This is a genomic window from Streptomyces sp. NPDC004610 (assembly GCF_040609715.1).
GTDB lineage: Bacteria > Actinomycetota > Actinomycetes > Streptomycetales > Streptomycetaceae > Streptomyces.
This window is the reverse complement of sequence record NZ_JBEXLA010000005.1, coordinates 56,924-114,594: the sequence shown is the minus strand read 5'-3', so window position 1 is coordinate 114,594 and position 57,671 is coordinate 56,924. Positions and strand designations below refer to the sequence as shown.

Sequence of the window (57,671 nt, the reverse complement as noted above, 5' to 3'; positions counted from 1 at the left end):
GCCGGCTGTAGAAGCCGCGGCGGGGCGTGCCGGTACGGATGGTGTCCTCGACGTCGGCCCAGTGGTCGAACAGGACCTCGTGCCAGAACAGTTCGACGTCCGCCGGGCCGGGCGGCGCGGCGGTGGTGACCGTGGCCTCGTCCTCGTCCTCGTCGTGCCGCAGATAGCCGAAGGTCACCAGGACGTTCACCAGGCTGCGCACCCCGGTCCGGTCACCGCCGATCGTGGTGGCCAGCTCCTCGACGGACAGCGGTCCGGCTTCCAGTGCGGTGAACACCCCGAGCCGGAGACCGGCGATCATGGCCCGGTACCCGGCCGCGCCGAGCCGGTCCAGTACCGGAGCCGGAGCCGGGGCATGGGGGGATTCTTCGGGCAAGGGCATGATCATCCATTTCCGGAAAGCGCGCCGACGCTGGTGAGGAAGTCCAGGTGCCTGCGCAGCATTCGCTCGTCGGCCGGGGGGAACCCCACCCCCGCGCCGGCCGCGGCGGCCCAGGTGCGGGAGCAGTCGAACCGCGGGTGCGGGCGGGGGCGTTCGGGCAGGGAGAAGGCGAGCGGGGCGAACGGCCCGGCCGGATCGGCGAGCATCAGCTCCCGCCATCGGTGGTACGGCACCACCTCGGTCGGGTGACCGGCCGCGGTGAGGGCGGTGGCGAGGGCGGTACGGGTGAGGCCGCCGTCGCCGTGGTAGTGGTGGTCCCGGCGGAGGTGGTCCGGGGTCCGGGAGAGCGCGACGATCGCGGCGGCCACCATGTCCACGGGCACCATGTCCAGCACCTCGGCGGTGTCCGGGACGGCGCCCGCGGCGAGACATCCGGTGAGCCAGCGGCTGAACGCGGAGCGCGGATCGGCGGCGCCGGTGGCGGTGTCGCCGACGATGGCCGCGATGCGGTGGATCGAGACGGGCAGGCCGCGTTCGCGGGCGGCGGCGGCCATGGCGTCGGCCACCCATCTACTGAGGTCGTAGCCGCTGGTGAGGCCGCTCGGGTCGGTGGGAGCGTCGGCCTCGGTGATGACGCGGCCGTCGTGGGCGTCACCGAGGAAGACACCGAGGGTGGAGATCAGGTGCAGCGGAGCCCCGCTGGCGGCGGCCAGGCGCAGGATCGCGGCGGTGGCGTCGACGTGGGCGGGTTTGAGGGCATGGTAGGGCGCGGCGAAGTGGGGCACGGCGGCGTTGTGGTAGATCGCGTCCAGGGTGGTGAGGGTGCTGTGATGCTCCGCGGACAGACCGAGGCCGGGGGCGGACAGGTCGCCGGGGACCGGGATCACGCGATCGGTGACCGGCAGCCGATCGATGGAGCGGTGGCGGACGAGGCAGTGGATCCGGGCGTCGGTCCGGGCCAGAAGCTGATCGAGGAGGTGGCGGCCGAGGAAGCCGGTGGCACCGGTGAGCAGGATCCGGCGCGGGAGGTCGGATGGGGGGAGGGTGGGTGGGGGGAGGGTGCGGGGGTGGGCGTCGGGTGGGGGGAGGGTGCGGGGGTGGGCATCGGATGAGGGGAGGGTGCGGGGATGGTCTTCGGGTGGGGGGACGGTGCGGAGACGGACTTCGGGGGGCGGGACCGTGCGCGGATGGACGTCCGGTGGCGGGACGGCGTCCGCGCGCAATCGGTCGGCTGTGGGCAGGTCCGCCGGGGCACCGGCATCGATGGCTGCCGCGAACGCCGCCACGGTGGGGGCGGTGAACAGGGTGCGCATCGGCACCGTGACGCCGAGGCGGTCGCGGACGGCGGCGAGGACATGGGCGGCGATGAGCGAGTGCCCGCCGATGGCGAAGAAATCCGCGGTGCGGTCCACGTCGGACCGGTCGAGAACGGTGGCCCAGATGGCGGCGACGGCCCGCTCGGTGGCGGTCCGGGGCGGGTCCGCCGGGGCGGAGGGGTGGGTGATGTCGGTGGGGTTGATGGGGGTGGTGGGCGGCTCGGGGAGAGCGGAGTTGTCGGCCTTACCGGTGCTGGTGGTGGGGAGGGCGTCGAGGACGACCACGGTGTCCGGCACGAGATGCGCGGGCAGGCGGTCGGCGCAGAAGGCGCGCAGGGCGGGAGCGTCCGGGACGGCGACCCGTGAGTCGGGTGCGTTGCGGGTGGGTGGGCTCGGGGTCGGGACGCCGACGTAGCCGATGAGGCGGTCGCCCCTGGCCACCACCACCGCCTCCGCGACGGCCGGGTGCGCGGCGAGCACGGCCGCCACCTCCCCCGGCTCCACCCGGTTGCCGCGGATCTTGACCTGGTCGTCGGCCCGGCCGACGAAGTCGAGCGTGCCCTGCGGGTTCAGCCTCGCGAGGTCGCCGGTCCGGTACATGCGGGCGCCGGGGTGGGCGCCGTACGGGTCGGCGACGAACGCGGCGGCGGTCGCGGCCGGGTGGGCCCGGTACCCCCGGGCGGGTGCCGTCCCGCCGATGTAGACCTCACCGGTCACGCCGACGGGCACCCGGCGCAGGGCTCGGTCGAGGAGGTGGACGCGGACGTTCGGCAGCGGGCGGCCGATCGGCAGCCGGATGGGGTGCTCGCGGCCGTCGACGGTGCGATGGCTGGTCGCGCAGACGGTGGCTTCCGTCGGGCCGTAGTGGTTGTGGAGGGGGATGCCGTGCCTCGCCCATGCGCGGGCGGTGGCGGCCGGGACGATGTCGCCGCCGACCATCATCATCTCCAACGGGAGGCGTTCCCCGGCGAGTTCGGCCACCCAGCGCTGCCAGAGGGGGGCGGCCGTGTCCACGGCGGACAGTCGGTGCTCGACGCAGAGGTTGAGGAGGTCCGGTCCGGTGAGGGCGCCCGGGTCGGGGTGGATGACCAGGGTGGCCCCGGCCGCGAGCACCGGGAAGATGTCGCCGAACGCGGCGTCGAAGTGCGGGGGCGGGACCATGAGCAGGCGGTGCGCGGCGGTGAGGGCGTGTTCGGCGATGAACGCGGTGGTGAGGTTGAGGAGGGTGTCGTGCTGCACTTCGACGCCCTTGGGTTCGCCGGTGGAGCCGGAGGTGTGGACGATGTAGGCGAGCTGGGACGGGTGGAGGGGGGTGGGTTCGTGGTGGCCGGTGGCGGGGAGGGCGTCGCGGGTCAGGACGGTCCGCGCACCGCTGGCGGTGATCAGGGCGTGTCGGCGGGCGGGTGGCTGGGCGGGGTCGATGGGGACGAAGCATCCGCCCGCCCTGAGCACACCGAGGATCGCGATGATCGCGTCCGCGCCGGACGGGATGGTGATCGCCACCGGGTCCTCGCTCCGGACGCCGGTCTCGTACAGGTGGCGTGCGACGGCTGAGGATCTGCGGTCCAGGTCGCGGTAGGTGAGGGGTGTGGTGGCGAGGTCGAGGTCGAGGACGGCGATGGCGTCAGGGGTCCGGGCGGTGCGGGCCGCGATCAGGTCCACCACGGTTGTGGCGGCGACCGGCCGGGTGGGGGCGGCCGGGCCGGCGGACGGTGTGTTCGGTCCGGCGGGGGAGGGTGGATTGGGCTGGGTGGCGGGGGCGGCCGGATCGGACCGGACGCCGGGGGAGGCTGGATCGGGCCGGGGGGCGGGGGCGGGCGGATCGGGCCGGGTGCCGAGGGAGGCTGGATCGGGCCGGGTGCCGAGGGCGGTGTGGACGGCGTTGTCCGCCGGGGACAGCAGGTCCAGGTGAGCCAGTGGAAGACCGGGGTGGCGGGCCACGGCCGCCATGACCGCCAGCACCTGGTGGGCGATCCTGGTGATCGTGTCGGCCTCGTAGCGGTCGGTGCGGTAGTCGATGAGGGCGGGCCAGTCGCCCTCGCGTTCCCTGAGGTGGAGGGTGAGGTCGAAACGGCTGGTGGCGCGGTCGATCGGCAGCGGGGTGGCGGTCAGGCCGGTGAAGGTGACGGGGGCCGTCTCGCGGTTGAGGACCAACATCGTCCGGAACAGGGGGTGGTGCTCCCGTGGGGCGGGGACCGTGGTGAGGATGTCCGTCAGGGAGACGTCGGCGTGGTCCATCGCGTCGGCCACCAACCGGGTGGCGTCGGCGAGCAGGTCGCGGGAGGTGGCTCGACGGTTGGTGCGCAGCCGGAGCGGGAGGGTCGTGACGAACATGCCGATCACGTCGTCCCATCCGGCCGGGCGGGTGCTGACCGGGGCGCCGACGACGAGGTCGTCACCACCGTCCCGGGTGGAGGAGACGAGGGCGAGGACGGTGAGGAGACCGGCGAAGGTGGTGGCCCGCTCGTCCCGGCACCAGGTGGCGAAGCGGCGGGCGAGGTCGGCCGGGACCGTGAATCGGTGGGTGGCACCGGGGGCAGCGCCCGGGGGGTGGGGGTGAGCCGGGTCCGGGGCGGATTCCGCGTGCGGCAGTCCGTCCGGCGTGAGGGTGAAGGCAGTGCCGTACGGGTGGTCCGGCGCAGGGCCGGAGGCGGGCGGGGTGTCGCGGAGTGTCCCGGCCCAGAATTCGGTGGTTCGCCGCCGTGGACCCTCGGCCGTCGGCGCGGGGACCGGCAGTCCCGGTGCGCCGGTCCTCGTGCTGAGCACAGCCCCTGGCCCCCGGACATCCGTGGCACCGGACAGCGTCGTCAGCAGGACCGACATCGATATGTCGTCGCAGATGATGTGGTGAGCGGTGATCATCAGGAGATGGGTCGTGGGGGCGGCTTTGATCAGATGGGCCCGCACCAGCGGGCGCCGGGTCAGGTCGAAGGGGTGGTCGGCGTCCCGGGCGGCGAGGCGTTCGGCCTCCGGCCACGGGTCCGTGTGAGCGCTCAGGTCGGTGGTGCGCCAGGCCCTTGCCGACAGCTCGTCCGAGTAGGGCGCCGCGCTCAGCCACGGGGTGTCGTCGTCATGGACGACGATCGCCGATCGCAGGACGGGATGGGTGGCCAGGGTGTGGGCGAACCTGGCGCGCAGCTCCGCCTCGTCGAGCGCGCCCTCCAGCCGGAACGCGGCGTGCACGACGTAGGCGCCCTCGTCCTGGCCGGTCTGGTGGATGATCCACAGTCCGTGCTGCGGGGCGGACAGCCGTCCGGGTGGGGCGGGCACCGACCCCGGGATGTCCGAGCTGTCCGGGGCCTCCGGAGTATCGGGATTAGCCTGGCCCGCGTCGATCGCGGCGGCCAGGGCGGCGACGGTGGGGTGGGCGAACAGGGTTCTGATCGTCACCTCCGCGCCGACCGACGCCCGGATCTCGGCGACGGCCTTCACCGCCGCCAGGGAATGGCCGCCGGACAGGAAGAAATCGTCGTCGCGGTGCACCGGGCGGGCCAGCAGGCGGGCGAAGATCTCCGCGATCGTGGTCTCCGGACCCGGGTGGGGATCAGCGACGGCGGCGCCATCCTCCGCCGGTGGGGGCAGAGCGCGTACGTTCAGTTTTCCTGAGCTGGTCAGGGGGAACGCGGCCACGGACACCATCGCCGACGGCACCAGATAGGCGGGAAGGACACGGCTCAGCCGTTCCCGCACCTCCGGCCAGCGGGGCTCCCGCACCCCCTGCCGGCGGGGCCGACCGGCAGCCGGGATCACATAGGCCACCAGGCGGTCACCGTCACCGGCCACGCGGGCGTCGGCGACCGCCGGGACCGCCCGCAGCGCCGCCTCCACCTCGGCCGGTTCCACTCGGTGACCACGCACCTTGAGCTGCGCGTCCACCCGCCCGACGAACTCCACGACACCGTCCAACCGACGCCGCGCCAGGTCGCCCGTCGCGTACATGCGCGCGCCGGGGACCGGCGAGAACGGGTCGGCGACGAACCTCGTCGCGGTCCGGCCGGGCGCCCCGAGGTAGCCGCGCGCCAGCGGGAATCCGGCCAGGTACACCTCGCCGACCACATCGTCGTCGACCGGTCGCAGGCCCGTGTTCAGCAGGTACACGGCCACGCCGTCGAGCGGGCCGCCGATGCCGAACCGGCGGCCCTGGCGCACCCGTTCGGCGGTCGACCAGATCGTCGTCTCGGTCGGGCCGTACGCGTTCCACAGCTCGGCGTTGGCGGGAGGCCCGCCCAGAGACCCGCCCGGCGCGTTGCCCGGCGCCTTGCCCAGCGCGCCGCCCAGAGACCCGCCCCGCGCCTTGCCCAGCGCCCCACCCCGCGCCCCACCCCGCGCCCCGCCCAGCGCCCCGCCCAGCGCCCCGGCCAGCGCCCCGGCCAGCTCCGGCGTCAGCGTCTCCCCGATCGACACCCGGACCCGCACGCACTCCGGCACGCCCCCGGCCGCCACCAGCACCGCCCACACCGACGGGGTGACCTGGACGACCGTGACCGCCTCGGCGATGAGACGCCGCGCCAGCGCGGGACCGTCCACCACGATCTCCGGCGGTACCGGCACCACCCGGGCGCCCACCGTCAGCGGCCCCACCAGTTCCCACACCGAGATGTCGAACGCCGGGGAGATCAGGGCCGCCACCACGTCCCCGGCGCCCAGCCCCACCAGCGCCGTCGACCGGGCCAGCATCCCGGCCACCGCGCGGTGCGGCACACCCACCGCCTTCGGGCGGCCGGTCGACCCCGAGGTGTGGAACACATACGCCAGTGACTCGGGTGCGATCCCGGGATCGACGCGCTCGAACTCCTCCGGCAGATCCGGGATCTCGGTCAGCACCGCACGGGCGGCCCCGGTGACGGCCCGGCGCCGCGGCTCGGGCCACGACGGTTCCACCGGCACGTACACCGCGCCCGCCCGCCAGATCCCGAGGATGGCCACCACCAGGTCGGGGCCGCGCGGCAGGTCCACCGCGACCCACGCCTCCGGCCCGGCGCCCTTCGCCCGCAGCACCGAGGCCAGCGCCGCCGAACGGCGCTCCAGCTCGGCGTAGGACAACTCGCCCACCGCGAGGCCCTCCGCGTCGAACCGGATCAGCTCCAGCACGGTCGACGGCGCCGGAGCACCGGCCGACGACGCGGTCGGCGCCGACGACCGCGCCGTCAACGCCGACAACCGGCGATCGGGGTCGGCGCAGGCGCGGTCCAGCAGGGCCAGCAGCCGCCCGGCGACACCGTCGACGGTCGTACCGTCGAACAGGGCCGTGTCGTGCTCGGTGACCAACGCCAGCTCCGTACCGCCGGACTCCACCATCACGGTGAGATCGACATCGGCCGTGCCGGTGTCCGGCGGCATCCGGTCGGCCCGCACGCGGGGGAACTCCACTTCGGGCGGGTCCTGCATCACGAGGTGCGCCTGGCACAGCGGCGCGTGGCTCGGGTCGCGGGAGGCGCCGACCGCCTCGACGATCCGGTCGAACGGGACCGCCGCGCCGCCCAGGCCCTCCGTGACCGCGCGGCGGGCCCTGGCCACCAGTTCGCGGAACGTCGGATCGCCGCCGATCCCCACCCGCAACGGCACCGGGTTCACGAACATGCCGACGGCATCGGCGGACTCCGGCCCCGGCCGCCCGGACACCAAGGTGGCGACCACCACGTCGTCCTGACCCGCCGTCGTCCCCAGCGTGGCGGCGTACGCGGCGTGCAGCACGACGAACCGGGTGGCGCGCGTGGCACGGGCCAGCGCGTCGATCCGTGCGGTGAGTCCCTCGGGGACGGCGTGGCGGCGCAGCTCTCCCCGGAAGGCGCGCAGCCTCGGGCGGGGCCGGTCGGTGGGCAGGGTGAGCAGGTCCGGCACACCGTCCAGATCGGACGCGCGGCGGGACGGGTCGTGGTCGAGGAGGTCCGGCGACGCTCCGGGGTCCGGCAGCGGCGCGGCCGGGTCGGCGTACAGGGCGCTGATCTCCCGGCAGAGCACCGACAGTGACGTGCCGTCGACGACCGCGTGATGCGTGTTGATCACCAGGATGTGGTCGGTCGGGGTGATCCGGCCCAGACGGATCCGGAACAGCGGCCCGGTGCGCAGGTCGAACGGCTCCCGGGCGGCCTGCGCCGCGAACGCCTCCGCCGCTGCGTCTGCCTGCGCCTGGGCCTCCGCGTCTCCCTCTCCGGCTGCGGCTGCGGCTGCGTAGGGCACCGTCCGCGTCACGACATCCGCGGTGCCCGCCGGACCCACCCGGCCGACCGGCTCGCCGTCGATCTCCTCGAAGGTGGTGCGCAGCGCCGGGTGCCGGGCCAGTACCCGGTCCGCCGCGCGCTGGAGCGCGTCCACCGACACGGGGCCGGTCAGCCGGAACACCGCCGGGTTGTTGTGCAGGGGTGCCCCATCGGCGAACGCCTCGAGGAACCAGAGGCGTCGGGCCCCGGGCGGGAGCGGAACCGTCATCGGTACGCTCCCCGGTCTCCGAACCGGCGCCGGTACGCCGCCAGCTGCTCCGGGTCCGTCCGCAGGAACGGCGCGTCGGCGGCCACCATGTGCCGCACCGCCAGCAGTGGCAGCGGGCTGCGAAGCGGCCGGAAGTCCGCGTTCCACAGTCCGGGCGCGGACGGCGGTCCCGGGTGGAACTCACCGATCATCAGGCCGCGTTCCACGAAGGCGGGCTTCAGCTCCCGCTGCGTGCGGTCGATCTCCGCGGGCGTCACGTCCGGCAGCACCACCAGGACCGTCCGGTATCGGGCCTGCGGCCCCTCACGCGGCGGCAGGTCGGGGAACCAGTCGCGGTAGGCGGTCATCACCGCCCGCAGGTCCGGCCGTCCGGGGTGTACGGCGAGGAAGAGCCCGCCCCGTTCCAGCGCGACGGCCGTGTACGGGCAGACATCGCCGCCCCGCCCCAGATCGGGGTGCGGCCGGCACAGGTAGGACCGCGCCCACGCCAGCACCACCTGGGCGGCGGCGGGCAGATCGGGGTGGTCCGGCTCGAACAGCGTGACGTCGCCCGCCGGGTGGCTCAGCATCTCCCGCCCCGCTTCCGCCGTACCGCGGCGAGCAGCAGCGTGACCGCGCCGAGCCCGGCGAGTCCGCCCAGGGCGCGGTCCTGGCGGCGGGCCCTGGCGAGCGCGTCGCCGTACGGGAGGCCGCTGTGGCTGATCATCGCGTACAGCGTCCGCCACCCCGGTACCAGGCGGCCGAGCGCGAAGTCGATCCGCTTGCGGGCCAGGAACACCGGGGAGCGCACCCGGTCGCGCAGTTCCACGAAGTTGCGCGCGGACAGTTCGGCGAGCACATCGGTGTGCGGGCGGCGGCGGGCCTCGAACGCGGCGAGCGCGTCGCCCGGGGCGTGCGCGTGCTCGGCGAGACACGCGTCGAGCACCGCGCAGTCCTCGAACGCGGCGTTCATCCCCTGGCCGTAGAACGGGTACACGGCGTGCGCGGCGTCGCCGACGAGAACGATCCGGTCGTGCTGCCAGGGCGCGGTGCGCACCGACACCAGGCTGCCCGGCTCGTGCGCGAGGAACTGGGTGACCAGGTCCGGCACCCGATCGCTCAGGTCGCCGAACTCCTCGGCCAGGAACGCCCCGGCCCGCGCCGGGTCCCGCAGCGCCGAGAAGCCGGTGTCGCCGTCGAACGGCAGGAACACGGTGCCGGTCAGCGTGCCGTCCGGGTTGGGGTGGGCCACCACCAGTCCCCGCCTGCCCGGCCATACGTGCAGCGCCTGCGGCCGGTCGAGGGCCGGGATGGTGAACTCCCGGTAGCCCCAGTCCAGGTGGGTCTGGTGGAACTCGGCACGCACCCGGCGGTGCAGGTGCGCGCGCACGGTCGAGTAGGCGCCGTCCGCGCCCACGACGAGATCCGCCGGGAACGTCCGGGCCGGGGTCCGCACCTCGGTACCGGTCAGGCCGACGACGCGGTGCCCGAACCACAGCCGCACCAGGGGGACCGACGCGGCGGCGTCGAGCAGGGTGAGGTTGAGGTCGTGGCGACGGACCGAGTGCAGCACCTCGGTGTCGTCCGCGCCATAGGGCTGGTACGTGACCCGGCCGCCGTGGTGGACGATCCGCCCGCGCATGGGAACCGCCTTGGCGAGGGCCTCCTCAAGGAGGCCGATGTCGCGCAACGCCGCCCGCCCGCGTTCGGACAGCCCGACGCTGATCGACGCGGCGTCAGGGCCGTTCGTACCGCGCGGGTCGCCGCGCCGCTCCACCACGTCCACCCGGTGGCCACGGCGGGCCAGCCGGATCGCCAGCATGGTTCCGGCCATACCGGCCCCGACGATTACGACGTTCATGGCTGGGCCTTGATTGGGGGTGACGGGGGTGACGGGGGTGCTGAGGGCGCTGAGGGGGCTGAGGGCGCCGGGGACGCCGAGGGCGCTGAGGGCGCTGAGGGCGCTGAGGCAACCGAGCCCGCTGAGGACGCTGAGGCAACCGAGCCCGCCGAGGCCACCTGACCCACCTGACCCACCTGGCCCACATGGCCCACCTGACCCACATCGGCCACCGAAGCCCCCGCCCCCGCCCCCACCACTTCCCTCGTGGACAGGGCCTTGGCGAGACCGGCGGGTGTGGAGGCGTCGAACACGGTGATCACGGACGCGTCCATGGCCAGCTCGACCCGGATCCGGCTGACCAGCGCGGTGGCCATGAGCGACGTGCCACCGAGGGCGAAGAAGTCGTCGTCCGGCGCGACCGGATCCACCGACAGGACCTCGGCGAACAACCGGGCAAGGTCGTCGGCGAGCGATCCCGGCGCCCGGGGCGGCGGCTCGGCGAACGCGGCCCGGTCGAGTTTTCCGTTAGGGGTCAGCGGGAAGTCCCCGACCACCTCGACCGTGTCCGGGACGAGATGGGCCGGCAGCAGTTCGGCGAGGTGCGCGCGCAGGTCCGGCACGCGCGCCCCGCGCGGCACCACATAGCCGACCAGATAGGCGCCGAGCGGCCCGGCGCGGGCGACGACCGCCGCCCGCGCCACCGCCGGGTGCGCGCCGAGCACGGCCTCCACCTCGGCCGGTTCGACCCGGTGGCCTCGGATCTTCACCTGGTCGTCGGCCCGGCCGAGGAAGAGCAGGTCACCGTTCGGCTCCATGCGGACCAGGTCGCCGGTGCGGAACATGCGCGACCCGGGCGGGCCCCACGGGTCGGCGACGAACCGCTGCGCGGTCGGCCCGGGGCAGCCCAGATAGCCGCGCGCGACCCCGGCGCCGCCGATGTACAACTCGCCCTCGGCGACCGGGGCACACTTCTCGTCCAGCACCCGTAGTTCGGTGCCGGGGATCGCCGCTCCGATCGGCACCACGGGGCCGACGGTGAGCGGCGCGCTCATGGTGGCGCACGCGGTCGTCTCGGTCGGGCCGTAGGCGTTGATCATCCGGCGGCCGGGGGACCATCGGGCGACGAGGTCCGGGCCCAGCGCCTCCCCCGCGACGATCAGGCAGGTGACCGAGGGCAGCGCCAGCTCCGGCTGGGCGGCGAGCGCGCTCGGCGGCATGCACACATGGGTGACCCCGTGCTCGGCGATGAACCGGGCGAACGGTTCGCCGGGCGGAAGGCCCCCGGGCGGCGCGAGAACGAGTGTGGCCCCGGTGAGCAGTGCCATGCACAGGTCGGCGACGGCCACGTCGAAGCCGACCGACGCGTACTGGAGCACCCGGGCACCCGGCCGGGCACCGAAGCGTTGGCGTTGCGCGGCGACGAGATGAGCGATCCCGGCATGGGGAACAACCACGCCCTTGGGCCTTCCGGTCGAGCCGGAGGTGTAGATGACGTAGGCGGCGCACGCCGGATCGGGTTCCGCCACCGGGGCGGCGGACATCCCGGCGGACACGCAGGCGGACACCCCGGCGGCCTCCAGCGCCCGCAGCTCCCCCGGCGTCAGCACCAGTGCGGGACGGGCGTCGGCGAGCACGGCGGCCACCCGGTCCGGCGGCTGGGCGGTGTCGACCGGCAGGTACGCGGCTCCCGCGGCGAGCACAGCGACGACGGCCACCACCATGTCCGCGCCGCGTGGGATCGCGACGGCGACGATGTCGTCCGGCCCGACCCCGCGGTCGCGCAGCCCGACCGCCACCGCGGCGGCGCGGGCGTCGAGCGCACCGTAGGAGAGCGTGCCGTCGGCGGCGACCACCGCGATCGACTCGGGGGCCCGGACGACCTGGCGCCGGAACATGCCGACCATCGTCTCGGCCGGCAGGGTGATCACCGTATCCAATTGCGTGTCGAATTGCGCGTCCAATTGCGTGTCCACTTCGGATTCACACTCCGGGGCCCACGGAAATCTATGAGGGGAAACAAGAGGAAACGAGGGGAACTCTGTCCCATGACGCGGATCGGTGTCAACACGGTCCAGGAATTGCTTACTTCGACGCTCACCCGATGCGCCGACCGTGAATGACAATGATGAGAACCTGTTGCTGGAAATGAGAACTTACTCATGGAAATTCTTTCCCGCCGGTCTGTTCGGCGCCGCAACCTGGCCAGTACCTTGTAGCCGCTTCCCGAGACCTGATCTGTTACACGCTGGGAGTTCGGATGAGCGGGACATCGCCGGGTACGCGGTTCGGGACATCGCCGGGTGCGGAACCAAGGGACGCGCCGCCGACGTCCGTGCCGGTCGACCTGGTGGCCGAGACGCGGCTCGTGCGGGTCGCCGGCTCCCGTCCCGACCATGTCAGCGCGCTCGCGCAGTGCCTGGACGACCTCCCGCCGATCCTCGTGCACCGGCCGACGATGCAGGTCATCGACGGCGTGCACCGTCTGCGCGCGGCCAAGTTGCGCGGTGACGCGACCATCGGGGTGCGGTTCGTCGACGGCACCGAGGAGGACGCGTTCCTGCTGGCCGTGCGCGCCAATGTGACCCAGGGGCTGCCGCTGACGCTGGCCGACCGCACCGCCGCCGCCTCCCGGATCCTCGCGTCGCATCCGCATGTGTCGGACCGTCTGATCGCGTCGACAGCCGGGTTGTCGACCAAGACGGTGGCCGCGATCCGGCAGAGTGCAACCGGGGAAATGACCCGGTTGAACACCCGCCTCGGCCGCGACGGGAAAGTGCGGCCACTCGACGCCTCCGAGGGGCGCCTGATGGCGAGCCGGGCGATCTCGAAGGATCCGGAACTTTCACTGCGGGCGATCGCCCGAATCGCCGGAATATCGGTCGGCACCGCCCGGGATGTCCGGGAAAGAATGCGCCGCGGCGAGGATCCCGTTCCGCGGCGGCACCGTCTTTCTGCCGGAAGCCGCGCGGACAACGACACGGGAACCGCGGAAGGCCGCGACGCAGCGGAGAACGACGTGCCGGGCAACAACTGCGGCGGCGACAACTACGGAGGCAACATCAGCGGCGGCGGTAACAAAACCGGCGGTGGCTACGGCAGCTCCAACGGCAGCATCAATAGCAGGAGGACCCATGGCAGCACCCATGGCACGCCCGGTGCCGAACGAGGCCGGTTCCTGCTCTCCCTGCGCACCGATCCGTCGCTGCGGTTCTCCGAGATCGGCCGTGCGCTGCTGCGGCTGCTCGACGCCAACACCCTGGACGCCGCGCAGTGGGAGCGCCTCGCCGCCGCCGTCCCCCAGCGCTGGTCACCGGTCGTCGCCGACCTCGCCATGGGCTACGCGGCCGACTGGTCGGCGCTCGCGGACCGGATCCGTGGCGAGGTTCGCGTCAGCGCGTGAGTCGGGCACCGGCCGGGACCGCGTCAGCGCGTGAGTCCGGCCCCAGCCAGGTCCGCGCCAGCGCGTGAGGCCCGCGACAGCCAGTGAATCCCGCCCCAGCCAGGACCGCCCCAGCGCGTGAGCCCCGCCCCAGCCAGGTCCACGCCAGCCCGCGAGCCCCGCCCCAGCCCAGGCCTCGTCAGCCCCTGATCCCCACCCACCCCAGCCAGGCCCGCGTCAGCCCCTGACCCCCACCCCAGCCGCGTCCTCGTCACCCAGTGAGCCCGGCGCGCACGCCACGGCGATCGCTGCCGCAGCCTCGACCAGCGCGAACAGCGCGACCACCGGAAGCAGCGCCGACGAGTCGCCGGTGACCGCGACCGCGACCAGTGGCCAGAAGCTGGAGATCATGACGCCCACCTGGTAGGTCACGGCGATCGCGGAGAACCGCACCATGGTCGGGAACAGGTCCACCAGGAACGCTGCCAGGCCACCGTAGATCGCGCCGTGCGCGAGGGTCAGCGCGGGGATGAACACGAGGGCGACCAGCGTCGGATCACCCGAGGACAGCCAGGCGCCCGCCGGGACCATCGCCAGCACCGCGACCGCGTAGCCGAAGATCATGACCCGTCGGCGGCCGATCCGGTCGGAGAGCGCGCCGAACAACGGCAGGGTCACGCACTCCCCCAGGGCCGCGATCATCAGCCCGGTCAGCACGGTCGACCGCACGTCCGGCCCGGCCTTCGCCGCGTGCGCCACCAGGAACACGGTGAACATCGCGATCACCGACCCGGTGCCGAGCGAGGCGAGAACGCCGACCACCACGCGGCGCGGCCATCGCCGCAGCACCATGAGCACCGGCACCCGGGCGGCGCGCTGTTCCGCCCGGCCACGCAGGAACTCCGGTGTCTCCTCGACCCCCAGCCGGACCCAGATCCCGAGGCCGACCAGGACGCTCGACGCCAGGAAGGGCAGCCGCCACCCCCAGGTCAGGAAGTCCTCCTCGGGCAGCCGGGAGATCAGCACGAAGGTCAGGTTGCTGCCGAACAACGCCGCCGCGAAGCCCATCGCGGGCCAGCTGCTGAGAAAGCCCCGGCGGCCGGGCGGGCCGTGTTCGGTGCTGAGCAGCACCGCGCTTCCCCATTCGCCGCCGATGCCGATGCCCTGGGCGACGCGCAACGTCACCAGCAGGACCGGCGCGAGGACACCGGCCTGGTCGTAGGTGGGCAGCAGGCCGACGCCGAACGTGGCCACGCCCATGACGAGCAGCGTCCACACCATCATCGACTTGCGGCCCACCCGGTCGCCGAAGTGGCCGAACAGCAGGCCGCCGAGCGGGCGCGCGACGAACCCGGCCGCGTAGGTGGCGAACGACGCGAGCACCCCGCCTGCGGCCGACGATCCCGGGAAGAACAGCGGGCCGAACACCAGCGCGGACGCCGTCGCGTACAGATAGAAGTCGTACCACTCGATGGCGGTGCCGATCGTGCTGGCGATCAGTACCCGGCGGACCGGACGCGCCGCCGGGGCCACCTCTGCCGAAGTCACGCGTCCTCATCGGAGACGAGGACCCGCCCGCCGAGTTCGTGGGGGTCGGCGGTGAGGTCGTAGGCCCACACCTGACGCCCGTCCGCCTCCCAGATCACCTTGCGGCCGTCCGCCCGTACCGCGTGCAGCGCCTTCAGGTCCGGGTAGTCTTCCGAGGCGGCGGCCCGCTCCTGCGGGAAGTAGGTCTCCGAGTACGCCTCGCGGGACGCCCCGGTGCCGCTCGCGAAGAACTCGGTCAATGGGGCGCCGTCCGACGGTCGCGGGTCCAGCCCGAGATGGTCGAGCACCGTCGGCATGATGTCGACCAGCCGCACCTGGCTGTCCACGCTCATCCCCACCGGCATCCCGGGCCCGCTGATGACCAGCGGCACATGCTGGGTCGCGTCGAAGAGCAGACAGCCATGACCCTCCTCGTACGGGTGGCCGAGGTCACCGGCGTGGTCGTTGGGGTACCACCCGGCGAGGTCCTCGCCATGGTCGGAGAAGCACACCACCAGCATCGATTCGAGGTCGTGGCCCATCTCGGCGAGGCGGCGCAGCAGGAGCTGGACGTGGTGGTCGGTGTAGGCGATCTCGCCCTCGTACGGGTTCGCCACCTCGACGCCGACATCCTCCGGCGGCTCGTACGGCCAGTGCGCGTCGAAGAAGTGCGCGAAGAGGAAGAACGGGCCGGTGCCGGCCAGCGACCGAAGCCAGTCGGTGGCGCGGTCGACCACCAGCGGCGCGCGCTTGAGCGCCAGCCCGCGCAGCTTCACATCGCCGACCGACAGCGGGTCCCGGCCGTCCGGCAGCAGGGGGATCTCGTCATCGTAGAAGTCGAAGCCGCGGTCGATGCCGTACCACCGGTTGAGGCCGGGGCAGGACACCACCGCGCCGGTCGTGTACCCGGCCGCCGACAGGCATTCCGCGAGCGTCGGCACCCGCTTGTCCAGCGCTTCGCGGAACAGGTGCCTGACTCCGTGGCGGGGTGGCTGGAGCCCGGTGAACACCGTGGCGTGGCTGACCGGTGTCAGGGGGCACGACGAGATCGCCTGGGTGAAGGTGACCCCGCCGGCGCGCAGCCGCTCCACGCCGGGGTACTTCCCGGAGTAGGCCACGTCGGCGCGCACGGTGTCCAGGGAGATGAACAGGATGTTCGGCTGTGTGGTCACCGGATTCCTCTGCATTCCTCGGTGATGCTCGGTGTTCCTCGGTACCGCCCGGTGTTCCTCGGTACTGCTGGGTGTTCCTCGGTGTCGCTCTGGCGAGCGAGCGGGCGGGCGGGCGGGCCGGACGCCTGCGGCACCGCACGCTAGCAACGGGCCCCGGGCGTATGACATCGACGCGGGGCACGGTATGAACACCCGTGCTGAACAGCACAACCCGCCACTACAGTCACCTGCCGGAGCGTCAACGACCGTGACGCAAGGGAGAGTTGACATGGCGCGCAAGTTGTCCCTGGCTCTTGAGTTGTATGCCGACGCGAACGGCACCGTCGACCGGCGCTACATCGAGCAGATGCGCGACCAGGACGCCGAACCGGTGCCGACCGATCCCGCGCTGCCGAGGTTCACCCTCGTCGTCGGGCCCTCGCCGTTCACCATGCCGCGCGGGTGGGAGTTCTTCCTCACCTCTCCCTACGAGGGGGCGACGTACATCTCGACCGTGCTGCACAACGCCGGGTACCCGGTGCGCATCGTCGACGTCCGCTACACCCCGAACCCGCTGCGGGCGGCGTACGAGCAGATCATCGAGGGCACCGATGTGCTCGGTGTGTGCACGTTCGAGGACAACTTCCCGTTCTGCCGGGCGCTGATGGCGATGGTCCGTGAGTCGCACCCGGACATACCCATCATCTGCGGCGGCTCGCTGGTCACCTCCGTGCCGTCGGTGTTCATGTCGGACACCGACTGCGACATCGCGGTGATCAGCGAGGGCGAGATCACCATCCTGGAGCTGATGGAGAGTTACTCCCGCGGGTCATGGCAGCGGGATCTCCCGAACGTCAGGGGCATCTGCTACCGGGACGAGAAGGGCAGGGCCCGTCGCACACCGCCGCGCGGCCAGATGATGGATCTCGACGCGCTGCCCCGGATGCGGCTCGACCTGTGGCCCCAGTCGCGGTCACCGCTCGGTATGCAGCCGCAGGTGATCTCGTCGTACAGCCGCGGCTGCAAGATGGACTGCTCGTTCTGCTACCGCACCACCCCGCAGGTGCGGGCGAAGTCGCCGGAGAAGATGGACCGCGACCTCGACTGGCTCAAGAGTCAGTACGGCGTGAAGTTCTGCTTCTTCGTCGACCTGACATTCAGCTCGCACCGCGGCCAGACCATCGAGATGTGCGAGGTGATCTCCCAGCACGATCTGCGGTGGACCTGTCTGACCCGGTGCGCCGACATGGACGTACCGCGCATCGACGCGATGCGGGACGCGGGCGCGGACATCATCCTGTACGGCGTCGAGTCACTGGGCCCCGAGGTGCTGCGCGAGGCCCGCAAGGGCAGCAGCGAGAACCTGACCGTGCGCGCGATGCGCACCACGTTCGACGGCGGCGTGCGGTTCGGCTCGCTGCTCATCGTCGGACTGCCGAACGAGACCGAGGAGTCCCTGTCGCACATGGTGCGCTTCGCCGAGCAGTACAACCATGTGACCCGGGTGAAGTATCTGTCGGCCATGCCCGGTACGACGGTGTACCAGGACGCGGTGCGGAACAAGGTGATCCGCACCGAGGTCGACCATCTGAACTGGCTGTCCATCGAACAGGCCCTGCACGAGGACGAGTTCCTGAATGTGAGCGGGCTGCCCGAGCGGGTCTGCCGGGACGCGTACCAGCGGGTGTACGACGCCTATCAGCCCGGCCCGGTGATGGACTTCCGGCACTGGCCCGAACACTTCCAGTACTTCCATCCGCAGCCGGCCGACGGCACCGAGCGCTCGACGTCGTACGCCGGGACCGGCTGGCGCGCGCAGTGGAGTTCCGCCGCCGCGCCCCTGGTTCCCGGTTCCGAGCGGTACACCTTGGCGCGGGTGGCCGACCCGGAGGTGGCCGCGGTCGGGAGCACGCTGATGGACTGCGGCGCGAAGAAGCTCTCGGTCGGGGTCTGACCGGTGTCCCCCCAGAACGGCCCGATCCTGATCATCGGGACCGAGCGCTCCGGGTCGAATCTGCTGCGGCTGGTGCTCGACGCGCACTCGCGGATCGCGGTCCCGCACCCGCCGCACTTCATGCGGTACCTGTCCGGAATCCCGTACCACGGTGATGTCGACGCGATGGTGGACGACGCGCTGCGGCTGCTGCGCCACCACATCCACCCGTGGCCGCACCGGATCGACCGGGCCGCGGTGACCGAGGCGGCCGGCCCGACGCTGTTCGGGGTGGTGGCGGCGATCTACGACCAGTACCGCCTCGCGGAGGGCGTGGCCCGGTGGGGGTGCAAGAGCACGTTCATGGTCGAGCATGTCGACGAGGTGCTCGCCGAACTCCCCGACGCGCGGTTCCTGTGGCTGGTGCGGGATCCCCGCGATGTGGCCGCGTCGGCGAAGCGGGCCGTGTTCGGCTACTGCCACCCCTACCGCATGGCGCTGCGGTGGAGCGCCGAACAGGAGCTGGCCCGCGCGGCGCTGGAGCGGTGGGGGCCGGGCGTGGTGCATCTGGTGCGCTACGAGGACCTGGTGTCCACGCCCGAACGGGAGATCCGGGCGATCTGCGGCTTCCTCGGCGAGACGGTCGAGCCCGCGATGCTGGCACACCACCGCAGGGGCAACGCCCGGGTCACGGCGTCGCTGTCGGCGTCCTGGCGCACGGCGGGCGGTCCGATCACCACGGCCCGGATCGGCGCTCATCTGCGGGGGCTGTCCGACCGGGAGCGGCGGCAGGTGGAGAGCGTGGCCGCGCCGGGGATGGAGACGCTTCGCTACCCGTTCGACAGGGCCTCGCTGGACGAACCGGCTCCCGGTCCGCTCGGTGTCGCGCTGCGCGGGTTCGCGGTGCGGCTGGCGGTGGAGGCGCGGTCGCTGCGCACCGACCGCAACCACTTCCGGCGCTGGCGGCGCGACGCCACCGTCCGCCGCCTGCGCCGCCGACCGCGCCGCCGCGCGACGCCGGGCCGCGCCCGGGTTCCGGCAGGAGAGAGCAGATGAACGAGACGAACGAGATGAACACGAAGAACGAGCAGAACGAGCAGAACGAGCAGGACAATCAGAACGAGAAAGACGAAACGGGAAGCGTCCGCACTCACTTCGCCGACCGCGCGAGCACCTACGACCGGTCCAGTGCCTGGTGCACCGATGACGCGCTCGGCGAGCTGATGCGGTCCACGGCCGCGCCCCGGCCGGGCGACGCGGTCCTGGACGTGGCGTGCGGCACCGGACTGGTGTCGAGGCTGTTCGCCGGGCGGGTGAGGCGGCTGGTCGGCGTGGACATCACACCGGAGATGGCCGAGCAGGCGCGCGACACGCTGGACGAGCTGGTGATCGCCCCGGCGGAGGAGCTGCCGTTCGATGACGGCACCTTCGACATCGTGGTGTGCCGTCAGGGCATCCAGTTCATGACACTGCCGGACGCGGTACGGGAGATGGTGCGGGTGACCCGGCCGGGTGGGCGCATCGTGCTGACCCATCTGTGCGCCTACGGGGACGACGACCGCGACGAGTACGTCGAGATCCTGCGGCTGCGCAATCCGGCGCGGCGGCACTTCTTCCGGCCCGGCGATGTCGAGGCCCTGCTCGCCGACGCGGGATGCGACCCGGTGCGGTCGCAGCGGTATGTGTCGGTGGAGGACGTGGATGTGTGGTCGGACAACGGCGCGATCGGCGACGACGCGCGCAAGGCCATCCGGGACCGCTACGAGAGGGCGTCACCCGCGTTCCGCGCACGGCACTCGGTGACCGAGGCGGACGGGCGGATCACCGACCACATGCTGTTCGTCGTCGCCTCCGGAACGAGGGTCTGACATGGAAAACATGGACGACGTGGACGACGTGGACGAGATGGAAAACACGGAAGGCACGGAAGACGCGCAAGGCACGGAACGGGGACGAGGGTCTGACACAGCACCGGACCGGTCCCTCGCCGACGGCGTCCGGGCCGCGTTCCTCGCCGAGGCGGCCACCGCCGCGCGGTACACCTACTGCGCGCAGGTCGCCGGGATCGAGGGTCACCCCGAGGCGGCCCGGGTCTTCGGCGAACTGGCCGAGAGCGTGGCCTGCGCCGCCCACGGGCACCTGGATGTGCTGCGCGACCTGCTGGGCGGCGACGATCCGGAGACCGGCCGCGTACTCGGCGACCCAGCCCGCGCGCTCGAAGACACCGGCCGCGCACTCGGCGACACCCGCCGCAACCTCGCCGCGGCGATCGGCGGCGACCTCGGGGAGGCCACCGAGCTCTACCCCGGCCTGGCGGCGCGGGCGCACCGGGACGGCGCGGCCGATCTGGCGAGCTGGCTGGAGACGCTGTGCGCGTTGAAGAAGACGCACGTGGACCGGCTGGAGCAGGCCCTCACCGGGCTGACCGAGCCGACCGGGCCGCGGTTCGCGGGGAACGGAGCGCCATGACCACCGACTACACCGCCGAGGCGATCACCCTCCACTCCGGGCTGGAGGCGGTGCGCCGCAACCCGTCGATGTATGTCGGGTCGACCGGCTCGGACGGCGCCCACCACCTGGTGCTCGAACTGATCGACAACGCCGTGGACGAGGCCGCCGCCGGGCACTGCGGCACGATCTCGGTCGAGCTGCACGACGACGGCTCCTGCTCGGTCACCGACGACGGCCGGGGCATCCCCACCGACCTCCACCCGGAGGCCGGGATCCCGGCGTGCGAGCTGGTGCTCACCACGTTGCACTCGGGCGGCAAGTTCGACCGCTCCTCGTACGCGACCTCGGCCGGGCTGCACGGCGTCGGACTGGCCTGCGTGAACGCGTTGTCGCGGTGGCTGCGGCTGGATGTGTGGCGCGACGGCGCGCACCACAGCGAGTCGTTCGCCCGGGGCACGGTCGAGACCCCGCTCAAGCGGGTCGGGGACAGCGGACGCCGCGGCACCCGGGTGTGGTTCCGCCCGGACCCGGAGATCTTCTCCTCCTGCGTGCTCGACGCGGACGTACTACGCGCCCGGCTGCTGGACATCGCGTATCTGCACCCGGGCCTGCGGGTCGATCTCACCGACCACCGCACCGGGCGCCACGAGTCGCTGTGCGAGACGACCGGGGTGCGGGGCCTGCTCGCCCACCGCGCCCGCGACGCCGAGAAGGTGCACGCCGAGCCGATCACCCTCACCTGGGCCGGGGACGGGGATGGAGCCGGGGCCGGGAACGGGACCGGGACCGGGTGCGTGATCGACGCCGCCGTCCAGTGGACCGAGGGGTACGCGGAGCAGATCTTCAGCTACGTCAACACCATCCGCACCGACCTGGGCGGGTCGCATGTGGACGCCCTGCGCGGCGCGCTGGCCGGGGTGGTGGCCGGGATGGTGGCCGACCACCTCGGCCCGTCCGCGCACAGGATGACCGTGGTCGACATCCTGGAAGGGCTGACCGCGGTGATCGCGATCCGGATCCCGGACGCGCGCTTCGACGGCCAGACCAAACGCACCCTGCGCAACGACGAGGCGGGCGCCCGCGTGTTCGAGGTCGTCACCGAGCAGGCGCGGCGGGCGCTGGCGGCCGACCCGGAGCTGGCCCGCCGTATCGCCGAACGGGCCGTGGACGCGAGCCGGGCGCGGCTCGCCGCGCGGCTGGCGGGGCGGACGGCCCGCTCCCGGACCCGGGCCGTCGAGGTCGACTACGGGCTCTACCAGCGGCAGTTCGGGATCCGCTCGAAGGACTGGCACGACTCGTGCGCCTGGCTCACCGACGAGGACCTGCTCGGCAGGCACGCGGAACTGTGCGCGGTGGAGCCGGACGCGCGGATGCTGGACGTGTGCTGCGGCAGCGGGGTCGTCGGCGGCGCGTTCCGCGGCCGGGTCGGTGAGATGGTCGGCCTGGACCTCACCCCGGAGATGGCCGCGCTCGCCGCCACCCGGCTGGACGTCGTACACCAGGGCACGGTCTACGACCTGCCGTTCGCCGACGCCAGTTTCGACCTGGTGGTCACCCGGGAGGTGCTGCATCTGCTGCCCCGGCCGGAGCGGCCGGTGTCGGAGATCTTCCGTGTGCTGCGGCCGGGCGGGCAGTTCATCGTCGGGCAGATCGTGCCGTACGCGGACGTGGACGCGTTCTGGATGTTCCGCGTGTTCAAGAAGAAGCAGCCACTGCTGCACCAGATGTTCCGCGAGGAGGACTTCCGGGCGCTGCTCACCGGTGGCGGGTTCACCGACGTACGGATGGAGGAGTACTTCCTGTGGGAGTCCATCGACCGCTGGATCGACACCCATGAGACGACACCGGCGAACCGGCAGGAGATCCGCCGCCTCTACTACGACGCGCCGCGCGAGGTGCGTGCCGTGCACCCGTTCGAGGTGGGGCCGGACGGCTCGGTGCGCGACCGGTGGCGGTGGTGCGTGTACTCGGTACGGAAACCCGGCCATGCCTAGCCGCACCGTGGAGCGCCCGGTCGCCGGGGTCGTGCGCGGGCTGGAGCTGCTACGGCCGCTGCGGGGCACGCCGGTGCCGCACTTCCGCGCGAAGGTGCGCGATCTCGTCGTCGTCGCGTCGAGTTCGCGGGGCGGGTCGAGCATGCTCGCCGAGTTGCTGCGGTCCTCACCGCAGCTGCTGCACCTGCGCGCCGAGCTGAATCCGCTGCTGCGGCTGGTCGGCCTCGACCACCCGCACAGCGGCACCGGATCCGACGCGCTGGAGGCAGCGCACTGGCATGGGCTTCCGCCACGTTCCCGGGCACTGTTCGAGGCGGAACTGGCCCTGGACGCGGGCTCCCCCGGCACCGGCGTGGAGAACCTGGCGGTGGACGCGGCATGGCGGCTGGTCGTGCAGTGGCCGGGGCGGGACCTCGACCCCCTCGACCTGGTACGCACCGCCGAGGCGGTACTGGACCGTGCGGGGGCAATGGACCGTGAGCCGGGGCTGGACGGTGATCTCCCCCGGTTCGCGCGGGCGCTGATCGGGATGGCCGGCGTCAACCCGTGGTACTACGACCTCCCCGGGCGGCCATCGGGATCACGGCCGCCGACCGGGCCGCCCGGCGACGTACTGCTCGAAGAGCCGCCCTTCGTCCTCCCCCGCCCCTGGCGGCCCGCGAACGACCACGATCTCGCCACGAAACCACTGGTGATCAAGACACCGGGCAATGTCCACCGGCTCGGCTTCCTGCGGGCGGTGTTCCCCAACGCCCGCCTGCGGGTGCTGCATCTGACCAGGAACCCGGCCGCGTCGATCAACGGCCTGGTGGACGGATGGCTGCACCACGGATTCCACGCGTACCGGTTGGACGAACCGCTGCGCATCGCCGGGTACGCCGACGCGCGCCCGGCCGACCGGCACTGGTGGAAGTTCGACCTGCCACCCCGCTGGCCCGCGTACACCGCTGCCGCCCTGCCCCGGGTCTGCGCCCACCAGTGGGTGTCGAGCCACCGTGCGGTGCTCGCGCACGGGGCGGATCACACGGTGCGGTTCGAGGACCTGATCAGCGGTCCGGCCGCCCGCGCGGACGCCGTCGAGCGGATCGCGGACTGGCTGGGGATCCCGTTCGACGTGCCGCTGAGGCGGGCCGCGACCGACGGCATCGCCGCCACGGTGGCCACCGCCGCACCACGCCCCGGCCGGTGGCGGGCGCGGGAGGACGAGATCCGGTCCGTGCTGAGCGCCGACGTGCTCGCGATGGCGGAGAGGCTCGGCTATGCCCGTGGCGACCACTGGATCTGATGAATCCCAGCCGAGCACCCACGGCGGCCCGGGGTGGGTCCCCCGGGTGGCGTCGCATATGGACGAGGTCGCGGCCGGGGAGGTGTGGACACCGTGCGGGTACCGGTCGGAGACGGCCGCGCTGCGGTCGGTGCTGCTGGTCCGCCCGCCGGACAGCATCGCCGCGCTACGACGGCCGGGCGCCTCGCTGATGCTGGGGCCGGTGGACCTCCCGGCGATGCGGGCGCAGTACGACGCGCTGGCGGACCGCCTGCGGGGCCACGGCGTCGACGTACACCTGACGTCCCCCGCGACGACGCCCAACGTGGTGTTCGCGCGCGACCTGTTCTGGATGACCCCGGCCGGGGCGGTGCTGGCGCGGATGGCGTCGGCGCAGCGGGCCGGCGAGGAACGGCATGCCGCGCTCGCGCTGGCCGACGCCGGGTTCCCGATCCTGCGCACGGTGTCCGGCACCGCCGTGTTCGAGGGAGCCGACGCGCTGTGGATCGACCCGTCGACGGTGCTCGTCGGCACCGGGTTCCGCACGAACGCGGCGGGCGCGGCCGAGGTCGCCTCGGCGGTCGCGGGACTGGGTGCGCGGGTGGTGACGGTGCCGCTGGCACCGGGCGTTCAGCATCTGCTGGGGACGGTGGTCTTCCTCGACCCGTCCACCGCCGTCATCCACCGGGCGGCGAGCCCTCCGCGACTGACGGCGCTGCTCGCCGAGTACGGCTACCGGGTGATCGCCCTGCCACCGGACGAGGAACTGCTGGTGCAGCGCGGAATGAACCTGCTGGTGCTCGCGCCGGGGCGGGTACTGATGCCCGCGGGCTGCCCGGGAATCCGGCGGACGCTGGAGCGGGCGGGGATGGCCGTGGACGAGATCGACATCGGCGAGTACCTGCGGGCGGCCGGGGGGATCGGCTGTGTGACCGGGGTGGTGCGGCGTGAGCACTGAGCCGGTCACTGAACCGATCATTGGACCGATCCCTGAGCCGATCCCTGGCGAGATCCCTGGCCCGACCACTACCGGGCCGATGACTGAGCCGGGTACACCGTGGGGTCGTCCAGCGGCACCTTCAGCCAGGAGATCATCTGCCGGAGCTGGTGATACGCCGCGAGCCGCTGCTCATCGGAGTCGGCCTCCTCCGCGGCGGCGATCGGCTCCCACAGGCGCGGCACCATCACCGGCCCGAGTTCGAGCAGGCCGCCGCTGCCGCCGGTGGCCCACTTCGCCAGCACATACCGGACGATCGCGCCGACCGGGATGTCCAGATTCCGGGACATGCCGCGCACGGTCACCAGCGGGTCGAGGAGCCCGTACTCGACGACCTCGGCCTTGAAGTTGGCATGCGGGTCGTCCGGTGGCCAGCACCGTTCCCACTGTCGCAGCCGAACCTCCGGCGTACCGGTCGCGTCGTAGGTCAGGTCATCCATGTCGCCGTCCATATCGCCACTCTAGGGCGGCACCGAGCTTGTCCGACCGGGCAAGGATGAACACCGAAGTCAGGAGAGGAGAACCAGTGAACGAGAACCTTCGTGAGGAGCAAGTCGCACTCGTTCCGACCGACTCGGGCGCCGCGACCAGCGGCACCGCCACGGCCGACGACGCGGCGATCCGTCAGCAGCTGCGCAGCCTCGGCTACCGCATCTGACCGAACCGCCCCGGCCCTCCGCTACGGCGGGCCGGGGCGTCCCCACGGCGCCCGGGAGGCGACATGGCCGAGACGACCAACCCGTTCGACGACGAGAACGGAGTGTTCCGGGTGCTGCGCAACGACGAGGACCAGCACTCACTGTGGCCGGAGTTCGCTCCGGTACCCGCCGGTTGGCAGGTGGTGCACGGCCCGGACGGCCGGGCGGCGTGCCTGACCTACGTCGAGAAGAACTGGACCGACCTGCGTCCGGCCTCCCTGCGCCGCGCGATGGAGGACTCGGCCGGGTGAGCTACCGGAGAGGCATCCGGTCACCATCACCGTGACGGCGGGCCCTGGCCCTGGCCCTGGCCCTGGCATACGGCTCTCTCAGGTCGGGGCGTTCAGGCGACCGCGCCTCACACCTCGTCGTGGCTCTTCTCCCCTCCCGGTCCGTGCGGGTGCCACATCGCGCCGCCGGAGACCGTGACGGTGACCGCCTCGCCCGGTGCCGCCGTCGTGGGGCCGAGGACGCGTGCCGTCACCGCGCCGTCGATGCCCGGCACCGAGACGCCCACCATGCTGTGGTGGCCGTGGAAGGCGATGGAGCGGACGGTCGCGGTGATGCCGCCGCGGTCGTCGGTGACGGGTGCCAGGGTGAGCTGCTCGGGCCGGAGGACGGCGACGCCCGCTCCGTCCGTGACCGGTGTGTGGAGCGGTAGGTCGCCCAGCGCCGTGGCCGCCGTCGTTCCCCGTGCCCTGCCGGGTATCTGGACGGCGTCACCGACGAAGGAGGCCGTCCACAGGTCGGCGGGCCTGCGGTAGACCTCTTGAGGTGTTCCGCACTGCACGACCCGGCCGTCACGCATCACCGCGACCAGGTCCGCGCTGGAGAGAGCCTCCTCCTGGTCGTGGGTGACGAGTACACCCGTGGCACCGGCGGCGGCCAGCGCGGCGCGTACGTCGTCACGGATACCGGCCCGCAGGGAACTGTCCAGGGCGTTGAACGGTTCGTCGAGGAGCACGATCGCCGGGCTCGGTGCCAGGGCCCGCGCCAGGGCGACGCGCTGCTGCTGGCCGCCGGAGAGTTCGTGCGGCATCCGGTCGCCGTAGCCGCTCAGGCCGACCAGTTCCAGCAGTTCGCCGACCCGGCCGCGGCGGGCCGCCGACGCGCCGCGCGGCAGGCCGAAGGCGATGTTGCGGGCGACGCTGAGATGCGGGAAGAGCGCGCCCTCCTGGGGGACGATGCCGACGCGCCGCTTCTCGGGCGGCACATGGTGGCCCGGCCCGGTCATGGTCCGGGAGCGGATGTCCACGGTGCCGGAGTCGGGGCGCAGAAACCCGGCCACCACCCGCAGCATGGTGGTCTTCCCGCAGCCGGACGGCCCCAGCACGGCGGCCAGACAGCCACCCGGCACGGTCAGGTCGAGCCCGTCGATGACCGGTCGCTCCGGGTCGTAGGAGACGGTCAGCCCGGCAATGCGCAGGTCGGTCATGGGCGGTGCCTTCCGAGCAGATAGGAGGGGACGGCGGCGACCGCGATCAGCACCGCCGCGTAGGGAGCCGCGGCGGCGTAGGAGGCGGTCGCGGTCTCGGTCCACAGCCGGGTGGCGAGGGTGTCCATGCCGGTGGGGCGGAGCAGCAGCGTCGCGGGCAGTTCCTTCATGCCGACGACGAACGTGAGCGCCGCGCCCGCGGCGATGCCCGGGGTGGCCAGTGGCACCGTGACCCGGCGCAGCGCGGCGAACGGGCCCGAGCCCAGCGAGCGGGCCACGTCCTCCAGGACGGGCGGTGCCTGGAGCACGGCCGCGCGGGTGCTCGCGACCGCGACGGGCAGGAAGAGCACGGTGTAGGCGGCGACCAGCAGCGGCAGTTCCTGGTAGAGGGGGTAGGCGTAGCGGACGGCGAGGAAGACCATGGCGAGGGCGACCGTGATGCCGGGGATGGCGTGGCCCGCGTAGGCGGCCTGTTCGAGCAGCCGGGCGCCTCGGGTCCGGTACCGGGCGGCGAGGACGCCGACCGGCAGGGCGAGGACGACGGTCGCGGCGGCGCCCAGGGAGGCGACGAGGATGGTGCTGCCGGTCGTCTCCAGGAGGAGAGCGGGCTCCCAGGTCCGCGAGTTGCCCACCGTCAGCCAGTATCCGAGGGTGCCGACGGGGAAGGCGACACCGGCGGCGGCGACCGCCGCGGACCAGGCCAGCGCGGGCAGGCGCCAGGCGCCGAGGGGGACACGCCGCGCGGTACGGGCCGCGCCGCCGCCGGTACGGAAGTGCACCCCCCGGCCGCGGGTCCGGGACTCGCCCGCCACCAGAGCGACCGTGAGGAGTACGAGCACCACGCTGAGCGCGGCGGCCGGTGTCCGATCGAAACTCGCCTTGTACGAGGTGTGGATGGCACGGGTGAAGGTCTCGTAGCGCATGATCGAGACCGCGCCGAAGTCGGAGAGCACGTACAGCGCGACGAGCAGGCCGCCGCCCGCCGCCGCGGGGCGCAGCTGCGGCAGGACCACCCGGCGGAACACGGCGACGGGGCCGTGGCCGAGGGAGCGGGCGGCCTCCTCCTGCGCGGGGTCCATGCGCCGCAGCACCGCGGTGACCGGCAGGTACACATAGGGGTAGCTCACGAGGGTGAGGACGAGCGCCGCACCCGTGAACCCGGCCAGTTCGTCGCTGGCCGAGATCCAGGTGAACCCGGCCACGTAGCTCGGCACCGCCAGGGGCAGCGTCGCCAGCACGGCCCACAGCCGGGCCCCTGGCAGGGCGGTGCGGGTGGTCAGCCAGGCCAGTGAGATGCCGATGACCAGGCTCGCCGTGACGACCACCGCCGCCAGGCCGAGGCTGCGCAGCAGCAGTGCGGCGACGCGTTCCCCGGTGACGATGTCCCAGGCGAAGGCGGGGCCGCGTTCAAGGGCGCGCACGCCGAGGTAGAGCAGCGGCAGGAGCGCGACGACGGCGGCGAGGGAGGCGGCGACGAGCAGGGGCAGGGGAGCGCGGTGCCGTCGCAGGCCGCGCCGTCGGCTCGGTCGGCTCAGCCGACCCGGTCGGTTCTGCCTGCTCCGCTGGTTCTGCTCCCGCTGCTGGCCCTGCTCGCTCTGCCGGTCCGGCCGGGCCCCGTTGTCCCGGGGGGACATACGGAAGGCCCGGCCGTCGCGCGCCCGGGAACCGGGTGCTTTCACGTCGGTCAGACCATCCCGGCTTCCTGGAGCATCTCCAGGGTCACGTCGAGGGATTCGAGCTTGCTGAGGTCGATCTCCGGGGTGCCGATCGAGTCGAGCGCGGGCAGCTCGCTGTTGCCGGCGACGCCCGCGGCGAGCGGGTACTCGTGCGTCTCGTCGGCGAAGTAGGTCTGCGCCTGCTTCGACAGCAGGAAGTCCACGGCCTTCTGGGCGGTGGCAGCGGCGTCCGTGCCCTTGAGGACACCGACTCCGGCGACGTTCACGAGCGCGCCCGGGTCACCCTTCGTGGGGAAGCTGAGCTTGGCCTTCAGCTTGTCCTCACCGACCTCGGCGGCCTTCTCGTACCAGTAGTAGTGGTTGATGAGGCCGAGTTCCGCGTCACCCGCGTCGACGGCGTCGAGGACCGCGCCGTTCTTCTCGAACACCTGCGGATCGTTGGCCTTGAAGTCCTTGAGCCAGGTGCGGGTGGCGTCGTCGCCCTTCATGACCCGCATCCCGGTGACGAACGCCTGGAACGAGGCGTTCGTCGGGGCGTAGGCCACCTTGCCCTTCCACTCGGGCGCCGTCAGGTCGTCCACGGAGACGGGCGCGTCCTTGACCTTGTCGCCGTTGTACGCGATCACGCGGGCGCGGCCCGAGACACCGACCCAGGTGCCGTCCTCGGCCCGGAACACCTCGTCCACCTCGTCCAGGGACCCCTGCGGCAGCTCCGCGAGGCGCCCGTTCGCGCCGAGTGCGCCCAGGGCACCGGCGTCCTGCGAGAAGAACAGATCGGCCTTCGTCCGGTCCCCCTCCTCCAGGAGCTGGGCGGCGAGTTCGGCACTGTCGCCGTACCGCACCTCCACCTCGGCCCCGGTGGCCTTCTCCAGATCTTTGAGCAAGGGGGCTATCAGCTCTTCGCTGCGCCCCGAGTAGACGACGAGGCTGGAACTCTCCGCCGCGGACTTCTCGGCGCCGGAGGCCGTGTCGGCCCCTTCACTGTCCGACTCCCCGCCGCAGGCGGCGAGGAAGGGGAGCGAGAGAACGGTGACGGCAAGCACGCGGGCACGACCGGGTCTGGACCATGACATGGCAAAGCCTTTCTCATCAAGAAGTAAGATAACTGAGGTTAACCTAACTTTTAAGCCCGCTGACCTGCCGCTTCGCGGAGATATGTAACGAATGTGCATCCGCGCGGACAGTTAGCGCACAGGTAGAGGTGAGGGGTGAGGGGAGGGCGGTGGCACGGTGAGCGCCGACAGCGGCGTCCGGCCCCGCCGGGACACAGGTCTACGAGAAGAACGCCGCCGGAAGCGACGCCTGCCACCGCTCCGACGTGGCGGAGATCAAGGGTGCGGCCATCGGCGACGTACCGAAGGAGCGGCGGCTCAACATCGCCTGTTCCGGGGCCGACAAGGGCGATGAGCCGGGTGTCGCCCCCAACGAACCCGGGTGAGGTGGTTCAGGACCCGTCCAGCAGCCCGGCGTCATGTGCCAGTACCGCCGCCTGGACGCGGTTGGCGCAGCCGGTGCGGGTGAGGATGCGGCTGATGTGCGCCTTGACCGTACCGGCGCTCAGATACAGCTGCCCGGCGATCTCCGCGTTCGACAGGCCCGTGCCGAGCAGCCGCAGCACCTCCCGTTCGGCCGGGGTGAGGTCCGCGATCCGGGTGAGGGCGGTGCCGGTGTCGCGGCCCGAGCGTAGGTGGCGGTCCAGGAGTTGGCGGGTGACCCTCGGGGCGAGCACGGGTTCGCCGCGGGCCGCGCGCCGCACGGCGTCGATCAGGTCGGTGGGGCCGGTGTCCTTGAGGAGATAGCCGCTCGCCCCGGCACGCAGGGCGCGGGTGACGCTCGCCTCCTCGCCGAACGCGGTCAGCATCACCACGGCCGTACGGGGCGACAGCCGGGTGATGTCCTCGGCCGCCGCGATGCCGTCGCGGCCCGGCATCTGGAGGTCCAGCAGGGCCACATCGATGCCGCCCGCCCGGCACGCGGCGGCGGCCTCCGCGCCGTCGGCCGCCTCCGCGGTGACCTCGATGTCGTCGGCGTTCTCCAGGATGAGCCGGATACCGGCGCGCATCAGCGCCTCGTCGTCGGCGACCAGCACCCGGATTCTGGACTCGTTCATCGGATCATCGTAGGACGCACGGTGATGGGGTCCCGCTACGGCTCACGGTCCCGCTCTCACCGCAGCACGGCCAGGACCAGCAGCAGGACGACGAAGCCTGCCGTCGGCAGCACCACCAGCAGGGCGGCGCAGCCGGCGCCCAGGACGCGCGGCCAGGTGAGGATCTCACCGGAGAGCGGGGCGCGGGCACCCGTACCGGCGGAGGGCGCCGCGGGCCGCGCGGGGGCGGGTCGGGCGCCCGGGGGCTCCGGGACCCGTCCGTCGGTGGCCGGGAGGCGGGCCGCCATCCGGAACCCGCCGTCGGCGGTCCTGCCCGCCTCGAACGTGCCGCCGAGCAGGGCCACCCGCTCCTGGCAGCCCACCAGGCCGCTGCTGCTGCCCCCGTGGGAGAGGACGGGAGCGCGCGGTGCCTCGTTCGCGACCCACAGCTCGATCACCCGGCCCCGCTCCCCGGTGCGCCCGTCGCCGTCGTGTTCCGTCTCCCGTACGACCACCGTCGTGGCCGCCTTTCCGGCGTGTTTGAGGACATTGGTCAGCCCTTCGCGGACCACCCGGTGCACGGCCTGCCGGATCGGCGGCGGGAGTTCGGCCGCGGCGGGCAGGGACCAGTGCAGGGCGACGGGGCTGCCCGCGTCGCGCGACTCCGCCACCAGGGCCGTGATGTCCTCCAGGGTTCCGGTCTCCGCGCCGGTGGACACGGCCCGGTCGGTGAGGTCGCCGTGCCGGAGGACACCGAGGATTCCGCGCAGTTCCTCCATCGCCGAACCGGCGGTGGTGCGCAGGAGTTCGGCCTGTCCGGCGAGGGCGGGTGCGCGGCGCTCGGCGGCGAGTTCGAGGGCCCCGGCGTGCACCGAGATCAGGCTCAGCCGGTGGCCCAGCAGATCGTGCATCTCACCGGCGATCCGGTTGCGCTCCTCCAGCCGGGCCGTCGCGTCGGTCAGGGCACGGGCCTGTTCCAGATAGGCGTTGCGCTCCCGCAGCAGACTGACCAGGGGCCGCCGCCGCCCGACCAGGGTCCCGGCGACGGCCGGAAGCACGATGAGCAGCACGACGGAGACACCGTTCCCGGCCAGATTCAGCGGCAGGTCGCCGGGGTTCCCCAGGGACAGCGCCACCGTCAGTACGGTGACGATCGCCGAGGCCGCCACGACCACCCGCCAGGCCCGCCGGGCCGGTGCGATACGGCGGGTGGACGAGAGCACGATCAGCGGCGCCACCGCCAGCGTCCACACATTGGCACCGACCAGCAGCACCGAGACACCCAGGACCGCGGCGACCGGCCGCCCGCGCCGGGCGGGCAGGAGCAGCGCCACCCACAGCGCCTCCAGGACCGCCTGCACCGGCCGGTCCGGGGTGAGCAGCAGCAGCGGGGCGAGACAGAAGACGGCGGCCAGAGCAGCGGCCCACGCCTCGGTGACGACCGTACGGCGAGGCACGGCCCGCGCGTCGACGACCGCCCGGCGCACCCACCGTGTCACCCGGGCCACGGGACGGCGGGACCACGGGGGCGGTTCGGGCAGGCGGACACCGTCGGACGGCCCGGTCGTCGTCACCTCTTCATCTCCTTCGGGGTGTCCCTCATCCGTCGCGGCTGAGTGCTGCTGTGGCTGAGCGCTGGTGCGGCTGAGTACTGCTGTGGCCGAGCGCGGTTGCGGCTGAATGCTGTCGCGGCTGCATGCTGTCGCGGCTGAGCGCTGTCGACCGTGTTCACCGCGGAGAACGGTAGTCAGGCGGGCGGCGTCCCCGACCGGCGGGTCCCGTGGTCAGGCACCCTGTCGACGGCCCAGGTCGGCGCGGAGCGCGGCGAGGTCGGCGCCGATGGACGAGAGCAGCGCCGCGATTCCCTCGGACGAGGGCAGCGTGCCGATCCCCTCGGACGAAGGCAGCGTCGCGATCCCCTCGCGGGAACCGGCGCTCTCCCCCTCTCCCCCGCCTTCAGTACCTCCCGCCGACCGATCGTCGAGGAGCGCGGCCAGCAGATGGACCGTGCCGACGGTGGGTGAACCGCTCTCGGCGGCGATCAGCCGGGCCACCGCCACGACCCGGTCGGCGGGTCGGGACAGCGCCCCCGGCTCACCGCCGACGGGTGGCCCGGACGGCTTCCCCGGCTCACCGTCGGCGACCGCCCCGGACGGCACCGGCCGCACCACCTGGGCCAGGGACGCCTGATGCACCCCGTGCCCGCGCAGCAGCCCGGCGGCGGAGTTGACCTCGGCGAGCGGCGCCGGGAACTCGTACCCGGCCACATGCATGGCCCGGTCCAGAGCGAGGATGCCCAGCAGCAGGTCCACCGGTCCGGCGGCGGCGTGCCCGGACCGGATCGCCTGCCGGACGGCCTCCGTGGTGACAGCGGCGACCACCGGGGAACCATTGATCATGGAACCGGCGGTCCAGGACATGAACGCGCGGGTCAGCCGGTTCCCACTGCGGCCGAACACCCCCGCCCGGCGCAACAGGGTGACCCCCTGCGACTCGGGACGTTCGGCATCGGCGGCGCGGGCGTCCAGCGCGTCGAGGGCGGTCGCGGCGACGGCCGGGTCGAGCCGTTCCAATGTCATGGCCTCATGGGCCCGGGTGCCCGGAGCCAGCAGGGCGCGCGCCACATGCCGGGGGCGTACGGAGAGGCTGCCCTCGGCACGGGCGGCGCCCAGCGCGGTCAGCAGGCAGTCGCGCAGCGCGCCGCTCATGCGCGGCAGTTCACGGCCGGGCTCCGGATCCGTGCCGCGCGCGGCGAGGGTGTGACGCCAACGGGCCTCACGCCAGGCGGCGTCGGTCTCCCACTCGTCCTCGGAGCGGCGCACAACTGTGTCACTCCCGCTCCCGCTGTCGCTGTCGCTGTCGTCGGCGGAGACCCACCCCCGCCCGGCCTGGGCCCGGATCCGGCCACCGAGCGCACCCGACTCCCGGATGCCAGGGACGACGGCGTCACTGACATCGGTGCCCCCCAGGGCCACCTGCTCCAGCAGGGTGTCGGTACCCACAACGTCCGACTCACCCCGGACAGCCCGGCGCAGCGCCGCCACCAGCAATGTCATGACATCCGGCGCCAACTCCGTCGCCGCCCCGGACACGGGCGTGGAACGGTCGGTGGTGTTCCTCATGTGCTTGTCCCCCTCGGTCGCCATGCGTCTGTCCCCCTCGATCGCCTGCTCAGGTCGCCGCCCCCATCACGGCGGTGTTCGTACGCCGCGGCGCGGTAGGGCGGTGTGCGGACCGCGCGGCGGTGGGTGGCGCGTTCCGTGGGCACCACGCTAGGGACAGCCCGGAGACGGAGGCGTCTGCCGACCGTCCGAGCCCGCGGTCCGATCGGCCATCCCGCTGAGCCGATCGGACCGGACCCCGACCATCCCCGGGCGGGGGCGTCATCGCGGCTGATGGCAGGCCGAGCCCGCTACCTGCTCCGTGGACGACAGGGTGCGGACGGCGCAACTGGCGCGATCAAGCCACGTGGTGGCGGGGGCGTGGGTGGTGGGCTTCCTCTTCGTGCGGGGTTGTGTGTTCGTTCGTATCGTGCTGCACGGCCGGGATGACCTTGGTGCCGGGCTGGAACTAGCTTGGGGTCATGGACTCGGATGCGCTGAACGGTCTGTTCCTGGTGCTGACGGGTTCGCAGATGCCGGATGCCGATCCGGCGTTGATGCGTGCCCTTCTGTCGGCTCCGCACCGGGAGCTGGAGAAGCAGCTCGGTGAGGTGCAGGCGCTGGTGGTGGAGGTGGCCCGGTCGGTGTCGGGCACCTCGAACGGGGAGTTCTCGGACGCGTACTACGAGGCGATGCTGACGCTGGCGTCGCCGGAGGGCCTGTCGCTGCTGGAAGGGCTGCGGGAGGCGGCGCGGGAGCTGGCGGACTATGTGGACGAGGCCGCGTACCAGGTCGAGTACACGAACTTGATGATCCTGCTTCAGCTGGGGATGTTCGCGGTGGAGTTCGCGTTCACGTTCGTGATGGCGATCTTCAATCCGCTGGCCGCGCTGCAACGGCAGGCGTTTCTGCGGGCGTTCTACGGGATGGTGCTGAAGAGTCTGCTGGCGCGGGTGCTGGCGGCGGTCGGGATGCAGCAGGTGATCCAGATCGGGCTCGCGGTGGCGATGGACCGCCTCGCGCAGTGGATGCTGGCGCGGGAGGGGAAGGTGTCGGCGAACGGGAGGACGTATCTGACGCAGGCGGTCGGGTTCGGGGCGGTGGCCGGATTCGTGTCGGTGCCGGTGCAGTTCGCCGCGTCATGGCTGGCGCAGAGTCTGACGAAGGCGATGGAGAGGGGTGCGCGGGACCGGCTGTTCGGGAGCCTCAGGAACGCGCTGGAGGGCCGTCCGGGTCCGGGTGCGGTGAAGGATGCCGCGGAGGACGCGGGCGAGGAGATCGGGGGCGCAGGCGGGGCGGTGGTGCGGCCGGTGGCCGGGCCCCGGCCGGGGGACGGTGTGGACGGGTTCGTGGGGGGCGGTCTGCCCGCTGGGGGAGGTGCGGGTCCGGATCTGGTGTTCGCGGGGCTCTTCGCGGACCGGGTGTCGGAGACGGCGAACCGGCTGGCCCGCGGTGCGGACCCGGCGGACCTGGGGTCGTCGTTCACGGCGGACATGGGTGAGCTGTTCGCACGCGGCTTCGGGGACGGGATGGGCGGCGACGCGCCGGCGCGTGCGCTGGGCCGGGAGTGGGCGGGCGCGTTCCTGGCGCATGCGGCCCGCCCGGATCTGGGCGGGGCGCTGCGGGGGGTGCTGGAGCGGGGGCTGCCCGCTTCGTTCGGGGACGGTGTGGTGCGGTCCATGTCCGACACGGTGGGGCAGCTCTTCGGCCCCCGCGGCTTCGGCGGGAAGTTCCTGGACTTCGTGGCGCACGGGATCGGCGACGGTGTCATCGGTACGGTCTCGGAGCTGATCTACAACGGGATCGCGTTCAAGCAGCTCAGCGTCAGCGGGGGCGGCTTCCTGACCTCGATGACCAGTGAACGCGCCGTGGAACTGTCCAACGGGATCGCGAGCTGGGTGGCCGCCAAGTTCCGGCCACTGCCGATTCCGGACCTGGGCCTGGGCATGGGCCTGGGCCTGGAGCGGGTGGGTCTGCTCTCGGCGGTGAGCACCGACGACGGCACCGTGCCCGCGCCGGGCCGCACCACCACGGGGAGCGATACGGGTCCGGGGAGCCACGCCCGTCCGGGTGGCTATGCGGGTTCGGGGGGCTATGTGAACTCGGGGAGCGGGAACGTCGGCGCCATCGACATCAGCACCCTCACCACGGGCGTCGTCCATGGCAGCACGCACCTCAGCACCGAGCCGCTCGGCGGTACGGGTCCCGGACCCGGCCCCGGTCCCGGTATGCCGGTCATGAGCCCCATGCCGGGCGGTGCCCCGCTGACCGGCATCACGATGCCGGAACCGGTCCCGGCACACGGCAGCAGCGGGACCGACGACGACCCGGCCCGTGCTGCCGACGACGTGCTGGACGAGTGGCTGAGCGACGGAGATCAGGTCAGCACACCCGTCCTGACTCCCAACGGACCGCTGATCGATATTCCCTCACCGTCCACCGCGCCCCGGATCGACGGCGCAAGCGGTGGCGCCACGGTGGAGGAACTGCTCACCGGCGGTCCGCCACTGGACACCGGCGCCCCCGTCCTCACCCCCGACCAACGCGGTGTGCCGGTCACACCGCCCCCGCCGGTGGTGCTCGTGCCTCCTGCGGGGGGCGGCGATGCCGTGGCCCCGCCGCGCCCCGGTGCGGATGCGTCCAGGGCTGGTGCGGATACGCCGAGGGCCGACGCCATGAGGCCGTCCGAGCCGAAGCCGTCGGAGCCCAAGCCGTCCGAACCCAGGCCGTCCGAGCCGAGGCCCGGCGAGACCCGCTCCCCGGCCGACCGGCCACGCCGCGAAGAGGACCCCGCCCGCATCGACGACGATCGGTCGCCCGGAGGGACCCTCGGGCCGGTGAGCGACCCGGAGCGCCCCCGGACCGGCACCCTCTCCCTCAGCCCTCTCTCCGATGTGCTGTCACCTCCCACCCGCCTGGATTCGGAGTCGACTTCGGACTCGGCGTCAGACTCGGCCTCGATTCCGACGAACTCGGCGTCAGACTCAGACTCCGCTTCGGACTCCGACTCCGCTTCGGACTCAGACTCGGACATCGACAGCATCTTCTCCCGGGAGTCCGACTCCTCCTCCTCAGACACCAGCATCAGCACCGACCCGACCGATGTCACCCCCGGCTCCATTCCCGGCGGCGGCCCCGTCCGCGACGAGAACCGTCTGCGGATCGCGGTCGAGAACGCCTCCGAGTCCGCCCGGCGGGAACACAGCACCGCACCGGCCGCCCCGCCACGCGCCGTCGATCCCGTTACCCTGCTGGACCAGCTCATCCGGCACCTGCACCCCGCGACGAACCCCGGAGTTCTCCAGCCCAGCGGTCGCACCGAAGAGGGCACCGACCCGGGCACCGGTGAGACCGGACGGCCCCTCGTCCCCGGACCCGCCTGGTCCACCGTCCGCTCGCTGGACACCGTGGAGACCGCGCTCGGGCCCGCCGAACCCGGCACCACCGCCCTGATCCTCACCCGCGGTGCCGACGGCACCGACCGGTCCCTCGCCGCGCACCGGACCCTCACCGGTGTCCGCTGGGTCGAGATGCGGGCGGACGGCGGACCGGACATCACCACGCGGCGCCCCGATGGCCTGTTCGGGGATACGCGGGCCGTCCTCGTCGGTCCCGATGGCACCGCCAGGCCCGACGCCCTCTCGACCACGACGCCAAAGCGGTCCACGGAGTCCACGGAATCCACAGCACCCCCATCACCCCCAGCACCCACGACACCCACCACACCCAAGGGAAACCTGCCCGTCGTGGACACCGACAGGTTCGCCGCCTGGCACGGCGAGTTCGACCGGGCGTGGGAGGCGCTGGCGGCGGTCGAAACCGTGGTACCCGGTGTCCGCGCCGCGCTGCTGACACGGGCGCAGGACGTGATGGCGAGGGACCATGTGCTGCCCACCACGGGACGGGAGTCCGGCCGACCTGGCCAGTACCGGCGGCTGTTCGAGAACGTCAGGGCCATGGTCGCGCACGCCCTGCTCCGGGGCAGCGACCTCCGCCACTCCGCTGACGAGCCGAGCCGCCGGGCGCTGGCGGACGCCGCACGGGTGTCCCGGGAGCTGCGCGATGTCTTCGGTACGGCCGGTCCGGGCGACCGGCTCCCGGCCGGGGCCAAGAAGCGGAAGAAGAAGCCGGAGCCCGCCCCGGAGCCGAGCACGCAGCCGAGCAACACACAGCAGGGCACAACGTCGGCCACACAGCCGGGCACGCAGTCGACAGGCCAGTCGACAGCCCAGCAGACAGTACAGTCGGCGGCCCAGCCGACCACGCGGTCGACCACACAGTCCGGTTCCTCGGCCGCCGCCGTACCGCCCCCGCCCGGCGGGTCCACGCGGACCGCCGCTCCGTCCGACGCCGTACCGGACCCACGGGCGGGGACGGAGAGCCGCTTCGAGCGGCTGCCGATCCCCGCCCGGGTCACGGCGGCGCTGAGGGACGCGCTGAAGGGGCTGCCGGAGCGTGAGCGCCAGACGGTCCAGCGGACCGTGACCGGCCTCCTCCAGCGCCAGTCCTTCCCCCGCGATCTGGCCATGACCCAACTGGTGGCGACCGTGCGCGGGTTCCCTCGGGAGGGGGAGAACAGCGGGCTGCGGGAGATGCTGAAGCGGACCCCGGACGTGGTGTACGCCATGGCCCGGCCGGGCAGCGGGCTCGCCACGACCCTCAGGGCCGTACCGGCTCTCGTACCCGTCCTGTCCGAGTCGCCGGACCTGCTGGACGCGCTGGCGGCCCAGCAGGAGCCGTGGCACAGCGCGTTCGGGCCGGTGCTGGCGCCGCTCCTCGTCCGGGAGGGGACGGCCGCCGCGCTGGAGGCCGTACCCGAGTGGCTGCGGCAGGTGGTCGACTTTCCCGACGTGTTCGTGAACCTCGACGGCGACATACGGCTGCTGGAGCACGCCGTGGACATCGGTAACGCCGTCTTCGACCTGCTCGACAGCAGGCCCGTGTTCGGGGCGGCGCTGCGGATGCTGGACGATCCCGTGGAGACGCTGTGGCTGCTCAACGCGGACGCCGGGCTGTTCTCGGCCCTGAGCACCACCATCCAGTGGCGGGAGTCCGGGAAGGACACCGCCTTCATCGCCCAGGTGCTGGGCGACCATGACCTCCAGAACCGGCTCCGCCCCTTGCCCGAACTCCTGAACCTGGCGTTCTCCTCACCGCGCGCGCTGGCGGCCGTCAAGGCCGATCCCGGTGTGCTGGACACCCTCCGGGACTCCTCCGCGCTGGCGGACGTGCTGGAGGACCTCCCCGCCCTGGCCGCCCGTCTGCTGGAGGACCCGACGCTGCTCCGGGCCGCCGTGGCCAACCCCCACGTCGCCGTCGCGCTGTCGCACCACCCGGAGCGCTACGACGCGATCCGGGGCGCCGGGAAGCTGGCCGAGGCGCTGCGCGGCACCACGGAGCCGTCGCGGACCCGGACCGGCGGGCGGCCCGTGCCCCCGCCCACCGCGGCCGACATCGAGGGGGCCGCGCGGAGCCCGCAGGCCCGGGGGCGGCTGCTGGAGCATCTCAAGTCCTCGCATCCGGCGGTGTGGCCGCTGTTCGACCGGGCGAACGCGAGTGCCGCCAACCGGGCCGCCGGGAAGGCGCTGGCCGAGAACGCCATGGTGCTGACCGCCCTGGTACGGGACCCGGACGGGATACGGCTGCCGCACCAGCTCCGCCGGGTCGTCGAGCGGGCCGAGAGCGACCCGGCCGGGGCGGTCCCGGGCGCCGTCCCGCCGTCGAGCGCGCTGCTCGCCGCTGTCAGCCGCCATCAGGAACTCCGCCATCTGCTGCTCAATCCGGCGTCGCGTGAGGCGCGCGGCGCGCTGACCGCCAAGCTGGCCGGGTCCCCGCAGTGGGCGGACGCCCTCTACCGTTCGCCGGGCGTCGCCATGCTGGCCTACCGCCATACCCATGCCCTGGACGATTGGTCGCCCGAGCGGCTGCTGGCGGACCCCTGGGTGTCCGGCCTCCAGATGCGGACCTCGTACTTCCCCGACCTGATGAACCATGTGCCGGTGATCAGCGCTGCGGCGGGCCGCTCGGACAGTGCCCTGGTACGGCTGGTGGGCCGTCACTCGGTGCTCCAGGTGCACGTGGGCGATGGTGAAGGATGGGAGACGGTGGCCCGGCGGGTCGAGGCGGCTCCGGATGTGCTCGGCGATCTCTCCGCGCACTTCGGCCGGCTGTCCGCGGCGCACTGGCAGCGGCTGCTGACCGACGAACGACTGCTGCCGGTGCTCCAGGAGCGGCGGGAGAGTGCCTTCGTCCGGGCCCTGGCCGCCGACGCCGGACTGCTGAGGGAGGTCGTGGCCCGTCCCGGGTTCCTGGACGTGTGGGACGCGCGGCGCGCGGCGCTGGACGAGCTGGCCGCCCCGGTCGTGGCGGCGCTCGCCTCCCCGGCTCCGCATGGCAAGGACCCCGAGTCGAGGACCGCGATGGCGCTGTCGGGCCTGCGGGACATCATCGTCGAGGCCGGTGAGGAGACCCTGACGCCGGAGGGCTTCCCTCTGGACGCCTCCCGGCTGCCGCTGCTGCAACGGCTGGTCGACGGGCTGGAGCAGGGCCACGGCAGTGACGTGGTCCGCACCGCGGCGAACCCCGGTACGGCGAACTCCGGCCCGGCGGTCCTGGACGCGGCGGTCCTGGACGCGTACGCCGCCGTCCTCGGCGACCCGGACCTGCGGGCGGCGGCGATCGGCAACCGCTATCTCGCCGATGGACTGTTCTTCGACGCGGCCTTCCGGGAACTCGTGCAGACCCGGACCTCACTGCCGCCCCTGCTGCGCCGGCCGGACATCCTGACGCAGATCCGCCGGTCACCCGAGCTGATCCGGACACTCACCTTCCTGGACCCGGTGTTCCACGCGTTCGTCCGCAACACGATCTTCCGCATCCATGTGCAGCAGGCCCACGTGCTCGAAGCGGTGAACAGCAATCCGCAGTACGCCGAGGTCCAGCACCGCCATGGAAAGGTCCACAGGCTGTACGCACCGTCCAACAGCGAGCTCCAGGTCTTCCTTGAGACCAGCCCCGCCGCCGCGGAGGCGGTGGGCGGCGACCGGATTCCCTTCGATCTGCTCGCCGGCGCTCCCGGACTGGTCTCGGCGCTGGTCTGGCAGGACAACGAGGCAGTGACCAAGGTCGTGCTGGCCTCGCCGGAGCGGGCCAAGGCCGCGGCGGCCACCCCCCGGCTGGTGACCGTGCTCGGCGGCATACCCGGGCTCGCCGCACTGCTGGCGCAGCGCCCCGGCCTCGTCCCCTCCGTCGCGTCCTGGAACGGGCTCCTGGACAATCCCCCGCTGGTGAAGGCGCTCACGGTGGCCGAGCCCGCGCTGGTCGAGCGGGTCGTCCAGCCGGATGTGCTGCCCGTGGCCACCGCTGTGCCCGCGCTGGTGAAGGCCATGCACCAGATGAAGGACGGAGCGTGGGCCGGGCTGGCCAGGCGCTCCGTGCTCGATCTGGTCACCGCCGACCCGTCCCTGGGCGATCTCCTGGTGCGCTCGGAGGATGTGCGGGCCCTGTTCGCCGGTCACCGCGCTCTGCCCGGCCTGTTGAAGGAGTCGCCCCGCCTGCTGCGTGAGCTGAAGGCCGAGCCCGAACTGGCCGCGGTGCTCCGGGCCACCCCGCGCCTCGCGGACGACGCCCTGAAGCCCACGCCCGTCTGGCTCCTGATCAGGAGGCATCCCGCCTTCAGGGAGGGAGTGACCTCCAGGATTCGCGGCGCCCTGAGCAACCACGCCCTGGCCACGACGCTCTTCCGCCTCGACCAGGGGCAGGTCACCGCCGACCTGGTACGACAGCTCTACGACGGCCTGCACAGCAACCGCGGGCTGGCCCCGCTGCTGACCGCCCAGCCGGACTTCGCCGCGGCGTTCCTGACCCGGGCGGCGGACTGGCGGGAGCGCGCCGGGCAGGACCCCCGCTTCGCCGAGCAGGTCGGCGACCTCGCGAAGGCCGACCGGACCCGCTTCATGGAACTCGTCCGGGACGATGATTCCCGGCGTCTGCTGACGGCGCTGGACGAGCGGGCCCGGCCCACGGACGAGAGCCGCGTCGTCCTCGCTCCCGGCCCGGCCCCCTCGGCGACGGGCCCGCACAGCGCGACCAAGGGCCCGCACACCGCGGCCCGGACGCTCCAGCACCCGGGCGGCAGCCCTCGTCCCCTGATGCCGGGGCGGGCCGAGACGCCGGAGTCGGTGCTGGACGAGCTGCGGCCCGAGGTCGCCGACCTGCTCAAGGGCGACCAGGGGCCCGCCGTGGCGAAGGCGCTGGAGGCGCATCCCGAACTGCTGCCCCTGTTCACCGCCGCCCCGGCCCGCGCCGACGAGATCGACTCCCACCCCGACCGCCTGACCGACCTCACCTTCCGCGCCTTCCTGACCGGGACCCTGCCCAAGCCCCGCCTCGACGCCCCCGGCCCGGACCCGGCCCACCCCGTCGGCGGCGAACGGCACTTCGCCGCCTATCTGGCCTCCCTGGACATCGCCCCCACCGACGAGCAGCGCGGGCTGCTCCGGGACGCGGTCCGGCCGACCTGGCGGGCGGTCCTGGCAGAACGGCAGGCCACGCTGGCCGGACTCTGGCAGCAGCGGATGGACCGCTTCACCGCCTTCCGGCCACACAAGTCCGGCACCTGGGAACACAGCGGCACGGCGTACTACGGGGGTGGGATGACGGAGGACAGCTTCCGCTCCCCCGACGACCGGAACGTCATCAAAGGCATCGCGGCGGAGGCCCGGGGCGTGCGCGAGCTGCCCGGCGAGCGGATCATCCACCGCAGGCTCCACGCCCATCTCCACGGCGGGGACGGCGGCGTGGCCCTCCTCTTCGCCCTGAACGACGACGGCAGGGTCGACACCCTCGTGTACGCGCGCAGCGACGACCGCAACGACGACAACCGCTACCGGTGGAACACCGGACGGCATTTCGTCCCCGGGCCGCCGTCCGCCGACCTCGTCGCCAACCATCCGGTCATGGCCCGCTCCAAGGAGTTGGTCGCCCTCGCCCGCACGGCCCCGATGAGCTTCCGGCGACCCGCCTCCCTGACCACCGCCCCGCCCCCGGAAACGCCCGCCGAACGGTCCGCACGCGACGCCGCCCGCCGCGTCGCCGACGCCACCAGGCGATGGAACACCGTGGTCCGCACACCGGTGGCCCTCGGCACCGCCGTGGACCGGGCCGTGGACCAGGCCGATGGACGGCTGCCCGGCGGTGACCCGTTCTCCTGGGAGGCGTGTGTGATCCTGCTGGAGTCCCTGACGGCGGTCCTGCATCCGCCGAGGCCGGTCGGCGGACGCACGACAGAGTCCGCGTCCAGCGGCCTGCACGCGCAGGCCACAGTGGACGACACCGCCCTCGGCACGTCCTTCGGCACCGCACGCGGCACGACCCTCGACACCGCACGCGGCACCCGTGCGGACACCGGCTTCCCCCAGCCGGTCCACGGCTCCGGCCGGGCGACCGAGCAGCGACTCGCCCGGGGGCCGGGCTGGGCGACGGTGCGGTCGTGGACGGCACTGGAGAAGGCCCTCGACCTGGCCGGCCCGGGAGCCACCGCGCTGATCCTTGTCCGCCGCTCCCAGGGCGACGGCCACGCCTACGCCGCTCACCGGACGGACGACGGAATCCGCTGGATCGAGATGCAGCAGGCGAAGGGCGCGCGCATCACGGACGCCCGCCCGGTCACCTCCCCGCACACCGTCGGCCCCAGGATCGACGCCGCCGACCGCATGGACACCCCGGCCCTGCACACCCGCGCCGTCGTCATCGCCCCCTACGGCACGGTCACCGACCCCGCCCGCCCGCTCCTCGTCGACGGCACCGAGACCGCCCACCCCCTCGCCCCCGCCACCGACCACACGGTCTCGGCGACCGACGCCCTGACCGACGCGCCCACCTCGGCCGTCTTCCACCGGATCGGCTACGAGGCCGAGTTGCTCTTCCCGATGCTGGGGACCCCGGGGCAGCTCCGGCCCGGGAGGGTGCTGGCCCGGCAGCGGGATCCGGCCACCGGCGCGCTGACCGGGGCCCAACTCGTCGTGGACTCCCATACGTTCTTCCAGGCCGCGAACGGGAACTGGCACGCGTGGGTGACCGAGGCGGGACCCGGGGCGCAGCCGAGAGGGGCGCTCATCCCGGAACTGGTGGGACCGCCGCTCCAGGCCCTGCGCGGGGAACGGGGGCCGGCGCGGGATGTGGGGTTCGCCCTGCACAGAAACGTCCGGGCGTTGCTGGAGCGGACCGCCGACCCCCACCAGCACGACAAGACGCTCGGAGCCCTGCTGGGACGGGACCCCTCCTGGGAAGTGGTGCCCGAAGTGGCGTCCGTGCAGGTCCTTCCCTCCGCCGCGGGCCCTGGCCACGCCGCCTACACCCAGTTCACCGTCGGCGTGCCCGTCGCCGGGCTGACCCCGCTGCTCGAACTGGCGCGCGGACGTGTGCTCATCCCGCCCCTGCTCCCGCTGTTCGACGCCGGACGCCGCTTCGCCGACCTGGTGGTGGAGCACTACGCCGACTCGCTCCTCGGACGGCGGCGGCCGTCCCAGTGGACCCGGGAGGCACGGCACCGCCCCTTCCTCGCCTACCTCCCCGGCCTCGCCGAACTGCACGGCTACACCTGGACCGGATTCCACCACGCGGCGGCGGCCCCGTATCTGGTCATGGTCTCGCCGAACGTGATCATGAAGAACATGTTGCCCGTCGCGTCCCGGGTGGCCTTCGCCGATCTGCACAAGGCACTGAGCCGACCGGCCAGGGACTTTCTGCGGAAGAACAAGGACACCCTCACGGCCCTCTTCCGCGACACCCTGACCGACGTTCTGCGCAGGACCGTTCCGAACGTACCGGCCCCGTATCTGGCCGAGATCATGGAGGCGCGGTACGGCCCCGAGGACGGGAGCGCCAGTACTCAGCAGCGCCTGGACACCGTGATCCTGGGCGCCAAGGCGCCCGGCGGCCCGGTCGGTACGTGGGCCATGGCGTCGATGGCCGAGCTGGGCATGGACACCCAGAGCCTGGGTTCCCGCCAGCCCCTGGCGCTGTTCGAGCTACGGCACTTCACCGCCCGCCCCCAGCTGCGCGGCCCCGGCGACCAGGGCAGGTCCATGACGCCCGCCGCGCTGGAGGCGTCCTTCGACGAGATCGCCGGCATCGCCCAGCACGCCTACGACCAGACCGCGCGCTTCGCCAGTCTCAGCGGCGACTCCGCGCTCCCCGTGCTGTGGGAGCAGTACCTCCACCAGTCCCTGGTGGAGCGGATGGCCGCCGTCCTGACCTCCACCGACGGCCTGACGCAGGCGGGGCCCGGTGGCCGGCCGCAACCGATCCTGCCGGTCGAGGTCGGCACCGCGCTCGCCGCCGCGACCGTGCTGCACACCTCGGGTCTCCACCTTCCCTCGTACGCCGCCCGGCAGCTCGCCGCGCTCCAGCAGAATCTGGAGCACATGTACGCCCAGATGGGGCCCGGCTCCGGTGTCACCGCGGAGTTCCGCAACCGCTACCAGGGCGCCATCGCCGCCGCGCGAAGCGCCAAGGAGTCGGTGGAGGCCGTGGAGGCCGCCGAGCGCGAGCAGCAGAACGCCGATGCGGGGCCGTCCCGTGAGACCCGCAGCAGACGGGCACGGTACAGCCCCTACTCCAGCCGGACCACCACCCGCATGGTGAACACCGACAACGCCATGGACATCGGCCTGCGGGCCATCTTCGGACACGACAAGGGGGGCGGGTCCACCCTCCCGGACCCCTCACCACCGCTCCCCCTTCCCGCGCAACTCGGCCGTCTGCACGGCCGGTTGAGCCACTACGAGTACACCGCGATCACCGGCACCGGCATCGACCTGACCGCACCGGCCCACTGGGCGGGCGAACCGCAAGCGGAGCCTTGGGCCGGGTTCACCGACTACACCTCCGTACTGGCCCTGCTCACCCGGCCCGACGACCTCGCCGCCGACACCACCCTGGCCACCTGGTACCGGCAGATGACCGCGCTCCCCGAGGTACGTGCCGCGATGCACCGCCACCACGGGGCGGTCCTCGCCACCACCGCGCTCGTGACCTCGCCGGCCATGCGCACCTTCCTGCACGGCTTCACCCGCAACCTCCTCGCCCTCGCCCTGCTCCTCGGCACCCCGCCCAAACCGCAGGGCACCTGGAGGGAGCCGGCCGGTCTCGGACGCGAGCGCCCGGATCTCAACCCCACGACCCTGCCGGCCCTTCTCACCCAGCCGCCGGTCACGCTCCGGGAGGCCGTACGGGACACGCCCGCCCACGACCGGTGGACGCCGTCACCGATGGCGGGGACGCAGAGCGGTCCGGACCGCACCACGGCCGGTCCGGACCACCGGCCGGACGTGACCAGCGCCGCCGACCGTCTCTTCGCCGTGCTCGTGCCCGCCCCCGCCAGGGTCCCGGGCGACACGGACGACACCGGCTCCGATCGGCACACCCCGACCACGCTCCAGAACCTCACGGTGTCCGCCGGTCACGAGAACAGGGCCGGTACCACGCACGCCCCCGATGCGACCGGCAGCCCTTCCCCGACCTCCGAGGGCTCGTCGTCCGAGGACTCGTCCGCCACCCGGAGCAGCGCCCCGCCGGACGAGGTCCGGCTGCGCCAGGCCGTGACCGCCGCCGCCGACACCGCCCGCGGCGAGCACGACAGCGACAGCACCCGCAGCGCGGCCGGACCCCGCACGCCGCTCAGTGCCATCAACTGCGTCATCCTGGTCGGGCACCTGATCCCGCACCTCTACCCCCGCCGCAGCCTCACCCCGTCCGGGGACCCCGGCCGCACGCCGGGCGACACCAGGGCACCTGTCACCCGCCCCGCACGCGCGCTGGACGACCTCTACAGCAACCGGGACACCACGAGCCGTTCGGAGGGCCCGGACCAAGCCGGCCGCACCCGCGCCGAACAACGCCTGGCACCCGGTCCGGGCTGGACGACCGTCACCTCACCCGACATCGTCCACCACGCCCTGAACGCGGCGGAACCCGGCTCCACCGCCCTGATCCTCGCCCAGCGCGACACCAGGACCGGCCACGCCTTCGCCGCCCACCGCACAGCGGACGGCGTGCTCTGGGTGGAGATGCAGCAGGAGACCGCCGACGGCGCCCCCCGGATCAGCGGCCACCAGCCCGCGATGTGGCCCGGCCGGACCCGCGCCGTCATCCTCGGCCCCGACGGAAGAAACGTCCCCGACGCCTTCCTCCCCCACAGCCGCCTCACCGACCACGGACCCCGCGACCTCGAAGCCGTCCTCGACCCACCCCGCGACACCACCTACGGAGCCGTCGGCGACACCGGCCGGGACGACTCCGCCGACCCGGACGCCCTCCCCGAGGGGACGACCCCGCCGACCGGCTCCGACCAGCCGTCCGACCGGCCCGCCTCACCCCTGAACCACCGCCGGCGCCCGCAGTCACCCCTCACCCACCCGCCCGGCGTCCGTCACCACCCCTACCTCCCGCCCGGCGAGCGCCCCTCCGCGCTCGCGCGCCGACCCGCCACCCCCGCCGCGGACACCCCCGCGGAACAACCCACCACATCCGCGGCCCCCCTGCCCCTGCCCCTGCCCCCGTTCACGCGGCGCGCCCGGCTGCGCGACCCCCTCAGCAGGCAGGCCCTCGCCCGCATCCTCAACGTCGACCGGGGCACCGTCTCCAACTGGGAGAAGGGTTCCACCCCGAACGAGGCCGTCCAGGACAAGTACAAGGCGGTGCTCGCCCTGGCCACCCGGCACCGCCTGAACGCCACTCCCCGCCCCACCCCCGGCACCCAGGCGGACACCGACGGCTCCCAGGACACCGCGTTCCTGCACGCCGCACTCGCCGACTCCACGGTGAGCGCGAAGATGCGCGAACTCGAAGGAAAGGTCACCGGCGGACTGAAGGCGCCGAAGTCCGCCGACAAACGGCAGGAGCACCCACCCACCCTCATCGCCCTGCGCACACGCAATGCCGAACTCCACACCGAGCTGTCCCAGCGAGCCGTCGACCCGCCGCCGGTGCCCGACAGCGCCCAGCAGCGCGTCCGGCTGCGCCTCCCCCACTCCCAGCAGGACCTCGTCTTCATCCTCGGTGTCACCCAGGCCAGCGTCTCCAATTGGGAGAGAAAGGTACGCACCCCCACCGGCGCCTATCGGGTGGAGTATCTGGCGGTACTCGCCCTGACCACCGAACACCGACTGGGCACCACCGCCCGCCCGCGCCCCGGCACCGAGGCGGCGACCGCGTACGACGAGGATGCCGCGTTCGTGCGTGCGGCGCTCGCCAACGCCGATGTCAGGGCGCACATGGACGAACTCCGCCCCCTGATGGCCCAGCACCTGGCCACCCCGAACGCCGGAACCCGAGGCGGCCAGGACCCCGGCCACGCCGCCGTACGCCCCTACCTGGACGCACTCCGCGGCCGGGACATCGCGGCGCTGTCCACCCCGCTGCCCTTGCCCCCCACCCCGGAGCAACGTACCCGGCTGCGCCACCCCCTCGCCCAGCACACCATCGGGGAGCTCCTCGGCTTCGGCCAGGCCACCGTCTCCCACTGGGAGGGTCTCGCGAACTTCAATGACGCGGCTGCCGCGGTGGGGTATCTGGCGCTGCTGGCCCTGGCCACCGAACACCGCTTGTACATCCCCGCCCACACCGACCGCGACGCCGATGAACAGCGCAGGGACGCGGAGGACGCCGCGTTCCTGCGCGAGGCGAGCGACCACCCCGACATAGGCCCGGTCATGGACGCGTTCCGGCCGGTGGTCGAGCCTCACCTGCCCAGACGGCTCACCATCCCCTCGCCCGCGGAACGCGCCCGCCTGCGTCACCCCTTCACCCAGGAGGCCCTCGCCACCATCATCGGCGTCAGTTCGTACACCGTCTCCGACTGGGAGACCCGCACGTACCGTCCGGTCTGGGCGAATGCGGTGAGGTATCTGGCGGGGCTGGCCCTGGCCACCCGGCACCGTTCGAACACCCTTCCCGACCCCGACCCCGGCACGGACGCGGCGGACAGGGCGGCGCGGGACTCCGTGTTCCTGCGCGAGGTGCTCAACAACCCCGACATCAGCGGGGCCATGGACACCTTCGCCGAACGGTTCTTCGCACAGCTGGACCTCCTCGCGCAGCGGAACCGGGGTACCGCCAAGGCTCGACGACCCGACGACGCGCGGGCGCGGGGCCAGAGCAAGAGGCAGTACAACCCCTACGCCAGGCCCGCCGCCACGACCGGCGATCCCGCCGGAACCCCGGGCGGCGCGGTGAACCGGTCGCTCTCACCGGAGCGGAGCGCGATGACGGGAGCGGATGAGGATCTGCGGGAGGTGGCCGACCCGATGGACCTGGACACCGACGAGCCGAGGACCACACCCGATCACCAGACCCGCCTGGAGACCGCGGCCGGGCAGTTGGGTCTGGCGGTACAGGACGTCGCACGGGACGGGAACTGCTTCATGCACGCACTGGTGCTGGCCGGCGACCTGCGGGACGACAGGGGCACCATGCTGACGGCGAACCAGGTCAGGCGCATCGTGGCCGACGCGCTCTTCGACGACCTCGAATCGGGGGAGCCACCACGCCTGTGGAACGGACGCCTGGACGAGGCCGCGTGGACGATGTGGGCGGAAGATCAGGTACTGCGGACGGGACTCACCGCCGCCGACCCGGAGTTGTTCGACGACGCGGTCAACACCGCCCGGCAGGGCTACGACATCCATCGGCGGTGGGACATCGCCGTGACCATCGCGCAATCGGGGCAGTACAACAACGTGAGCGGGGATGTCACCCCGCACGCGGCGGCGAGGGTCTTCCGCCGGAACTTGCGCGTGTGGTCCTGGGACGGCCGGAGCCTCAGCCTCTACGCCCTCCTCGGCGCGGGCGCCGACGACGCGCGCCCGGACGAGCACCCGGCCGAGCACCCGGCCCCCGAGGTCCACCTGATCCGTGACCTCACCCGGCGCGACGGCGGTGAGCACTGGCAGGCCGCCTTCCTCACCGGGCAGCCACCGGCACACCCCTCGGCCCTCCCGGAGCACCCCGCGCAGTCACCCCCGCAGCAACAACCCCGCCCGGACCCGGCGACCCAGCCCGTGTACGCCGAACCGGTACGCCTCGACCAGAGCCGCACGATGCACTACCGCACGGATGTGGACCGGGACGCGCCCCTCGCCGATGACTCCGTCCTGGAGTTCGGCGTGCTCCGGCACAAGATGACCCGCGACCCCGCCATGGACCATGTCTTCCCCTGGCGTGACCCCAGGGACCCCTGGCGCAGGGTGCACCCCCGCTACGCCACCGCCGACGGCCGGGTCCACCCGTCCGTGAGCGCGAGCTCCGCCACGTTCGCCGCGGGCGCCCTGGAACATCTGCGCGCGATGAACCTCAGCGCCACGGACCCCCGCCTGAGCCTTTCGCGCAACAGGCTGGAAACGGTCGCCAGACAACTACGGCAGGACGTCCTGGGCGAGGTCCAGCGCCTCATCCGGGAGGACGAGAGCCCCGCCCGGGTGACGCCCCACCGACTGTCCGCCGACCATCTCAGGCCCCACGAGATGATGCTGACCGGACAGTACGGCCTCTTCCTCGCCGACCCCCGCGACCCGTCCCGCACCGCCGACCAGTCGGCCGACCTCACCTCCGTACCCACACAGGAACTGCCCCTGCTCTCCAACGGAAGGATCCTCGGCCTCTACCTGGGCGCGCTGCTGGAGAGCGACGAGGAGGCCGAGGCGTGGGCGACGACCTACTACAGCGACTACCCCTACTACACCATGGTGTTCAGGGACCCTCAGGACCCGGAGAAGATCATCGCCTGGATGGGAGCCGAGGGCGCCGCCAACGCGGTGGGTTTCGCCAACACCGCCATCAAGCCCCCGCCGCCAGCCCCCCACGGCACCTCCGCCCCCGCGACCCCGGCCGCACCACCCGAGATCGACGAATCCGCCATCAACGCGCAGTTCATCGAGTTCGAGATCGAGATGACCGACAACACCGGCGAGACCGTACGGCAGCCCATCATGGCCGCCGTCGCACTCGACAACGCCCGGCCCAACCCCCGCAACCCGCACGGCATGATCGTGATCGACTACGCCGAGAACTACCCCCTGGAACACCTCCGGCCGAACGCGGACCCCACCAAGACCGAACCCGAGGACGAGCCCATGATCCCGCCCTCACCCACCTCACCATGACAAGCACGTCGACATGGCATCGCCGACACCGACACAAGCCCGCATCAGCCACTACAACCAACGCTGACCAGTCCCGGGAACCGCCCAACCCCCAGAACGGCACCGTGGCAGCATCAACCCCCAATCTCAAAACAGAAACGGCGGCGGCCCCTGCTCAGCCCCCCGGCAGCAGATCCTTGCTCTCCTGGATCACCCTCTCGTACGTGCGCTCGTGCTCCCCGCCCCCGAGAGCGAACCGCAGAAGCGAGCCGGACCAGTCGTCGAAGAGCGAGAACGTGCGGTCCACCATCCGCTTCGCCTCCTCGCGCTGTGCGCCATCGAGGGACGGCAGGCTCTTCTCCTCCACCTCGGGCGACTTGATGCTGTGCGACGCTTCCGCCGTGTAGTGCTTCGTACCGAAGAACTCACATTCGCGACCGTCCCGCAGGGTGATCCCCCGGCAGTGGCTGAAGATCGTGATGGACACGGCCTCGATGGACTCGACCATCGCGAAAACGGCGTACGTGGGGGCGCCTGCGGCGAGCGCGGTCAGTTCCAGGCAGAGACGCCGGGAATGGCTGAAGTCCTCGCTCCACAGAACCCGCGTGGCGTCCGACAGCGGCATGGCACTGTCGGCCCCCAGCTTCTCCAGGTCGGTCAGCATCCACTGCCAGTGGAAGTCCTCTTCGTAGGTGTGCGCGTTCAGCAGGGCCTGCAACTGACCGGGCCGGGCCTTGTCCTCGTCTTTGCGGAAGACGTACTTGTTGAGATCGGAGTAGCCCATGATGAAAGGAACCACACTGGGCCCCCACGCCAGACGCCGCTCCCCGGAGAGCGACTCGTCGGCGAGCAGGCGAGTGAAGAACGCGTGGTTCTCGTACGACTTCCGATGTTCTTCGATGTAGTCGATGACCTTCTGCATGAAAACTCCCGTTCACGGCCTGCCGACATCTCCGCAGCGACGGCAGAGGGGTAGGCAGCATCACACAGGCGTCCGCAACACGGGCCGGTTCAGGGAGCGTTGACGCGAAGTCTGCGCCACAACGTGCGGACCCGGCACCGAGGACGACGCGCAGCTCGCCCTCAACCATGCCGAAGAACTCCAGTCCGTCCGTACGCAACGATGACTACATGCCGGACCCCAAAGGCACCAGCACGCGGCTTTCGGAGCGCCCGGCCTCACACAACTTCTGCCGCGAAACCTGCCTGCCGCTGCTCGACCAACGCGGTCTCATCATCGGGGGCGAAGGCATCCGCGGCCACGCTTCGCAGAATTCGCCGTACATGTTGTTCTGGGCAGAGAGGGAGTAGCGGAAGAGCATGGCAGGAAACCGACGGCTTCCGGAACAGCTCGACGGGCTGCCGCCCGCGTACCTGGGGCTGTTCTGCCTCACCTGCGCCGAACGGGCACAGGCCCTCTACGATCGCGGGGCCGCCCGGGACCGCCCGGCTGTCCGGCCGTCCGGCCGTGAAGCGAATGCCGAACCCGGCGGTCCCCGGTAGGTCCCGGCCGGATCCGTGTCGGCCCAACACGGCGGGCCATCACCCGGTCCTGAGGCCGTCGAGGTCATCGAGGCCGTCGAAGTCACCGAAGTCACCGAAGTCACCGAGGCAACGATCCCGACCCCGCCGCACCCGTACCCCCGGTGTACGCCCGATACCCTTTCCGGATGACGGAGCAAGCCGAGCAGACCGAGCAGGCCGAGGGCAGGCCGCGGAACCCAGGGCGCAAGGCCGCCGCCCGCAACCGGGCCGCCCTGGTCGCCGCCGCTCGGGAGATCTTCACGGAGCACGGGCTGGACGCCCCGCTGTCCGTGATCGCCCGCCGCGCCGGGGTCGGCCAGGGGGTGCTGTACCGGCATTTCCCCGACCGGGAGTCCCTGGCCATCGCGGTGCTGGAGGAGAACGTACGCCATATCGAGGTCGCCGCCGACGCGAAGGGGGCGACGCTGGCGGGCGTGCTGGGCGTGCTGACCTGGCATCTGACCGAGTCGGCCGGCTTTCTCACCCTGTTGCACTCCAAGGAGACCGGTACCCGCTCCGGCGTCCTCGCCTATGCCCATGCGGTGCAGGACCGGGTCAGGCACGCGCTGGGGAGGCATCTGACGGGCGGCGACGGTGGCCGGCTCGGCACGCTGGACGATGTGATGCTCGCGGTCATCATGGTCGCCGGCGCTGTGCGCAGTTCCACCCGCGAGGAGCGCGAGGAGCGGGCGCTGGCGGCCTGGCGGCTGCTCGGCGTCACGGTGGGACCGCCCCCCGTGCCCCCGTGCTGCTGAGCGCGGACCCCGTGCCGCTGAGCGCGGTCAGCCGCCGTTGGACTGCCGGGTGCCTTCCGCCAGGGCGTCGAAGCGGTAGAGGTAGCCTCCGGCGGAACCGCTGACGGTCATGTAGGCCGTGGTCGTCCCCGGTCGGATCGCCACGTTCGTCGCCGAGGTCAGTCCCTCGGTGTCGGCCGGGATCTCCACGGTGGCCAGCAGCTCACCGTAGCGGTCGTACACGACCATGGCGGGACGGCCGTGCAGCCCCTGGTAGAGGTTGCCGTCCGCGTCCACAGCGATCGAATCGGTCTGGGCGATGCCGTTGTCCACCTGCATGGCGGTGTGCCGGGACAGCACCGAGCCCGCGTCGTCGAGCAGCAGATAGGAGATGCGGTTCTCGGTGAGTTCGCTGATCCACAGGCCGCGATGGTCGGCGTCGAAGGAGATGCCGTTCGTCGCCGCGAGCCCGTCGGCCAGCACGGTTGCGTTCTCCCCGGACCGGTCGAGCCGCACCACGCGCCCCCGGTCCTCCCCCTCCGTCATGCCGAGCAGGTCACTGATGTACAGGTTGCCGTCGCGGTCGAAGGCGATGTCGTCCGGCACCATCCGGACGCCGTCGACCTCGCCGTCGAAGAAGGTCCGCGGGTCGCTTCCGTCGGGCTCCAGACTGATGACGATGCCCTGGGCGATGTCGGTCAGGTAGAGGCGCCCGTCGAACGGGCTGAACTGGGCTGAGGAGTAGTGCCCCTGACCGTCGGTGAAGATTCCCCGCGCGGTCTTCCGCCGAACGTCGACGCTCAGGAGTTTCGGCGCACCGGCGGGCGCGGTGACATCGACGACGAGCAGCCTTCCCGCCGGGTCGAAGACGGGGCCCTCCAGCAGGGTCATGCCGCTCTCCTCGTGCACCGACGTCAACCGCATCACCTCGTGGGCGCGGACGATCCGACCGGCACCGTCGGCATCGGCCGCGCCGCTCGACACCGCTGCGCCGGTGCCGGTGCCGGTTCCGGTGCCCGAGAGAGCCATGGTGCCGAACGCGACGAGCAGGGCTAAGGACCGCAACCGCATAGGAAGTCGCATGGGGGTGGCCTTTCTGTCCACTGGGCGGGGGCCGCGACGGCTGGGAATCGCGCCGTCGGTCGCCCGCCCCTCTCCACAACCCAACACCCGGACAGCGTTGTCCGGTTGGTGTTACGGTAGTGCACGGCGGTCGGCGTTCACAACTGCACCGGCCCCACCGTCAGGCACCCCTGCCTCAGGCGTCAGGTCGTCAGTCGACCGACCTGCCCCCGCCCACGCCCACGCAGCTCATGCGCCTCACCCCTACCGGAGGGAACCTCATATGACGGCCACTCATGTCCCCACACCCGCGGACCTCGCCGCACTCAGGCAGCGCTACCGAGCCGAACGTGAGCGACGGCTCCATCCCGAGGGGCAACGCCAGTACCGCCCCGCCGAGGCCGAGTTCGCCTCGTTCGCCACGGACCCGTTCTCCCCGGCGACGCCCACCCGCGCACCCCGGCACGACACGGTCACCGTGACCGTCGTGGGCGGTGGATTCGGCGGTGTGCTCGCCGGAGCCCGGTTACGGCAGCAGGGGGTGGAGGGGATCCGGATCGTCGAGAACGGCGGGGGCTTGGGAGGCACCTGGTACTGGAACCGGTACCCGGGCATCCACTGCGATGTCGAGTCACATGTGTATCTGCCGATGCTCGACGAGACCGGCTATGTGCCGGAGTGGAAGTACGCCCCGGGTGAGGAGATCCGCCGGCACGCGGAACGCATCGCCCACCGGTACAACCTCTACGCGGACGCCCTGTTCTCCACCTCGGTCACCTCACTGACCTGGGAGGAGGAATCCGAGACATGGACCGTGCGCACAGATCGCGGCGACGCGTTCGGCTCCCGCTACGTCATCACCGCGACCGGCACCCTGACCGAGCCCAAGCTGCCGGGAATTCCCGGCGTCCAGGACTTCGCCGGTCACACCTTCCACACCTCGCGATGGGACTACGCCTACACCGGCGGCACCCCGGAGGGCGGGTTGACCGGTCTCGCCGACAAGCGGGTGGGCATCGTCGGCACCGGCGCCACCGCGGTCCAGGTCATCCCGCTGGTGGCCCAGGACGCCCGGCACGTCCATGTGTTCCAGCGGACCCCGTCCACCGTGGACGTCCGCGCCAACCGCCGCACCACCGCACCCGACGTGGGCGCCGAGCACGAGGGCTGGGCCCGCGAACGCCGGGAGAACTTCCTGCGTGTCGTCTCCGGTGAGAGCGTCGAGCGGGACCTCGTGGCGGACCGCTGGACCTCGTCCGCCGCGCTGCTGGAGAAGCTCCTGACCAGCTTTCGGCGCAAGGAACGGGGCGATGCCTACGAAGCGGACTACGAGATCGCCGACGCCGCCAAGATGGACGAGCTGCGCGCCCGTGTCGAGTCGGCCGTCACCGACCCGGGGACCGCCGAGAAGCTCAAACCGTGGTACCGGTACGCCTGCAAACGCCCCACGTTCTCCGACACCTACTACGAGGCGTTCAACCGGGCCAATGTCACCCTGGTCGACACGGCCGACACCCACGGCATCGAGCGCATCACCCCGCGCGGAGCCGTGGTGGGTGACACGCTCTACGAGCTGGACTGCCTGATCTTCGCCACGGGCTTCTCCGTCGGGATCTCCGGTGTCGACTCCGGCAGGCTTCCGGTGCACGGCCGGGGCGGGGCCGCACTGCACGACACCTGGAACGAGCACGGGCCACGCAGCCTGCACGGCTTCACCAGCAATGGATTCCCGAACCTGATCCGCATGGGCCTCCTGCACAACACCGTGAGTGTCAACTACACCCATGTAATGGACGAGCAGGCCCTCCACGCCGCGGCGCTCGTCACCGCCGCCGAGACCGGGAACGCGCTGGTCGAACCGTCCACCGATGCCGAGGACGCCTGGCTGGCCGTCCTGGCCGAAGACGCCCCCGAGCACGCCTGGTTCCACGCCGAGTGCACTCCCGGCTACTACAACCGGGAGGGACACGGACGCCCCGACAGCCCGAGCAGCTATCCGCACGGTGCCGTCGCCTTCCACGCGCTGCTGAGGCGCTGGCGCGAAGAGTCCCTGGACGAGATCCTGCGCGCCCGCGCAGCCAGCGCCCCGTCCACCCGATGAACACACCGACAAACACATCGATACATACATCGATAGACACCTCGAAGGGAAACGAGCGGATGACAACACCCGGCGTACTGACCGTGATCGGCGTCGGCGGCATGGGCGAGGCCATCGCCCGACGCTGCGGCATGGGCCGCAAGGTGCTCCTGGCCGACTAGGACGAGCCCCTGCTCGACGCTCTCACCGAGCGGATGCGGGGCGACGGGTACGACGTCGAGGGCCGGCGCGTCGATGTCGGTTCCGCCGATTCCGTGGCGGAGCTGGCGGAGACCGCGGCCTCGCTGGGCGCGGTCACCGGGATCGCCCATACAGCCGGCCTGTCCCCCGCACAGGCACCCGTCGACGCGATCCTCCGGGTCGACCTGCTCGGTGTCGCCCTCACCCTCGACGCGTTCGAGCAGGTCATCGCCCCCGGCGGCGCGGGGGTGTTCATCGCGAGCATGGCGGGGACCCTCGCCCGAGGGGGGTTCTCCACGGACACCGAACAAGCCCTGGCCAACACCCCGACGGACGAACTGCTGGCCCTGCCGATCCTGCGCGGCGAGGCCGTGCCCCACGCCAGGTTCGCCTACAGCCTCTCCAAACGAGCCAACCAGCTGAGGGTCCAGAGCGCCAGTACGCGGTGGGGTCTGCGCGGGGCGCGGGTCAACACGATCAGCCCCGGTGTCATCTCCACACCCATGGGTCAGCAGGAGCTGGCCGGACCCGACGGGACGGGCATACGCGCGATGGTGGAGGCGTCAGGAACCCGGCGGCTCGGCACCCCGGGCGACATCGCCGCGGCAGCCGCGTTCCTCCTCGGCCCCGACGCCACCTTCATCACCGGCACCGATCTGCTGGTCGACGGCGGCGTCGTAGCAGCGATGCCGACCGGAACGACGGCCGGCATCCTCCGGCCAGTCGCCCCGCCGGCCGAACTGACCTGAGCGCCACAGCCACAGCTGACCCGGCCCAGGCCCCCGGAGGGGGGTGACGGGCGCGGTCGCGGAGCGAGCAGCACGGTGGCCGGGGTGCAGGACGCCTACCGATCGCAGCTGGGAAGCGTGGACCAGGTGCCCGCCATCGACCGGGCGGGCACCATCGCGCGGGCCGACCAGTTCCGCGCGTCCCGCCCCCTGTTCTCGCGCGCGGGACGCGCCGAGCTCGGCGGCCCGCTCCTTGGGCGGCGCACATCGGCCCGCTGACCGGTCCCGTGGACGACGACCAACGATCCACCGAACCGGCCCACACCCTCGACGCCTGCCTCCTCACACACAGCGACCCGCACGCAGGCGCGGCAGCGGCGCCCCGTCTGCGAGGACTTCCGGCTCACCGTCGACGCTGATGGCGTTGATCACGTCCGGACCACCCGAAACCCGGAAGGAGTCTGGGCCCCGCCCCGCCCCGCCCCGCCCGGCCACGACCCCGGGACCCGATCGCGGCCTCGACGTCCTCGGCGCAAGCACTCAACACGTCGGTGTAG

31 protein-coding genes and 1 pseudogene (1 of these 32 cut by a window edge) are annotated in these 57,671 nt (G+C 72.5%); 16 read left to right on the top strand and 16 right to left on the bottom strand.

Features of this window, described 5'->3' with window-relative positions; all coding sequences use genetic code 11:
• The 5 genes in view from ABZX40_RS07340 to ABZX40_RS07320 are tightly spaced (at most 2 nt apart) and all read right to left on the bottom strand, a layout consistent with a single transcriptional unit that may run on beyond the window.
• A protein-coding gene (locus tag ABZX40_RS07340; protein WP_355730932.1) for a class I SAM-dependent methyltransferase crosses the window boundary here: on the bottom strand, window positions 1-382 show its beginning. 614 nt of this gene lie to the left of the window's left edge; only the first 382 of its 996 coding nucleotides appear in the window; its start codon is at window positions 380-382; its stop codon lies beyond the left edge, outside the window.
• A 2-nt stretch (window positions 383-384) separates the two neighbouring features.
• Window positions 385-8,127: an amino acid adenylation domain-containing protein gene (locus ABZX40_RS07335; RefSeq protein ID WP_355730931.1), complete on the bottom strand. Its 7,743-nt coding sequence runs from the start codon at window positions 8,125-8,127 to the stop codon at window positions 385-387.
• On the bottom strand, window positions 8,124-8,696 hold the full coding sequence (locus ABZX40_RS07330; RefSeq protein WP_355730929.1) for a DUF6875 domain-containing protein: 573 nt from the start codon (window positions 8,694-8,696) through the stop codon (window positions 8,124-8,126). Before ABZX40_RS07330 ends, ABZX40_RS07335 begins: the two co-directional genes overlap by 4 nt.
• Window positions 8,690-9,967 (bottom strand): NAD(P)/FAD-dependent oxidoreductase, encoded by a 1,278-nt coding sequence (locus tag ABZX40_RS07325; RefSeq protein ID WP_355730928.1) that lies wholly within the window; start codon window positions 9,965-9,967, stop codon window positions 8,690-8,692. Before ABZX40_RS07325 ends, ABZX40_RS07330 begins: the two co-directional genes overlap by 7 nt.
• Complete coding sequence (locus ABZX40_RS07320; RefSeq protein ID WP_355731489.1) at window positions 9,964-11,853, bottom strand: non-ribosomal peptide synthetase; 1,890 nt, start codon at window positions 11,851-11,853, stop codon at window positions 9,964-9,966. Before ABZX40_RS07320 ends, ABZX40_RS07325 begins: the two co-directional genes overlap by 4 nt.
• Before the next feature lie 353 nt (window positions 11,854-12,206).
• Between ABZX40_RS07320 and ABZX40_RS07315 the strand changes: the two genes are divergently transcribed.
• Window positions 12,207-13,349 carry a ParB/RepB/Spo0J family partition protein gene (locus tag ABZX40_RS07315; RefSeq protein WP_355730926.1) on the top strand — a complete coding sequence of 381 codons (1,143 nt, stop codon included), beginning with the start codon at window positions 12,207-12,209 and terminating at the stop codon, window positions 13,347-13,349.
• 216 nt (window positions 13,350-13,565) lie between these two features.
• On the opposite strand, the gene ABZX40_RS07310 is transcribed toward ABZX40_RS07315, so the two are convergent.
• Window positions 13,566-14,861: an MFS transporter gene (locus ABZX40_RS07310; protein WP_355731487.1), complete on the bottom strand. Its 1,296-nt coding sequence runs from the start codon at window positions 14,859-14,861 to the stop codon at window positions 13,566-13,568.
• 11 nt (window positions 14,862-14,872) lie between these two features.
• On the bottom strand, window positions 14,873-16,027 hold the full coding sequence (locus tag ABZX40_RS07305) for a sulfatase (RefSeq protein ID WP_355730925.1): 1,155 nt from the start codon (window positions 16,025-16,027) through the stop codon (window positions 14,873-14,875).
• A gap of 268 nt (window positions 16,028-16,295) precedes the next feature.
• Here ABZX40_RS07305 and ABZX40_RS07300 point away from each other — a divergent pair, with 268 nt between their 5' ends.
• Genes ABZX40_RS07300 through ABZX40_RS07270 form a run of 7 tightly spaced genes read left to right on the top strand, consistent with a single transcriptional unit; the run spans window position 16,296 to window position 24,606 of the window.
• Window positions 16,296-17,960 (top strand): radical SAM protein, encoded by a 1,665-nt coding sequence (locus ABZX40_RS07300; protein ID WP_355730923.1) that lies wholly within the window; start codon window positions 16,296-16,298, stop codon window positions 17,958-17,960.
• Window positions 17,961-17,963: 3 nt separating this feature from the next.
• A complete protein-coding gene (locus tag ABZX40_RS07295; protein WP_355730921.1) occupies window positions 17,964-18,995 on the top strand; it encodes a sulfotransferase in 1,032 nt (343 codons plus the stop codon).
• 14 nt (window positions 18,996-19,009) lie between these two features.
• Window positions 19,010-19,807: a methyltransferase domain-containing protein gene (locus ABZX40_RS07290; protein WP_355731485.1), complete on the top strand. Its 798-nt coding sequence runs from the start codon at window positions 19,010-19,012 to the stop codon at window positions 19,805-19,807.
• A gap of 1 nt (window position 19,808) precedes the next feature.
• Window positions 19,809-20,408 (top strand): rubrerythrin family protein, encoded by a 600-nt coding sequence (locus ABZX40_RS07285; RefSeq protein ID WP_355730919.1) that lies wholly within the window; start codon window positions 19,809-19,811, stop codon window positions 20,406-20,408.
• Window positions 20,405-22,384: a methyltransferase domain-containing protein gene (locus ABZX40_RS07280; protein WP_355730918.1), complete on the top strand. Its 1,980-nt coding sequence runs from the start codon at window positions 20,405-20,407 to the stop codon at window positions 22,382-22,384. Before ABZX40_RS07285 ends, ABZX40_RS07280 begins: the two co-directional genes overlap by 4 nt.
• A complete protein-coding gene (locus tag ABZX40_RS07275) occupies window positions 22,377-23,669 on the top strand; it encodes a sulfotransferase (RefSeq protein ID WP_355730916.1) in 1,293 nt (430 codons plus the stop codon). The genes ABZX40_RS07280 and ABZX40_RS07275 overlap by 8 nt, the downstream gene beginning before the upstream one ends.
• 58 nt (window positions 23,670-23,727) lie before the next feature.
• Window positions 23,728-24,606: an arginine deiminase family protein gene (locus tag ABZX40_RS07270; RefSeq protein ID WP_355730915.1), complete on the top strand. Its 879-nt coding sequence runs from the start codon at window positions 23,728-23,730 to the stop codon at window positions 24,604-24,606.
• A gap of 68 nt (window positions 24,607-24,674) precedes the next feature.
• Here ABZX40_RS07270 and ABZX40_RS07265 read toward each other — a convergent pair whose 3' ends face one another.
• A complete protein-coding gene (locus ABZX40_RS07265; protein ID WP_355730913.1) occupies window positions 24,675-25,097 on the bottom strand; it encodes a DUF6027 family protein in 423 nt (140 codons plus the stop codon).
• 74 nt (window positions 25,098-25,171) lie between these two features.
• On the opposite strand from ABZX40_RS07265, the gene ABZX40_RS07260 reads away from it, so the two are divergent.
• Both ABZX40_RS07260 and ABZX40_RS07255 read left to right on the top strand, forming a co-directional pair.
• Entirely contained in the window at window positions 25,172-25,303 is a 132-nt protein-coding gene (locus tag ABZX40_RS07260; protein ID WP_355730911.1) for a hypothetical protein, read from the top strand.
• Between the two features lie 63 nt (window positions 25,304-25,366).
• Window positions 25,367-25,594, top strand: coding sequence for an MbtH family protein (locus ABZX40_RS07255; protein ID WP_355730909.1), 228 nt, complete (start codon window positions 25,367-25,369; stop codon window positions 25,592-25,594).
• Window positions 25,595-25,701: 107 nt separating this feature from the next.
• Here the strand turns inward: ABZX40_RS07255 and ABZX40_RS07250 are convergent, their stop codons facing one another.
• From ABZX40_RS07250 to ABZX40_RS07225, 6 genes are all read right to left on the bottom strand, one after another.
• Window positions 25,702-26,778, bottom strand: a complete 1,077-nt coding sequence (locus tag ABZX40_RS07250; RefSeq protein ID WP_355730908.1) for an ABC transporter ATP-binding protein — start codon at window positions 26,776-26,778, stop codon at window positions 25,702-25,704.
• A complete protein-coding gene (locus ABZX40_RS07245; protein ID WP_355730906.1) occupies window positions 26,775-28,457 on the bottom strand; it encodes an iron ABC transporter permease in 1,683 nt (560 codons plus the stop codon). The genes ABZX40_RS07250 and ABZX40_RS07245 overlap by 4 nt, the downstream gene beginning before the upstream one ends.
• Before the next feature lie 5 nt (window positions 28,458-28,462).
• A complete protein-coding gene (locus tag ABZX40_RS07240; RefSeq protein WP_355730905.1) occupies window positions 28,463-29,497 on the bottom strand; it encodes an iron ABC transporter substrate-binding protein in 1,035 nt (344 codons plus the stop codon).
• A 401-nt stretch (window positions 29,498-29,898) separates the two neighbouring features.
• Window positions 29,899-30,564 (bottom strand): response regulator transcription factor, encoded by a 666-nt coding sequence (locus ABZX40_RS07235; RefSeq protein ID WP_355730903.1) that lies wholly within the window; start codon window positions 30,562-30,564, stop codon window positions 29,899-29,901.
• 56 nt (window positions 30,565-30,620) lie between these two features.
• Window positions 30,621-32,117 carry a histidine kinase gene (locus ABZX40_RS07230; protein ID WP_355730902.1) on the bottom strand — a complete coding sequence of 499 codons (1,497 nt, stop codon included), beginning with the start codon at window positions 32,115-32,117 and terminating at the stop codon, window positions 30,621-30,623.
• A gap of 210 nt (window positions 32,118-32,327) precedes the next feature.
• Window positions 32,328-33,689, bottom strand: coding sequence for a hypothetical protein (locus tag ABZX40_RS07225; protein WP_355730900.1), 1,362 nt, complete (start codon window positions 33,687-33,689; stop codon window positions 32,328-32,330).
• 437 nt (window positions 33,690-34,126) lie between these two features.
• Here ABZX40_RS07225 and ABZX40_RS07220 point away from each other — a divergent pair, with 437 nt between their 5' ends.
• Window positions 34,127-50,806 (top strand): toxin glutamine deamidase domain-containing protein, encoded by a 16,680-nt coding sequence (locus ABZX40_RS07220; RefSeq protein WP_355730898.1) that lies wholly within the window; start codon window positions 34,127-34,129, stop codon window positions 50,804-50,806.
• A gap of 154 nt (window positions 50,807-50,960) precedes the next feature.
• On the opposite strand, the gene ABZX40_RS07215 is transcribed toward ABZX40_RS07220, so the two are convergent.
• On the bottom strand, window positions 50,961-51,707 hold the full coding sequence (locus ABZX40_RS07215) for a hypothetical protein (protein ID WP_355730897.1): 747 nt from the start codon (window positions 51,705-51,707) through the stop codon (window positions 50,961-50,963).
• A 167-nt stretch (window positions 51,708-51,874) separates the two neighbouring features.
• Here ABZX40_RS07215 and ABZX40_RS07210 point away from each other — a divergent pair, with 167 nt between their 5' ends.
• Complete coding sequence (locus ABZX40_RS07210) at window positions 51,875-52,096, top strand: hypothetical protein (RefSeq protein ID WP_355730895.1); 222 nt, start codon at window positions 51,875-51,877, stop codon at window positions 52,094-52,096.
• A gap of 359 nt (window positions 52,097-52,455) precedes the next feature.
• Window positions 52,456-53,064 (top strand): helix-turn-helix domain-containing protein, encoded by a 609-nt coding sequence (locus tag ABZX40_RS07205; RefSeq protein WP_355730894.1) that lies wholly within the window; start codon window positions 52,456-52,458, stop codon window positions 53,062-53,064.
• A gap of 27 nt (window positions 53,065-53,091) precedes the next feature.
• Here the strand turns inward: ABZX40_RS07205 and ABZX40_RS07200 are convergent, their stop codons facing one another.
• On the bottom strand, window positions 53,092-54,126 hold the full coding sequence (locus ABZX40_RS07200) for an SMP-30/gluconolactonase/LRE family protein (protein ID WP_355730892.1): 1,035 nt from the start codon (window positions 54,124-54,126) through the stop codon (window positions 53,092-53,094).
• 262 nt (window positions 54,127-54,388) lie between these two features.
• Here ABZX40_RS07200 and ABZX40_RS07195 point away from each other — a divergent pair, with 262 nt between their 5' ends.
• From ABZX40_RS07195 to ABZX40_RS07185, 3 genes and pseudogenes are all read left to right on the top strand, one after another.
• Window positions 54,389-56,206: an NAD(P)/FAD-dependent oxidoreductase gene (locus ABZX40_RS07195; RefSeq protein ID WP_355730890.1), complete on the top strand. Its 1,818-nt coding sequence runs from the start codon at window positions 54,389-54,391 to the stop codon at window positions 56,204-56,206.
• Between the two features lie 59 nt (window positions 56,207-56,265).
• Window positions 56,266-57,135: pseudogene (locus ABZX40_RS07190) on the top strand (SDR family oxidoreductase).
• A gap of 117 nt (window positions 57,136-57,252) precedes the next feature.
• Window positions 57,253-57,393, top strand: a complete 141-nt coding sequence (locus ABZX40_RS07185; protein ID WP_356008876.1) for a hypothetical protein — start codon at window positions 57,253-57,255, stop codon at window positions 57,391-57,393.
• The last annotated feature ends 278 nt before the right edge of the window (window positions 57,394-57,671 follow it).

Excerpts from the sequence above, each read along its gene's own strand:
- ABZX40_RS07335 (WP_355730931.1), bottom strand. The coding sequence starts at position 8,127 with ATGACGGTTCCGCTCCCGCCCGGGGCCCGACGCCTCTGGTTCCTCGAG.
- ABZX40_RS07330 (WP_355730929.1), bottom strand. The coding sequence starts at position 8,696 with ATGCTGAGCCACCCGGCGGGCGACGTCACGCTGTTCGAGCCGGACCAC.
- ABZX40_RS07325 (WP_355730928.1), bottom strand. The coding sequence starts at position 9,967 with ATGAACGTCGTAATCGTCGGGGCCGGTATGGCCGGAACCATGCTGGCG.
- ABZX40_RS07320 (WP_355731489.1), bottom strand. The coding sequence starts at position 11,853 with ATGGTCGGCATGTTCCGGCGCCAGGTCGTCCGGGCCCCCGAGTCGATC.
- ABZX40_RS07315 (WP_355730926.1), top strand. The coding sequence starts at position 12,207 with ATGAGCGGGACATCGCCGGGTACGCGGTTCGGGACATCGCCGGGTGCG.
- ABZX40_RS07300 (WP_355730923.1), top strand. The coding sequence starts at position 16,296 with ATGGCGCGCAAGTTGTCCCTGGCTCTTGAGTTGTATGCCGACGCGAAC.
- ABZX40_RS07290 (WP_355731485.1), top strand. The coding sequence starts at position 19,010 with ATGAACACGAAGAACGAGCAGAACGAGCAGAACGAGCAGGACAATCAG.
- ABZX40_RS07285 (WP_355730919.1), top strand. The coding sequence starts at position 19,809 with ATGGAAAACATGGACGACGTGGACGACGTGGACGAGATGGAAAACACG.
- ABZX40_RS07280 (WP_355730918.1), top strand. The coding sequence starts at position 20,405 with ATGACCACCGACTACACCGCCGAGGCGATCACCCTCCACTCCGGGCTG.
- ABZX40_RS07275 (WP_355730916.1), top strand. The coding sequence starts at position 22,377 with ATGCCTAGCCGCACCGTGGAGCGCCCGGTCGCCGGGGTCGTGCGCGGG.
- ABZX40_RS07270 (WP_355730915.1), top strand. The coding sequence starts at position 23,728 with ATGGACGAGGTCGCGGCCGGGGAGGTGTGGACACCGTGCGGGTACCGG.
- ABZX40_RS07265 (WP_355730913.1), bottom strand. The coding sequence starts at position 25,097 with ATGGACGGCGACATGGATGACCTGACCTACGACGCGACCGGTACGCCG.
- ABZX40_RS07255 (WP_355730909.1), top strand. The coding sequence starts at position 25,367 with ATGGCCGAGACGACCAACCCGTTCGACGACGAGAACGGAGTGTTCCGG.
- ABZX40_RS07250 (WP_355730908.1), bottom strand. The coding sequence starts at position 26,778 with ATGACCGACCTGCGCATTGCCGGGCTGACCGTCTCCTACGACCCGGAG.
- ABZX40_RS07235 (WP_355730903.1), bottom strand. The coding sequence starts at position 30,564 with ATGAACGAGTCCAGAATCCGGGTGCTGGTCGCCGACGACGAGGCGCTG.
- ABZX40_RS07225 (WP_355730900.1), bottom strand. The coding sequence starts at position 33,689 with ATGGCGACCGAGGGGGACAAGCACATGAGGAACACCACCGACCGTTCC.
- ABZX40_RS07220 (WP_355730898.1), top strand. The coding sequence starts at position 34,127 with ATGGACTCGGATGCGCTGAACGGTCTGTTCCTGGTGCTGACGGGTTCG.
- ABZX40_RS07215 (WP_355730897.1), bottom strand. The coding sequence starts at position 51,707 with ATGCAGAAGGTCATCGACTACATCGAAGAACATCGGAAGTCGTACGAG.
- ABZX40_RS07210 (WP_355730895.1), top strand. The coding sequence starts at position 51,875 with ATGCCGAAGAACTCCAGTCCGTCCGTACGCAACGATGACTACATGCCG.
- ABZX40_RS07205 (WP_355730894.1), top strand. The coding sequence starts at position 52,456 with ATGACGGAGCAAGCCGAGCAGACCGAGCAGGCCGAGGGCAGGCCGCGG.
- ABZX40_RS07200 (WP_355730892.1), bottom strand. The coding sequence starts at position 54,126 with ATGCGACTTCCTATGCGGTTGCGGTCCTTAGCCCTGCTCGTCGCGTTC.
- ABZX40_RS07195 (WP_355730890.1), top strand. The coding sequence starts at position 54,389 with ATGACGGCCACTCATGTCCCCACACCCGCGGACCTCGCCGCACTCAGG.